We start from the raw sequence: 57,671 nt of genomic DNA on the forward strand, positions 1-57,671 counted from the left end.
CGAACCCCCGGAAGGTTTGACCCTTCGCCTGATTTCAAGTCAGGTGCATTCAACCGAGCTCTGCCACCTCTCCGCAGCAAGTGATGCGCATATTAATGACGCCCCTTATCGTTGTAAAGCAAAATATTACAAAAAACAGGGTTTAGAGTTCGAACGTATAAAAATCGGCCAAAGCATTCGTTAAACAAACAATAAACGACGTATTTCCACACAATTTACGGCTTGAAAATGAAGTGAATCATCGCCACTATGAGTGGTAATGAAAATGATTCTTGGGAACTCTATTGGTTTCTAAGTTTCTAACACCGTTAGAGATAGGTAATAAAGGAGCCTTATCAATGGCACAACAAAGCATGTACAACCCAGCGGTTGAAGCTGGTTCCATCAATAAGATGGTTCGCAACACTTACAGCCTGTTAGGGATGACCTTGCTATTCAGCACGGTAACTGCAGGCGTGTCGATGGCAATGAATCTTAGCCACATGGTGGCGCTCGTCATGATGCTAGCGGCATTTGGTTTGTTGTTTGTAGTCAACAAAAAAGCCGATACCGCCTCTGGCCTGGGTTGGATTTTTGCCTTTACAGGATTAATGGGCGCCTCGTTGGGGCCAATGCTTAACGCTTACGCTGCGCTGCCAAACGGCCCATCGTTAATCATGCAAGCATTAGGCGGCACAGCACTCATTTTCTTTGCGCTATCCGCATATGCCATGACCTCGAAGAAAGACTTCTCATTCATGGGTGGCTTCTTGATGGTTGGCTTGGTCGTCGCCATTATCGCGTCTATCGCCAATATCTTTTTGCAGATCCCAGCAATGAGCTTAGCGATTTCAGCAGGTATGGTCCTGATCATGTCAGGTCTCATTTTATTTGATACGAGCCGTATCATTAACGGTGGTGAAACCAACTACATTCGCGCAACGGTTTCTTTGTACTTAAATATATTCAACTTGTTCGTTCACTTACTGCACTTGTTAGGCGTAATGAACGACGACTAAATTTCTCCCTATCCAACGTTTAAGCCCCGCTCAGTCGGGGCTTTTTTTGTTCATCAAGAATTTCAGCGCAAGTTCAGTAAACCCTTCTATCATTCATCAAAACCTACATTAGTTTGTAGCCATTACTTAAACCCGCCACTTTCTAAAGGATCAATATGGAGAGCCTCGAGGTTCATGGCTTTTTAGCCTTTACACTTGCCATTGTGCTGCTATTTGTTGGCAAGGCCGCCACAATGCGTTACCAAGTCTTGCGCGATTACAGCATCCCTGAACCCGTGATTGGCGGCTTTCTATGTGCTGTTGCAGTCGGTCTAATCTATTACCTATTTAATATTCAAATTAACTTCACGCTCGATGTGCGAGATTGGCTGTTAATTTACTTTTTTGCCGGTATTGGATTGCGCTCCGATATTAAAACGCTGCTGACAGGCGGGCGTCCGTTGGCCCTGTTGGTGGTATTGGCCTGTGTCTATATCGTGCTGCAGAACTTAATCGGGATCGGTACAGCGGCCGGTTTTGGCATGGATCCCAAAACCGGTTTAATGGCTGGTTCGATTTCGCTCATTGGCGGCGTTGGTACAACAATCGCTTGGGCACCTACGTTCGTTGAAGACTTGGGTATTCTCAATAGCATGGAAATTGGCGTTGCCGCAAACACGGTCGGCTTAATAAGCGCCTGTTGTTTAGGTGGCCCCATTGCCAGCTATCTGATTAAACGCCATAAGCTCAAAACAGGCTCTCATGAAAATCTAGATGTTGGTGTAGCGCATGATAAAAATCACAGCAAAATTGAACACTATGCCCTGCTCTGGGCTTGGCTATGGCTCAATGTTGCGCTGATTTTAGGTCACGGTATCGATTCAATGCTGACCGACTGGGGCATACAACTACCTAAATTTGTGAGTTGCTTAATTGCGGGTATTTTCATCCGTAACGCTGTTGCGCCGCTATTTCCGAAGTTACGCTGGCCCGGCCAAGATCAAGGCTTAGCGCTTATCTCCGATATTTGTTTGGGTATGTTCTTAACCATGGCGTTGATGTCATTACAAGTTTGGGAACTGCAAGGCTCAATGATGTTCCTGATGTCGGTGATGGGATTACAAATACTACTGTCGGTGCTGTTCACTGTTTTCGTTGTGTTTAACTTAATGGGACGAGACTACGAAGCAACGGTTATTTGTTCCGGCTTTGGCGGGATAACCTTAGGCTCTACAGCAACAGCCATTGCCAATATGACCGCGGTCAGCCACCAATTTGGTGCCGCTCACCGCGCCTTCATCATTGTTCCTTTGGTGTGTGGTTTCTTCGTTGATATCGTGAACGCCATCATCATTAGCTTCTTTGTTGGTTTATAAAGCGATCTATCTAGTTGCTTGATCCTAATCATCTGGTTAGGATCTTGCTCACCACCTCTTCAATTGAATGATCAAATGGCTAGCTTTACCTTGCTAATTGATAGCCCACCTGAGCACTACAACGCTCATGTAAATGCTATTTCTTTTGCTCATGCGGCAATTCAGCAAGGGCATTCCATTGAACAAGTTTTCTTCTTTCAACAAGCCGTGACCATAGCTGACTTGCACTTGGACTGGCCTGCCGACGAGTGGCCGCCACAAGAGCGCTGGCAAGCGTTAGCAAATGAATTTGGCATACCGCTCGATATTTGTAGCGCAGCAGCGCAGCGACGAGGTTTGGGTGGTGCTGAGTCATTGGAAGAAGCCGAGCAGGTGTTACTTGCAGATGGTTTTAAAATCGGTGGTTTAGGTATGTTGGTGAAAGCCAGTATTCATAGTGACCATGTGGTTCAGTTTTAGGTACGCTCGATGATAGTGATTTGGTCTACACAGCCCGCCATTGGCAATATTACCGGCCGCGAGACATTAGACGCAGCGCTCGCCTTTGCTGCCTACGACCAACCTGTCACCCTGCTATTTTCACAGTTAGCAGTTCGTCAGCTATTGCCGTTGCCAGAAGCCAATTTAGCTGGCGCAAAAAACATCGCAAACCTGCTAAAAGCGCTGCCAATGTTTGATATTGAAGCGGTATGGGTGCACGACAAATCGTTGCAGCAATGCCAGCTTAAAACAGAGCAGTTAATCGGTGAGCCGACGTTAGTTTCAGATCAGCAAATACGCACATTGCTACAGGAGGCCAATCATGTCATTCGAATCTGAATCGAATCGTGTGGTCTATGTGGTTCGCGAGCAACAGTCCTGTGATTGGTTTGACTTAGTAACCAACGATGATGTGGTGGTATTGGTTGAAAATGCTGTTTATCGTCAATCCCACCAATTGCCGAGTTTGGGCCTTCATCTCGCCTTAGCAAGCGATTGTGCAGCTAGAGCCGTTACGCCAGCCATCGACACCATCGACTTTCCACAATGGGTTGAGCTTGTTGCTAACAGTGCTCAAACCATTCGAGTTTAACGAGAAAAAGCTTTTTATTTATGCCTGCAATCCCCACTCGCATCGAACTACCAGACGGCACATCCTTGCCATTAGATAAACACGGCTATTTAGCAAATTTTGATGATTGGTCAGAGCTGGTTGCCAACGAGTTTGCTGCATTGGAGCAAATCGAGCTAACGCCCGAACATTGGGAAGTCGTGAATTTTGTTCGCAACTTTTACAACGAGTTTGAAACCAGTCCAGCAATTCGCATGCTTATCAAAACACTCGGTAAGCAATGGCCAGAAGAAAAAGCCAATAGTCGTTACCTGTATAAATTATTCCGTAAAGGCCCAGCCAAACAAGCAACGCGTATTGCCGGACTCCCGAAACCTGCCAAGTGTATTTAGTCGTCGCAATTGCTTATTAACTAGCGTTACATCTCATTTCACTGGTTACTGGCAGCGTAGCTGATTTAGACATGTTGCTACCGGTTGGTTGGGCCATTAATGACGTATTCTTGAGTGTTAGGGTGAAATCTCCTAACCAGTTACTTTGGCCTATGTAGTTCAGCTCATAAAATCCATAAGCTTTTGGGCACTTAAAATAGTAGTGATAATACGCAGAGCCGAATGCTCCGGGATCTGAGTTACGTATGTAAATAGTTTGACTGCCTATTTCTCGCTCAAAATGAAAGTGCTTTGCACCTGGCCCAATCACCAACCAGATAACCCCAATTAGCACGAACATTAGTTGTCCCACGCCGACTAGCACGAGAGCAGCCTTTGGCAGTAACCAAGCGTAGCGAAGCAGTTTACTAACAGTATCCTTGAGTTCCGCTCGAGACAACAACATCAAGCCCTGACTCAACAGTATGCATTTTATGATGAGTAGAAATGAGCCAAGCTGACTCATCATCAATGGACTGTGCCACTGAAGTCCCCATAATGTTTCAAAACTAAGCGTCTCGGCCAATGGAATCAAAATCAGCAGTGCCGAGATAAATACTTCCGTGTTGGATTGTTTTGGAATTAGAAGTGCCAAGCTAGCCTCCGTGCTATGACTTTTTAGTTCGATTACGGCTCGTAAATCATAACTAAAAAAGGAGCCAATGGCTCCTTGTCACACATCAAAACGACACAGGTACTAAAAAGTGCACACTGCAGTCCAGTGTGAATCTGGCGCTGCTGTGCTGGCGTAACTATGGGTACAGCTTGCTGCACCGGTGCCAGCGTTGGCCGTTTTCACACTGTAAACAGCTGCTGCTCCTGAGTCAGTTGAAGTGGTGCTCGCACTCCAATTACTTAACGAGCACTGCGCCGTAACTGTAATGGCGTTGCCAGCTGCTCCACCAGAGATACTGGCTTCTGCTTTGATGTTGGGCGATGCGCGACTACAGTTACCGCCACCTGAGGTAAAGGTCACGTTACTACCTACTCCGGTCATGGTAATGGTTGTGCGCGGGACAGCTTGAAGCTCTGCTGGTGCTTCACCAATTGCGCCTTTCAGATCGATATAAGAGAAACCGACCAAGACTAATGTCAAAATGCTAATCAGCAATAACAGCTTGTTCGAACCTTCCATAAATCACCTCCATATAAGGCTATAGATGCCCGGACGCGCTGACAGAGCCAGCGTACCGAGCGGTGTTAAAGTCTATCTCCCGTTATGAGAAATGCCTGTTTGCAGCACTATCGAGCCGCATTTGCTACACCTAGATCACAAAAAGGACGCTAGATAGCGCCCTTTTATGTTTAAAACAGCTTGTTGGCTACAAGGCCAAAGTGTTAGCCGATTTGAGTTTTGCCGCCCATGTAAGACTGTAACGCTTCTGGAATATCAATTTTTCCGTCCGCGGTTTGGTAGTTTTCTAATATGGCCACCAAGGTACGGCCTACCGCTAAACCTGAGCCGTTTAAGGTATGAACCAATTCTGGTTTCTTCGCACCAGCAGGACGATAGCGTGCCTGCATACGTCGGGCTTGGAAATCACCGACATTGGAGCAAGAAGAAATCTCACGATAAGTGTTTTGCGATGGTACCCAAACTTCCAAGTCGTAAGTTTTGTAAGAGCCAAAGCTCATGTCACCAGTACAAAGCACAACCTTACGATAAGGTAAGTTAAGCAGTTGCAGTACCTTTTCAGCATGACCAGTCAATTCTTCCAACGCTTGCTCAGATTGATCGGCAGCAACGACTTGCACCAACTCGACTTTATCAAACTGATGCTGACGGATCAGGCCGCGAGTATCTCGGCCATAGGAGCCCGCTTCAGAGCGAAAGCATGGTGTATGCGCTGTCAGTTTAATGGGGAGATCTGCGGCATCAATAATGGTGTCTCGTACCGTGTTGGTTAATGGTACTTCTGCCGTTGGAATCAAGCTCATACCAACGCCTTCTTCGGTCGCTGGTTTGGTATGGAATAAGTCGTCTGCAAATTTAGGCAACTGGCCGGTGCCAAACAGGCTATCGGCATTAACTAAATAAGGCATGTAGCATTCGGTGTAACCGTGCTCTTCGGTGTGCAAATCAAGCATGAATTGCGCTAAGGCGCGATGCATTTTTGCAATTTCGCCACGCATTACAATAAAGCGAGAACCACTGATTTTTACTGCGGTTTCAAAATCTAGCCCGTCAGCGCCAACATCGACGTGGTCTTTGACTTCAAAATCAAATTCACGCGGTGTACCCCAACGGCTAACTTCTACGTTGTCATTTTCATCAGCGCCGTCAGGCGCATCTTCAGCGGGCAAGTTTGGTAAGCCAGCCATGAGATCGTTTAATTCAGTTTGCAGCGCATCGAGCTCAGCTTTTGCCGCGTCGAGCTGCTTACCCATTTCGCCTACCTCAGCAAGCAATGGCTGAATATCTTCACCTGCGGCCTTAGCTTTACCAATACTTTTGGATCGGACGTTGCGCTCGTTTTGCAGGGTTTCGGTTTTAATTTGCAGATCTTTACGGCGTGATTCGAGCCCAAGATACGCTTCGGTATCAAACTTGTACCCTTTACGGCCAAGTTGGCGAACCACATTATCCAGATCGTTCCTGAGCAACTTTGCGTCTAACATCGTGTCTTCCAAATAGTTGCTGCTAGATCAAGCGGATCAGCAGCGAGTTGAAACTAAAATGAGGGCTGATTTTACCTGCCATATGGGCCTGAGGCAAAGGTCAATTGTTCGGTTTTAAAATGGCGTTAACGCCTGTTGTTCGATCGATCATCTTGTTGGCGTAAATAAGCTATTTTTTCAGCGATTTTGCGCTCTAACCCGCGGTCACTCGGTTGGTAAAATTCATGACCAACGAGTCGTTCAGGCAAGTAAGTTTCGCCGGCCGCGTAGGCCCCAGGCTCATCGTGGGCATACCGATACCCCTGATTAAAGCCCATTTCTTTCATTAATTGGGTGGGCGCATTTCGTAAATGATTAGGAACATCAAGCGAGCCATGTTCTTTTACTGCTGCGCGGGCAGCTTTAAAGGCGGTGTAAACGGCATTAGATTTTGGCGCAACAGCCAAGTAAACAATCGCTTGTGCAATGGCTCGTTCACCTTCTGCGGGCCCCACACGGTGGTAACAATCCCACGCGGCTAGGGCAACCTGCATAGCCTTAGGATCGGCGTTACCAATATCTTCAGACGCAATCGCGAGCAAGCGACGTGCAGCAAGCACTGGATCCATGCCGCTTTCCAACATGCATGCAAACCAATACAAAGCGCCGTCAGCGGATGAACCCCGGATTGATTTATGGAAAGCCGATAGCAAGTCGTAGTAACGATCACCTTGTTTGTCGGCAGCAACTGCCTGCTCCCCCGCCGCTTCTTGGATCGCATCGAGATCAATAAGTGGGGAGCCATCGGTACCGGCTGCCGCTAAGTCACACGCAATTTCCAAGGTGTTTAACAGGCGCCTCGCATCACCAGAAGCTGCACGTAGCAGCGCTGTGGAGGCTTCGTCAGTAATACAGTTAGGCTGCAGCCCTAACCCTTCTTTCGATGTTAACGCGCGTTTCAGTAAGTGAGTCAGATCATCGCTGTCTAACGATTTGAGAAGATAAACTCGCGCCCGAGATAGTAGTGCGTTATTGAGTTCAAACGACGGGTTTTCTGTTGTAGCACCAACGAAAGTTACGGTGCCATCTTCGATGAACGGCAGTAGCGCGTCTTGTTGAGACTTATTAAAGCGATGAACCTCATCAATAAACAACAAGGTACGGGAGGATTTGCTTTTAGCAGCAGCTATGGCTGCGCGTATTTCTTTAACACCGGCGCTTACCGCTGAAATTCGCTCAACATGTGCATCAGCGTAGCGAGCGATTAATTCAGCAAGTGTGGTTTTACCTGTGCCTGGCGGCCCCCACAAGATCATCGAGTGGCATTGGCCCTGCTCTAGCGCTTTGCGTAGTGCTTTGCCTTCACCAAGAATATGCTGCTGACCTACGTAATCAACCAAGCGCTGAGGCCGCATACGGGCAGCGAGCGGTTGATGGTTTGGCGTATCAAACAAATCGTCCATTAGATAGCGTGGTTAGCCGGCAGTGCGTTGATCATCAATATCAACGCCTTCTGGGATCTTAAATTCGAATAACTCATTGCCTTGCGGGGCTTCGCCGGTGAAATCCGTCAATTGAAAACGTGTGACGGTACCTGCGCTGTCTTGCATTAATATGCTGTCGATACGCTGTTCGAGCACATTAACTTGCAGCCAAGCAACATTGGAAGCACTATTCGGAACAACGCGATAGCCGGTATCATTTTGACTAATGTGGTAATCCTGCCAAACGGCGTCTTCATCGCTAGTCAGTAACATAAACGGCGACTGGCCGATGGCGTCCTGTAAGCTATAAATGCTGACTTGCTCTAGAAAAGGGCTATACAACCAAAGCGCATCACCGTTAGCAATCAAAAGCTCTTCATCGGGTATTTCTACTTGCCAACGCAACATGCCAGGTCGTTTGGTGGCGAGGTTGCCAGACGACTGCTGGAGTACCTGTTGTTGCTCATCATAAACCGTTTGTTCAAAGTTAGCGGAAAAGCCCGCCATTGATGCCAAATAACTGCGCAGCGCTTGGCGCGCATCGGCGTTATCTGTCGCGGCAGTAGCCGTGTTTGCAGTGAGCCAACAGCAAGCAGCAAGCGCTGCCAATTTTAAAATTTTTGTCATACGTCTTTCACCGGCGGTGGCGCGAGCACATCGCGATTACCATTATGGCCAGGAGCAGAAACCACGCCATCGGCCTCCATTTGTTCAATGATTCGGGCAGCTCGGTTATAGCCAATTTTCAATTTACGCTGAACGCTGGAAATTGATCCCCGGCGGCTTTCACAAACAAAGGCGACGGCATCGTCATAGAGCGGATCGTAGTCATCTTCACTACCGGTTTTCTCGCCGGGGATCACCACGTCGTCAGCCACTTCACCGGCTAAAATCTCTGAAATGTAATTGGGTTTGCCACGCTTTTTCCAATCATCAACAACGGCATGCACCTCATGATCGTCAACAAAAGCACCATGAACGCGGGTTGGCGTTGGTGATCCCGGCGGCAAATAGAGCATGTCGCCCATACCAAGTAGTGCCTCGGCGCCCTGCTCGTCCAAAATGGTTCTAGAGTCCACGCGCGACGATACTTGGAACGCCATCCGTGTTGGAATGTTGGCTTTAATTAAACCTGTGATCACATCAACGCTGGGGCGCTGTGTGGCAAGAATAAGGTGAATACCAGCAGCCCGCGCTTTTTGAGCGATCCGAGCAATTAGCTCTTCAACTTTTTTACCAACAATCATCATCATGTCAGCAAATTCATCAACAATTACGACGATTCGCGGCAGCGGCTCAAGCTCTGGTGGTTCACTTTCAAATTGTTCGGTTTCTTTAAACAAGGGATCGAACAATGGTTGGCCGGATGCTTTTGCTTCTCTCACTTTGGCATTAAAACCATCGAGGTTTCGGACACCAACGGCGGACATCAGCTTATAGCGCCGTTCCATTTCACCCACACACCAACGCAACGCATTGGCGGCTTCTTTCATATCAGTTACGACTTCTGATAGCAGATGTGGAATACCTTCATAGACGGATAATTCCAACATCTTGGGGTCAATCATGATGAAGCGAACGTCATCAGGTGAGCTCTTATACAACAAGCTAACAATCATCACGTTGACGCCAACCGACTTACCCGAGCCGGTGGTGCCAGCTACCAGCAAATGGGGCATACGGGCTAAATCAACCACCACAGGGCTACCTGAAATGTCAGCGCCGAGCACCATGGCTAATGGCGATTTAGACTCTTCAAATTTCTGTGCCGATATAACTTCGCTTAAACGCACAACCTCGCGCTTTTTATTTGGAATTTCGATACCGACATAGGTTTTCCCGGGAATCACTTCCACCACGCGAACGCTGACCGCAGACAGACTACGCGCGAGATCTTTTGATAGGCTCGTCAATTTGGCGACTTTAATGCCTGGCGCTAAATCTAGTTCGAAGCGAGTAACAACAGGACCCGGATATACGGCCACAACCTTGGCTTCAATATTGAAATCGAGAAGTTTGAGTTCAACTAATCGAGCAACGACGTCGAGTTCTTCTTGGGTGATTGGATTCTTATTTTTGTCTGGTTTCTCGAGCAAATCTAAGGTTGGCATTGGCGCAACGGCCGGTTCATCAGCTAAGTCCGACGCCAAATATACCGTGCCATCTTCAATGATGTATTCATCACCGTCACTAGTTGTTTTTGTTGACGGCTTTTTAGCTTTTGTCGGCTTAGGTTCATCTAACTCAAAAGGCGGCTCATTGTCGTCAGACAATGAAGGCTCTTGCCGTTCAGTCGTTTCGGTGGCGCTGTCGTTATTGCCAATAAGGTCTTTCAACAACTGGCTCATTGGCGCTGGTTCGGGCTCGGCTTCTTCCGGCGGTTCAATATCGTCAACGGGTTCAGCCGAATCGCTAGCGTCTAGTTCGGCATTGGTTTGCTGACGCTGCTGCCACCATTGCGGTAGCTGCGCCACTGCATTGAATAACCAAAACATGCCAACGCCAACTTTTTCGGCTAGCCAAACCACCGAGATTCCAGAGAGTAAGTTTGCACCTAATACTATAAGCGCCATCAACAGCAGTTGACTGCCGCCTAAGCCGACAACCGGTAGCAGACCTTGTGCAATTAAATCGCCCAGCAAACCACCAGAGCTGTAGTAATAAAGATCGTCAAAGTTGATGCTCGATATACCAGTAAGGCCGAGCAACAAGCTAAGGCTACCAATTAGTTTTAAGCTAAGAGACAAGTAATCGAGTTGGCTGAGAATATAGCGGTGGTTGAATAATGCCCAACCAAACAACGCCGTTAACACGGGAGCTAAGTACCCTACCCAGCCAAAGATAAACAATAGGAAATCAGCAATCCAAGCGCCAGCGGGACCCGCGGCATTATGAATGGAGCCATGAAAACTGGTTTGCGACCAACCCGGATCGCCCGGGTGAAATGTCATCAAGGCGATCAGAATAAACAGCGCGGCCACTGAAAATAGGATCAGGCCGGCTTCAAATAAACGTTGCAACCCGGATGTTTGCGGGCGGGATACAGACTCGCTCAAAACACATTCAGTCCATGATAAAAAACTGGCTACACCATAACAAAAACCGTTGATATGACCAATGCCAGCGCTAGCTTTTGCTGACTCAATACTAATTTGCTGATTATTTAATCTGTAGGCGCGTTTTGGCCTGTACTTCTTCCATCACAACATAGGTACGGGTATCGGACACATTGGGCAATTTGAGGAGTGTTTGACTCAACATGGCGCGATAAGCTGACATGTCGGCAACACGGGTTTTGAGTAAGTAATCAAAGTTACCCGACACCAAATAGCACTCAAGAATTTCTTCCAACTGCACAACCGCCGAATTGAATCGCTCGAATACATCCGGAGCAGCCCTGTCTAACGTCACCTCAATAAAAACCAATAAGCTACTGCCAACTTTGGTTGGATCAATATTGGCCTGGTAGCCCAAGATCACGCCCTGTTGTTCGAGTCGCCGGACTCGCTCTAAGCAAGGCGTGGCCGACAAACCAACACGGCGCGCTAATTCAACATTAGAAATACGACCGTTATACTGCAGCTCTTGCACAATGCGTCGGTCGATACGATCTAGAGGTTTATTTTGCATAACAATAAATCAACAAATAAGGAATTATCCCAAAAGCGATACTAACAGAACATTATTCTAAATACGTAGCGCCTAATAGTGACAACCTCTAAAACAGAATCATTTCCTGAGCAATCTAACAACTAGCAGGTGAAATATTGTTTTTTATGCCAGCACACATAACTAATCGCTCTAACGTCATAACAAATAAAAGCGCGCCTTCGCCCTTTATTTTTAGCTTTTTATACCTACATCGTATTTACCAACAATTATTCAAACACGTACAATCGAGCACTTTCAGTTCGATGATAGATGGCTTGGGAGTCGTTTTATGAGTGAAGCCAAACACTGCAAATTATTAATTTTAGGTTCGGGCCCAGCAGGCTATACCGCTGCAGTTTATGCTGCCCGTGCAAATTTAAGCCCGGTTTTAGTGACCGGCATTCAGCAAGGTGGCCAGTTAACCACCACCACTGAAGTCGAAAACTGGCCAGGTGATCCCGAAGGGTTGACCGGCCCCGGCTTGATGGACCGTATGTTGAAACACGCCGAACGATTCGATACCGAAATCGTATTCGATCACATCCATACCGTGGATGTCAGCAAGCGTCCTTTCACCCTCACCGGTGATTCGGGTATATACACGTGTGACGCGCTGATTATTGCCACAGGCGCATCGGCACAATATTTAGGTCTTGAGTCTGAAACGGCTTTTCAAGGTAAAGGCGTTTCTGCGTGTGCCACCTGTGATGGCTTTTTCTACCGTAACCAAAAAGTAGCCGTTGTCGGTGGTGGTAACACCGCCGTTGAGGAAGCGCTTTATTTAGCGAATATTGCTTCAGAAGTTCACCTGATTCATCGCCGCGATAGCTTCCGAGCCGAGAAGATTTTAGTTAAACGACTAATGGATAAGGTCGAAGAAGGCAAAATCGTGCTGCACACCGACCGTACGTTGGATGAAGTGCTTGGCGACGACATGGGCGTAACAGGCGTGCGTATCCAAGATACTAAGAGCGAGAATAAAGAAGATCTCGACGTCGCAGGCGTATTCATTGCCATCGGCCACAAGCCAAACACGCAAATCTTTGAAGGCCAATTAGCAATGGCGAATGGCTACCTGAAAGTACAATCGGGTACCGAAGGTAACGCGACGCAAACCAGTGTTGAAGGTGTTTATGCTGCTGGTGATGTGATGGACCATATCTATCGCCAAGCAATTACGTCTGCCGGTACTGGCTGTATGGCGGCGCTTGATGCTGAGCGTTTCTTAGATGGCCTGAACAAAGATTAACCTTTAAAAGGGCTTAATGATGCTAACGCTGCTGAATGACGATCCGACTGACTTCCCGGATATAGCGTTAGCACTTGATGAGCCAAACGGCCTATTAGCGTTCGGTGGTGACTTGCACCCCGAACGCTTAATTGCTGCCTATCGACAAGGCATTTTCCCTTGGTTCAGCGACGATGATCCAATCATGTGGTGGTCGCCAGATCCACGCTGCATCATTGAGCCTCAGCATTACACTCCGAATCGTACATTAACCAAACTTTGGCGAAATCACAGCTTTACCATTCGCATCAATAGCGCGTTCGAACAAGTCATAACCGCATGTTCAGAGCCGACTCCAAATCGTCCAGACACTTGGATTAATCAAGATATGCTGGATGCTTACTGCCAATTGCATCGCCTTGGTCACGCCCACTCGGTTGAAGTCTGGCACGGCGATCAACTCGTAGGCGGATTGTATGGGTTGCAATTAAATGGCGCCTTTTGTGGTGAATCGATGTTTCATCGCGTCAGCGGTGCATCCAAAATCGCCTTTTTAGCGTTGATTGAACGCATGAAAACGGCAGGTATGACACTTCTCGATTGCCAACTCGAAAACCCACACCTGATGAATCTTGGCGCTACAGTCTGCAGCCGAAATGATTTTGCCCTGCGACTTGAACAGGCACTGCTGATAGACTGTCAACAAATCGTTAAGATCTGAGGCCAGTATGAGCTCCGAACCTTTGCAACAGGCGCGACTTGCTCTAAGCCAGCCGTCTCAATGCAGTTATCTCGAAGATCAACAAGAGCAGCTGCTATTTGTGCTCGATCAACGCGTTATGAATGAATATGGCTATGACTATTTATTGGCTCATGGATTTCGACGCAGTGGTACCGAAGTGTATCGACCACACTGCGCAAGTTGCAGTGCTTGCCAATCGTTACGCATCCCTGTTGCTGAATTTGTTGCCAGTTCAAGTCAAAAGCGGGTAGCAAAGAAGTCAAAAGCGTTTCGCTGGCAGGTTTCAGAAGATGTTAGCGACGACCATTTTGCAATGTATAGCCGCTACATAGAGCAACGCCACAGCGATGGCTCAATGTACCCACCCAATCGCCAGCAACTCACTAAATTCAGCCGCAATGAATGGCTAGCGGTGTTGCATTTAGAATGTTGGCTTGATGATCAACTCGTGGCCGTTGCCATCACCGATGAAACGCCAAATGCCCTATCTGCCTTATATACATACTTTGAGCCTGAATTCGAGCATCTGTCGTTAGGCACTGCCTGTATTTTGCAGCAAATAGAATTAGCCAAAGCGATAGGAAAAGATTATCTCTATCTTGGATATCAAATTGATAACTGTAGTGCGATGAATTACAAAACAAATTTCCGCCCAAACGAACAATTCATTGGCGGCCGTTGGCTTACGTGTAAAAAATCGGCAAGCTAACCTTTACACTAGTAGGGAATTCGTGCACAATTCCGCGCGCTAAATAGGCCCTATACAATCATGGCAGTTGAACGAGAATCCTGAATGGCTAAAGAAGACAGCATTGAAATGGAAGGCACGGTTCTGGAAACCCTGCCTAATACTATGTTCCGAGTGGAACTGGAAAACGGTCACGTGGTTATTGCCCACATTAGTGGCAAGATGCGTAAAAACTACATCCGTATTCTGACCGGCGACAAAGTAACTGTAGCATTGACACCTTACGACTTAAGCAAAGGTCGCATCGTATTCCGCGCTCGTTAATTGACGCATACAAATTTCCAACAAAAAAGCCCGCTTCTGCGGGCTTTTTTGTTGGTGGCCATTGCTCCAACCTTAGCTAGTGCAATCCGCCAATTCCTTACCGTAATCAAAGACTAGCTTGCCACGTTTCAGCGTGATGGTGACCGAGCCTCCGTTAGACAAACAACCAAAGAGTAATTCATTGGCCAGTGGTCGTTTCAGAGACTCTTGAATCACTCGAGACATAGGTCGTGCGCCCATCGCTTTATCGTAGCCTTTTTCAGCTAAGTGCTTACGGGCTTTGGCATCCACATCAAGCGACACCCCTTTCGCATCAAGCTGAGCTTGTAATTCAACAATAAATTTATCAACCACTTGTTGAATTACTTCTTCGTTCAGGTGGTTGAACCAAATAATATTGTCTAAACGATTGCGAAACTCCGGAGTAAACACTCGGTTGATTTCACTCATCGCATCAGTGCTATTGTCTTGCTCTTGGAATCCAATGGATTTTTTCACTGTTTCCTGCACGCCAGCATTAGTGGTCATCACCAAAATGACATTTCGAAAATCAGCTTTACGGCCATTGTTATCAGTCAATGTGCCATGATCCATAACTTGCAGCAGCAGGTTGTAGACGTCTGAATGAGCTTTCTCAATTTCATCCAATAACACCACACTGTGTGGATGATTCAACGCAGCATCGGTTAACAAGCCGCCTTGATCAAAGCCCACGTAGCCTGGAGGCGCACCAATTAAACGGCTCACCGCATGACGCTCCATGTACTCGGACATATCAAAGCGCGTTAACTCAACGCCCATCAGTTTGGCCAGCTGTTGTGTCACTTCCGTTTTACCAACCCCTGTAGGGCCTGCAAACAAGAAGCTGCCAACCGGTTTCTTTTCCTGCCCTAAACCAGAACGTTGCAATAAAATTGCGTCTGAAAGCACTTCAATGGCGCGATCTTGGCCGAACACAACCATTTTCAAATTGCGATCGAGATTTTTGAGAACATCTTTGTCTGTCGATGACACCGACTTAGCCGGAATTCGAGCCATTTTGGCGATGATCGACTCAATTTCATGTACGCCAACCGTTTTCTTGCGGCGACTTGGCGGAACTAAGCGGGTATGGGCGCCAGCTTCATCAATGACATCAATCGCCTTATCGGGTAAATGGCGATCGTTAATATATTTAGCGGACAATTCTGCTGCCGCGCTAATCGCTGGTTTGGTATAGCGCACACCATGATGCTGCTCGTAGCGCGCTTTCAAACCCAGCAAGATTTTGGCGGTATCCTCCACACTAGGCTCTGGCACATCAATTTTCTTAAAGCGACGCGCTAGGGCGCGATCTTTCTCAAAAATGCCGCGATATTCCTGATAGGTGGTTGCACCAATGCAGCGCAGACGGCCGCTAGTCAGCAAAGGCTTGATCAAGTTTGACGCATCCATCATGCCGCCTGATGCAGCGCCAGCGCCAATGATGGTATGAATTTCATCAATGAACATGATGGCATGGGGTTTTTCTTGCAGCTCTTTCAATAACGATTTAAAACGTTTTTCGAAATCACCGCGATATTTAGTGCCCGCAAGCAATGCCCCTAAGTCGAGCGAGTATATAACGCTATCGGCAATAATATCAGGCACATCACCTTCAACAATTCGATAAGCCAAACCTTCAGCAATGGCAGTTTTACCAACGCCAGCTTCGCCCACCAACAATGGGTTATTTTTCCGTCGGCGGCATAAAACCTGAACCGTTCGTTCTAATTCATCATCACGACCAATTAAAGGGTCAATGCCATCTTCGGCCGCGAGTACATTAAGGTTGGTCGCAAAATTAGCTAACACTGAGTCACTCGCAGGAGCGGACTCGCTTCCCTCAACATCACTATCAATTCGTTCTTGCTCAGACGGCGACGAATCGCTCCCAGAATTTTCTACTTTTCGAATGCCATGGGAAATGAAATTAACCACGTCGAGACGCGATACAGATTCGCGCTTGAGGAAATAAACGGCCTGACTTTCTTGCTCGCTAAACATCGCCACTAAGACGTTGGCACCTGTTACCTCACTTCGACCAGACGATTGGACATGAAAAACGGCGCGCTGTAAGACACGTTGAAAACCAAGCGTCGGCTGTGTTTCACGCTCTTGATCCTCTGCGGGGATCAACGGCGTGGTTTGTTCGATAAATTCGGTGAGAGAGGTTTTTAGCCGTTCGATGTCGGCCCCACAGGCTTCTAAGGCCCCTAACGCAGCAGTATTTTGAAGCAAGGCAAGTAACAAGTGCTCAACCGTCATGAACTCATGACGCTTGTTACGGGCTTCGCGGAATGCATCATTCAACGAGACTTCTAACTCTTTATTTAACATAGGCACGCCCCTTACTAATCATGTCACCCATTATCATGGTGTACTTCATGGTAATGCGGTTAGGATCAATGCAATTATTACGCCTTTTCCATTGAGCACATTAATGGGTGCTCATTTTCTCGCGAATACTGATTGACTTGAACAACTTTAGTTTCTGCAACATCTCGTGTGTAGACACCACACACGCCCCGCCCTTCGTGATGAACCTGCAACATAATTTGCGTTGCTTGCTCGTTAGTATGAGCAAAAAACCGTTGCAACACATCGATTACAAAGTCCATTGGCGTGTAATCGTCGTTGTTCAGAAAAACCTGATATAACTTCGGCTCTCGCACCGATAATTCAGGTTTGGATTCGACCACATCTTCATGGGCCAAATCGATGTTTCTTTCACTCATTTTAAATACTAGCTCAAACCGATAAACGAAAATTCGCGCAATCGCTCACATTCAACCGACCGCACAAATTACCAACTTTGCACAAACGTTTCCTTGACTCAATCAATCTTTGTACTAGAGTGGCAAAAGGTACAAATTTTGTTCAATCAGCGTCTGTCAGACTGATTTTGGCAGAACAAAGTGCAGTCGTAAATGGAAGGATGTAGAAGTATGGCTACCGGAAAAGTCAAATGGTTCAATAACGCCAAAGGATTCGGATTTATTTGTCCAGATGGCGGTGGTGAAGATGTATTCGCGCATTACTCAACGATCGAAATGGACGGATATCGCACCCTGAAAGCAGGACAGGAAGTTCAATTTGAGTTGCATGAAGGACCCAAGGGTAACCATGCACTTAAAATTTCTCAGGTAAGCGACGAGAAATAACGTACCTCCCCCTCATATTAGAAGCAGGCTTCGGCCTGCTTTTTGTATTTTTAGCGTTTCGAATACCAGCGTAGAGCCCTCCAAAGCACCAAAATTCGCCACCATGTTAGACATTGGTCAAAAGACATGGCGAAAACGCGCTTTACGCAACGATAACAAATTGTTTTAAAAGGCAATATCTCGTCACCAAAAGTAAAGACTGGTCGCTATTCTAATTGCTCACCAGCTGTTATAATGTCCGCCGTTTTTTTGATTGAGTTAACATCCTGAAATGCTTTTGCATTTTGCTGGATTTCCTACAAACTCTATCCATTCAGCTGCTGGTGACGCGCATATTTATCAAAGGGAAACTAAATGTCTGAGCCGACCTCAAAAATTATTTATACAAAAACTGATGAAGCCCCTGCCCTGGCGACATACTCGTTACTTCCTATCGTAGAAGCATTTGCTAAAGCCGCCGACGTAGGCGTTGAGACACGCGATATTTCTTTGGCAGGCCGCATCATTGCCAACTTCCCAGACAAGTTAACGGCAGAACAAAAAATTTCTGATGCCCTGGCTGAACTGGGCGAATTAGCTAAAACGCCAGAAGCCAACATCATTAAGCTGCCCAACATTAGCGCCTCAATTCCACAATTAAATGCGGCGATTAAAGAGCTGCAAGCTCACGGCTATGATGTTCCGGATTACCCAGAAGAGCCGCAAAACGACGTTGAGCAAGAGATCAAAACCCGTTACTCCAAAATATTAGGTAGTGCGGTAAACCCTGTACTTCGTGAAGGTAATTCAGACCGCCGTGTTGCTGCACCAGTAAAGCAATACGCGAAGAAAAACCCGCACTCGATGGGCGCTTGGGCTAGTGATTCTAAATCTCACGTCTCTCACATGAGCGACGGCGACTTTTACGGTAGCGAACAATCTGTCGTTGTGGCACAAGCCGACGATGTGAAAATTGAGTTTGTTGACGCTGCTGGCGAAGCCACAGTCCTAAAAGCATCAACCCCTCTCCAAGCTGGCGAAGTCATCGACTCGGCAGTCATGGACGTTGCCAAATTACGCGAATTTTTCGAAGCCGAAACTCAAGATGCACAAGCACAAGGTGTTTTGTTGTCACTGCATTTGAAAGCCACCATGATGAAGGTTTCTGATCCCATCATGTTTGGTCACGCGGTAACGGTTTACTACAAAGATGTTTTTGCCAAACACGCTCAATTGTTTGCTGAACTCGGTGTTGATCCGAGCAACGGCGTTGGCGACGTTTATGCAAAAATTGCATCTTTGCCTGATGCGCAACGTGAAGCCATTGAAGCTGATCTGCAGGCCGTTTATGACAAACGTCCAGCGATGGCGATGGTCGATTCAGATCGCGGCATTACCAACCTTCACGTGCCAAGCGACATTATTATCGATGCATCAATGCCAGCGGCGATTCGTTCGTCTGGCCAGATGTGGGGCCCAGATGGCAAATTGGCTGATACCAAATTCATCATTCCTGATCGCAACTATGCTGGCGTGTATCAAGAAACCGTTTCTTTCTGCAAAATCAATGGCGCATTTGACGTAACCACCATGGGTAACGTTGCTAACGTCGGTTTGATGGCCCAGAAAGCGGAAGAGTATGGTTCTCACGACAAAACCTTTAAAGCGCCTGGTGTTGGTTCTATTCGTGTCGTCAACCAAGCTGGCGAAACCTTGATGGAACATCAAGTGGCTGAAGGCGATATTTTCCGCATGTGTCAGACCAAAGACTTACCCATTAAAGATTGGGTAAAACTTGGCGTGAACCGCGCGAAAGCAACCGGTAACCCAGCGGTATTTTGGCTCGACGAAAACCGTGCCCATGATGCGAACCTGATCAACAAGGTCAATGCTTACTTGCCTGAGCACGACACCACAGGTTTAGAAATTAAGATTTTGGCGCCTGTAGAAGCCACTCGTTACACCTTAGAGCGAGTCAAAGCGGGCCAAGATACAATTTCGGTCACCGGTAACGTATTGCGTGATTACCTGACTGACTTGTTCCCAATTTTAGAGTTGGGTACCAGTGCCAAGATGTTGTCAATTGTACCGCTGCTCGCGGGCGGTGGTTTGTTCGAAACAGGTGCTGGCGGCTCTGCTCCTAAGCACGTTCAGCAGTTTGAAAAAGAAAACCACCTGCGCTGGGATTCACTGGGTGAATTCTTAGCACTTGCGGTTTCTCTCGAAGACTTGGCCATCAAGACTGACAACAACAAAGCCAAGGTACTTGCCGAAGCATTGAACGTGGCCAACGGCCTGTTCCTTGATAACAACAAGTCGCCATCTCGTCGTGTCAATGAGTTAGATAACCGCGGTAGTCACTTCTACTTAGCGCTTTACTGGGCACAAGCCTTGGCCGCTCAAACTGACGATGCCGAGCTGCAAGCTCAATTTGCACCATTAGCCAAAGCGCTAACAGCGCAAGAGCAAGTGATTGTTGATGAGCTCAATGCCGTACAAGGGCAAGCAATGGACATCGGTGGGTATTATCACCCAGATGACGCGAAAGGCGCCGAAGCCATGCGCCCAAGCGGTACTTTTAACGCCGCTTTAGCCGCGCTATAAGCCATCGCATATGAGTAACAAAGGCAGCTCTTCCGAGCTGCCTTTTTTGTATTGATCATCGTCCACTCAAATTGGAGCCAAGGGTGCACATTGAATTAACGACACAACCGCCTGAAGCCGAGCTAAAAATCCTTAGTAAGGGTATTCAATCGTATAACAGTGGTTATTTAACTGAGCAGGTTGCGACTGAGCCAGATACCCGCTTTGCGGTTTTTGCACGTAACAACCAAGGTATAGTGGTTGGCGGGATCCGAGCTAACGCTTATTGGAACTACTGCATTATTGAATTACTTTGGCTAGCGAGTGAAGCAAGAGGCCAACGCATTGGCAGCCAACTCATACATGCCGCCGAAGCGCACGCTAAAAGCTGTGGTTTTGAATATGTCCGAACCGAAACCTTAGATATCCAAGCAAAGCCGTTTTATCAGAAACTTGGCTATAACGTATTTGGCGAACTACCTGATTACCCCAAAGGGCACACCACTTACTGTTTAATCAAAAAACTCTAAGCCATTGTGACCGCGCCATGGTGACGCTACCATGACAACCATTGTTAACAAGCTTTAGACACGTCATGGCACCTGCCCCATCAAAATCAAGCACATCGCCAGCAAAGCGGCGAGGCAAAAACAAACATTCGTCGCATGCCAAAGGTCCAGCTGCCGGCAAAGAATTCAAGCATCGCCCGAGCAAGCGTTCTGCCAGTCGTAAGCAACCAGTTCAGCCTAAAGGCCCTGTTCAGGTGATTCTGTTTAATAAGCCCTATGACGTACTGTGCCAATTTACCGATGAGCAAGGCCGTAAAACCCTCGCAGATTACGTCGATGTGCCGGATGTTTATGCGGCTGGCCGACTCGATCGCGATAGCGAAGGTTTGCTGGTTCTCACCAATAGCGGCAAGCTCAATGCGCAATTGACCCAACCCGGAAAAAAAACACGTAAAACCTATTGGGTTCAGGTTGAAGGCGAGCCCAGTGAACTTGATTTGCAACTGTTGCGCGAAGGCGTTGAACTGAAAGATGGCATGACCTTGCCTGCCGAAGTCAAACGCATTGACGAGCCAGCGATTTGGCCGCGAAATCCCCCCATCCGTGAACGCGCTTCAATACCTGATAGTTGGCTCGAAATTGGCATTATCGAAGGCAGAAATCGACAAGTACGACGAATGACAGCCGCCATTGGCTACCCAACATTGCGCCTGATTCGCTATCGAGTCGGCAGATGGAGTCTAGACGGTATTGCAAACGGGCATTGGCAACATGCCGAAACACCGGCAAAACCATAAAACGAATGACGCCCCATCACTCAACGCACTAATAACAACGCCCAAGGAAGTTTTTATGATCGAACGCTATAAACCGAATACGACTGTTGCTTGGGTTGTCGAATCCCCGAAAGGCTTTTTGTTCGTTGAAGAAAATATCCGTGGCAATCTGCAATTTAATCAACCCGCAGGTCACATTGAAGCAGGTGAAACGCTCATTGCTGCTGCCAAGCGCGAGCTACTTGAAGAAACAAGTTTAGATCTCGATCCGCATGGCGTTGTTGGCATCTATCAATTTCCCAATCAGGATGCATCCGTTATTTATCTGCGATTTTGTTTTTACGCGACGGTTGACGAAGCGCTTCCACTCACTCCTATTGATCCGGCAATTCACGCCTGTCATTGGCTAACAAGAGCGCAACTTGATCAGCAATCACTGCGCTCGCAGTTCGTAAAAACTTGTACCGATGACTACCTCGCGGGTAAGCGTTACCCGCTTGAGTTACTTCACTGCCAAATGCCTTAACAACAACACAGAAGCTACTGCTTTGCGTTTTTACGTTTTAGAGTCCTGAATCTTGCTTACGGTGTGACCTGAAACATGTTAGAATCGCGCGCCCTAAAATAGTGTCTTGAGGTTGTTGTCTACCATGACAAGTATTTCTGCCAACAATTGCTCTGATAAGCGTGTCATCGTCGGAATGTCCGGCGGCGTCGACTCGTCTGTATCTGCCTATTTGCTATTGCAGCAAGGCTATCAGGTTGAGGGCTTGTTCATGAAAAACTGGGAAGAGGACGATACCGACGAGTATTGTTCTGCTGCAGACGATCTTGCTGACGCTCAAGCTGTTTGTGACAAATTAGGCATTGAACTGCACACCATTAACTTTGCTGCCGAATATTGGGATCGCGTCTTTGAGTACTTCCTTGAGGAATACAAAGCGGGCCGCACGCCAAACCCCGACATCATGTGCAACAAAGAAATTAAATTTAAAGCATTTTTAGAATTTGCTTGTGAGGATTTAGGTGCTGATTACATCGCCACTGGGCACTACGTGCGCCGTCGCGAAGTTGATGGTCGTTGGCAAATGCTGCGCGGTTTAGATAACAACAAAGATCAGAGCTATTTTCTTTATACCCTTGGCGAAGAACATGTCAGCCGCACCCTATTTCCCGTTGGCGAGCTCGCCAAGCCTGAGGTGCGCCGCATTGCTGAAGAACAAGACTTAGTCACCGCTAAAAAGAAAGACTCCACCGGTATTTGTTTTATCGGCGAGCGCAAATTTACTGACTTTCTCAAGCGTTATTTACCTGCCCAACCAGGCATCATTGTCAGTGTTGATGGCGAGCAAATGGGCCAACACCAAGGTTTGATGTATCACACATTAGGTCAGCGCAAAGGGCTCGGCATTGGCGGCCGCAAAGATGGCAATACTGATCCTTGGTATGTAGTCGACAAAGATTTGCAGCGCAATGAGTTGATCGTAGCGCAAGGTGCTAATCACCCACGCCTGTTTTCGAACGGTTTAATTGCCGATCAACAACATTGGGTTAGCCGTGAACCACTCACCGGCCCAACCCAATGTACGGTCAAAACCCGTTATCGCCAGCAAGATGTGCCCGCCACAGCGGTCCCCCTTGATGACAATCGTGTTGAAGTGATTTTTGATGAACCACAAACGGCTGTTACACCTGGTCAGTCGGTGGTTTTTTATCAACAAGACGTTTGCCTTGGTGGCGCTATTATTGATGAATTAATTCGTAGTCCGCAACAAGCAGGAGCCGTTGTTGAATGAGTAATTATGTAGACCGAGTAATCGCCCTTTCTGGTGTTTGCCAAAGCGCTTACCTAGTGAGCCAAATTGCGCGTAACGGATCTGCCGATGCGGACTTGATGGAAGTTGCACTGAACAGCATTTTGTTGACTGAACCAGAGCAAACCGAAGATGTTTATGGCGGCTTGGGTAATGTTAGAACCGGTGCGCGCCATTTACTGGATCATTTAGCCCCAAAAGCGCAGCCGCGCAATATGGATGTGTTTCGCTACGCCGTTGCTATGTTGGCACTAGAGCGCCGGTTGGCTAAAACCAATGGCGCTTTTGCGGCGTTGGCAGAACGTATTGAGCACAGTAAACGTCAGTTATCACATTCAGAATTACTTGATGATCAAATGGTGGCCGGTTTAGCTTCTATCTACAGCGATATCGTCAGCCCCGTTGGTCAGCGAATTCAAGTTGCCGGTGCGCCAGCAAACTTGAAACCTGAAGCCAACCAAAACAAAATTCGCGCTACGCTATTAGCGGGCGTTCGGGCCGCCGTACTATGGCGCCAACTTGGCGGAAATCGCCTACAGTTTTTGCTGGGCCGTAAGAAAATGGTTGCAGCGACCCAGTCTATTATTTCTTTTTAACCGTTAGTCGAGGCATCGGAGCATACCCATGGAATTATCCTCTCTTACCGCACTTTCTCCTGTTGATGGCCGCTATGGCAGCAAAGCTGCTGATCTGCGCCCTTACTTCAGTGAGTTTGGCCTAATTAAATACCGAGTAACGGTTGAAGTTCGTTGGTTACAAAAGCTGGCGGCAACACCTGCCATTGCTGAAGTGCCTGCGCTTTCTGATGATGCTAACGCAGTGCTTGATGCGCTCGTTGCTAACTTCTCAGAAGCAGACGCTCAACAGATCAAAGACATTGAGCGCACCACTAACCACGACGTAAAAGCAGTTGAATACTTCATTAAAGCGCAAATTGAAGGTAACGCTGAACTTAACGCGGTTAGCGAGTTTGTTCACTTTGCCTGTACGTCTGAAGACATCAACAACCTGTCTCATGGCCTGATGCTGAGTGAAGCCCGCAACGACGTATTGATCCCGTATATGACTCAATTAACTGACGCCATCAAAGCGTTGGCAATTGAGTACAAAACCATTCCGCTGATGTCTCGTACTCACGGCCAGCCAGCCTCCCCAAGCACGATGGGCAAAGAGATGGCCAACGTGTACATTCGTTTGCAACGTCAGCTAGAACAAGTTCAAGCGGTTTCAATCCTCGGTAAGATCAATGGCGCAGTTGGTAACTACAACGCTCACTTGTCGGCTTACCCTGATGTTGACTGGCACAAATTCTCAGAAGAATTCGTCACCAGCTTAGGTCTAACGTGGAATCCTTACACCACGCAGATCGAGCCACACGATTACATTGCCGAACTGTTTGACGCTTACGCTCGTTTCAACACGGTATTGCTCGATTTCGATCGCGATGTTTGGGGTTATATTGCGTTAGGCCATTTCAAGCAAAAAACCATTGCTGGCGAAATTGGTAGCTCAACAATGCCGCACAAAGTTAACCCAATCGACTTTGAAAACTCAGAAGGTAACATCGGCATCGCCAATGCGTTATTTGGCCACTTGGCCGCTAAATTGCCCGTTAGCCGTTGGCAGCGTGACCTCACCGACTCAACGGTATTGCGTAACATCGGCGTTGGCTGTGCCCATTCGTTGATCGCAATTCAAGCCACGCTAAAAGGCATCAGCAAACTTCAAGTGAATAAAGAGTCGCTGTTGGCTGAATTGGATCAAAACTGGGAAGTACTAGCTGAGCCGGTACAAACGGTTATGCGTCGCTATGCGATTGAAAAACCATATGAGAAGTTGAAAGAGCTCACTCGCGGTAAACGCGTTGATGGCCCAGGTATGGCCGCATTTATTGATACGCTTGAATTACCAGAGTCAGTTAAAGCTGAAATGAAGCAATGGACTCCAGCAAGCTACATTGGTCGCGCCATCGCTTTTGTTGACGAGTTATCATAACTCGAATCAACCGAACCTCATGACAAGGGGCCTTTTGGCCCCTTTTTTAATGCCTAGCTAAATTAGTTTCGTTATTACAGTTAGTTAATTATTGAGTACCACTTTACGTTCGTTCTTTCTAACACTCACAGTCCCATTCGGACAGTCTGCTTTACCCTTATAAAACAATTTATCCCAGCCTTTTTGTTGATTTTTTAACCAGCTGTTCTACGCTGGTTTGTTACAGTTTCACTTTTAGAACGTATGTAAGCAGCGATCACATGGCGACCAAATTCCAATTACAACAAGTCCGCTGGCAGGATGCTTGGCAAAACCTACAACAGGTTCGTTACCGCGTTTTTGTATGTGAGTTGCGGGTCGACCCTCGTAGTGAGTTTGATGGTTTAGATGAGCATTCATGGCATGTACTAGCATGCGATAAAAAGGGTCGTCCCATCGGCTCTGGCAGATTATGTCGAAATGGCAAAATCGGCCGTATTGCCGTATTAATGGAGTTTCGAAATCAAGGGCTGGGATCAGCCATCACCCGAAAACTGTTAAAAATGGCTCGTAAACAATCGCTCGACGATGTGTATATGGCGCCAGAGCTTAATGATCTACCTCGTTTTAGTGATTGTGCAGCGTGTCCGGTAGGCCCAGTGTTTATGGAAGAAGGTATTCCGCATCAGCAATTGATGTGTTCAGCGGCTCTCAAGAAGCTACCTGATTTGCCATACCTGCATTAGTTTGCTGCTTGCACGGTGCTGGAATTTGCCAGCACCTTGATTGAACAATCGTCATAAGCAGTAAGGTGACCAACCTACTTTGGCCCTTCTTGCTGTCAGCCAAATAACCATGCCACCTGCGTCGCCCACCAAACCGGTATCAGCTCAAATAAAAAGCACGACTGCCCTCAAACCGCCTTCATAGGCGTAAAACTTTAAACGCCCCGTTCTCTACATTTGAATGGCAATAAGCTCGCAATATGAATCAATTAGCTTAAGCTTGCTAAGGTATATCAAATCTTCTTCAACCAAAGGAATTGCATTATGGGATTTTTGAGTGGCTTGATGGGTAACGCATCAGAAGTCGATACCGAAAAACTTCAGGCAGAATTTGAGAGTATTCTGTTTGACGGCGAAACCATCACCCAGGCGTATCAAGTGATCAGAGATATGTTTGTGTTTACCGAATATCGCTTGATTATTGTCGATCGTCAGGGCGTAACCGGCAAGAAAGTTGAATACCACACCATCCCCTTCAAATCGATCAGTCAATTTGCAGTGGAAACGGCAGGAACGTTTGATATGGACACTGAGCTGAAAATTTGGGTCTCAAGTGCCAAAGAGCCGCTGGTCAAACAGTTTAAGAGTGGCACCAACATCGTCGCCATTCAGAAAGCCATTGCCCAAGGCATTTTTACCAAATAACCGAATTCAGTCGTGGCGGCACAACTCAACATGGTCATTAAATTGCTCTAGGAATCCTGGGTTATGCGCCACAAAGTCATGGGTGAAGTAAACCCCAAGTGGTTTATTAACAAGGGGATAGCTCTTGACCTTTTGGCCGACGCCACGACGCACTAACAATTCAGTCATGACTTTGTCATTGGCAACCACGGCATCGACTCGTTTTGCCAACAATACTTTTAGCAATTTTCCCGTGTCCGGCGGGTTTGACGCCACCATATAATTGTTTGAGCGCAACCACGTAAGCATGTTTGAACCGTCAAACCCACCCACTTTCGCTACGCGTTTAAAATCAGCCGAGTCGGGAATCAGAGGGCTATCGGCCATTAAGTACCAATCCCATCGCTGCTCAGCAATGATTGCCGACATATGAGCAAATTCATCGCGCTCCGCTTTATGCGATGCCGCAAAAAAACCATCAACCGCGTTAAACTTTGCCAACTGTTGCGCTCGTGCCCAAGGCACCACATCAAGCTTTAATTGCCAACCAATATCAGCCAGCACGCAACGCACTGTTTCAACCGCAATGCCACGAAATTGGCTCATGTCGGTTTTGTCCGCACCTGCAGAAAAACAACCATAAGGGCATAAATTGTGAGTAGCCAACACAAGTGTCCGTGGGTTGGCAGGCTCACCGTTTGCAAAGGTTTTACCCTGTACCAAACCGATCACTAGCACCAGTAATTGCAAAAGCCGAGTCGGAAGATTCAATCCATGGTCTCCAATTTGACGTTGCAGATTTAACCAAAGGCAACATGTCCGAAGCCTTGCAGGTGTTCTAACACTGCAAAGCGTAGCTTGTAAGCAACCAATTAATAGTAGTCGCGATAGCAAAATTACTCAGTGAATTAGCATGATTACGCTTGATAACAACTCGGCTCACGCGGGCACGCTGTACCTCGTGAGCAAATTAAACGGGCTTCATTGAGGATGCCGCGCTCAATCCAGTTGATGTTTAAAATGCGTGCCACACTCATCAAGTCGTCCTGAATCTTGATGGGCATCTTGGCCGAGCCGCCGCCAGCCACACAAATTCGTCGTAAATCATCAGCCAACGTCAGACTATCGCCACCTTGCGCATCAATGGCTGGGTTTAAATCAATGCCCGCGCACAGCACATGATTATTACCAGCAAGATCCTTCACTTTGACCGACTCGCAGCAATAAATACGCGGTTCATTGGCGACGTTTAAAATGGATATTTGCGCCGAGGAGCCTTTGCCACTCTGATTAATCATGCGAAACACCGACCAATGCTGACATGGATCCGCTACTGCTCGCATATTGCCCCACGGCAATGGAATGCCATTGCCGCGATAAACGGCTTTTAACTTGCCTGGCGCATAAGCATCGAAATAGTGCCAATGACTATAGGGTGACACCGCGGTCATACGGCGCATCGCGACTGATGCTGATACTTCGACCATTTTGTTGACGCCAACCTCGTAGCCGTGGCGATCGAGCAATTGCCGAAACGGCACTTTGGGGCAAAGCAACGCGCCGGCAAAAAAACTCGACTCGAAGTCGCGCCACGCATGGAGAATATCTTGTTGATCCATGGTTGAAGATTGCGATGCCGTATTACCGTGTTCATCAACCAACTCGGAATCGTGACCACCAACAGTCATAACGCTTTTTAAGCCGTCTTTGTTATGCAGCACACAGTGGCCAATATGCGCAGCTAAATCGTATTTTAATCGGGTCGGTACTTGCTTGAGAATGTCGTTCAAATGGAGCGTATTCGGTGGTTCAAAAAATGACGTAATGACCGATTTACTGCGCATCCCCAACGCTGTTTGAACATCGTTAGGGGCGCGCTGAAACCACTTAACGGTTAGCCCTAGGTGTTGAACAATTGCTAGCAATTCCTCAACACTCAACGGCATGCGCTTTTTACCCACCTCTTCAGCAGCGCGCTCTAAATCCGGAAAGTGGTTTTGATGATGCTCTTGGTGCGCACGAATGAGCAAGTGAGCGAATTGACGCCCAGTGGTGCCCGTCTGTGAGAGCATTTCGGGAATCGCAATTTGAAGAATGTCGTTCGAGAACAAAAAACTCGGCTCGAGCGCCATGCCGCTGATCCCGCCACGTGAGCCTTTGTCTGGCGCAATGGCTTCTTGCTCTGGCACGTCATCTAAAAACCAATCGGGTTGTTTCTGAAAGACCCCAGCAATGACTTCCAACATGGCCACACTGGGCACCCGCTTACCACGTTCAATCATCGACAGGTAAGACACTGAAGGCGCTGACTCGGGATCGATGCGCACACAGCGTGCTGACAAATCCTCCATGGTTAAATGGTTTCGTTTGCGAAGGTTTCTGATCTTGGTACCGAGAAAATGACTCTTTCTCATTAAGCTTTTTGTTGGCTTCATTTTGTAAAATTCACACTGTGAAATTTTTATTGTGAAATTCTAGTTACGATTTCACTAGACTACAAAATAACCGATGACGGCTAACTCATAGAAATCACATTGATGAGAGCTGGCGCACAAAGCAAACACCATCATTGCTAAATGCACCCCGTTATCGCGAAACAATCAATACAACATTCTGCAACAACGTATTGCAGCACTGGAGAGAACCCATGAAATCGGAAGATCAGGCTATGACAATGCCCGCCCAGCAAAACAGCCAGATACATCAAGGCTTTTATCGATTCATTAACGAAGAAGTATTGCCGGCAACGGAACTAAACCCTGTCACGTTCTGGCAAGGTTTTGAGCAACTCGTGGATGATCTCAGCCCAGTGAATCAGTCACTCCTTGATACCCGCGAGCGGCTGCAGCAGCAAATTGATCACTACCACAACCAACATCAAGGTGAGCGTTTTGATACTGCCCATTATCAAAAGTTCTTGCAGGACATTGGTTACCTGCGTGATCAAGGGGATGATTTCACCATCGAGACGTCCAACGTTGATGATGAAATTGCCACCATTGCCGGTCCGCAACTTGTGGTACCCATCGCCAATGAGCGCTTTGCGCTGAACGCAGCCAACGCGCGCTGGGGAAGCTTGTATGATGCGTTTTATGGCACCGACGTGATCCCTCGCGTTAATGGTCTGAAACCCGGTAAGCGCTTCAATGAAGCTCGCGGCAACGCGGTAATCAAGCAAGCAAAAGACTTTTTGGATCGGGTATTCCCGTTAGAGCAAGGCTCCCACCATAACGTCAGCGCATACGTTGTGTACTACAAACATTTATTAGCCTGCTTCCCTGACGGCAGCCAAAGCGGTTTGCATACGCCTTGTCAGTTCGCTGGCTTAACGGGCCACAAAGAAGAGCCAACGGCGATATTGCTGCAGAACAACGGCTTGCACATTGAACTGACCATCAATCGTAAAGGCGCCATTGGCCAACACGATTTAGCTGGCATCAATGATATTTTGATGGAATCTGCGGTAACCACCATTATGGATTTCGAAGACTCCGTGGCGACGGTTGATGCAGAAGATAAGATTCACGCCTACCGCAACTGGCTCGGCCTCATTCGTGGTGATCTTCATGCTTCGTTTCAAAAAGGCGGTAGCACCCAACTAAGACAAATGCACAAAGACCGATTCTACACCGGTAAAAATGGTGAAGAGATCCGTTTGCATGGCCGCTCACTGTTATTGTGCCGCAATGTCGGTTTGTTGATGACCAACGAACTCGTAGCCAACAAACATGGCCTACAGGCGCCAGAAGGGATTGTTGATGCAGTAGTGACTTGCCTCATTGCCATGCAAGACTTGCAAAAACAAGATAACGACAGTATTCGAAACTCGCGCTCGGGCAGTATCTATATTGTTAAACCTAAGATGCACGGGCCCGATGAAGTCGCATTCAGCTGCAACTTGTTTGAGCGCGTTGAGCAGTTACTAGGCTTGCCGGAAAACACCATCAAAATTGGCATCATGGACGAAGAACGTCGTACAACGGTTAATTTAAAGGCCTGTATCCGTGAAGCCAAACAACGCTTGTGCTTTATCAATACTGGGTTTCTGGATCGAACCGGCGATGAAATTCATACCAGTATGCAAGCCGGCGCATTCCTACCGAAAGGTGCAATTAAAGAGCAAGTTTGGATAAAAGCCTACGAAAATTGGAATGTCGATATTGGTCTTGCTTGTGGCTTACCTGGCAAGGCACAAATCGGTAAAGGGATGTGGGCAATGCCCGATGAAATGGCTCAGATGATGAAAACTAAAATCGATCATCCTCGCGCCGGCGCCAACACCGCATGGGTACCATCACCCACCGCAGCTACGTTACATGCCCTGCACTACCACGACGTTGACGTGTTCGACCTGCAGCAAAGCTTGCAACAACGCTCTAAGGCCAAATTAGCCGACATATTAACGATTCCACTGATGGCGGCAGACCAAACGTTAAGCCACGAAGACGTCGAGCGTGAATTGGAAAACAACATTCAAGGCATTCTTGGCTACGTGGTTCGTTGGATTGATTTAGGCATTGGCTGTTCGAAAGTCCCCGACATTAACCACGTCGGCTTAATGGAAGATAGAGCAACCCTGCGGATCTCAAGTCAACACATCGCCAACTGGCTAGAACACGGGATCTGTAATGATGCGCAAGTTCAGAAGGTTATGTTACGAATGGCCGCGATTGTCGACGAGCAAAATGCAACGACAGAAAATTATCAACCCATGGCAACAGCCCCAGACAAGAGCATTGCCTTTCAAGCTGCGCGAGCATTGATTTTTGAAGGAAAACATCAGCCTAGTGGCTACACCGAACCACTACTCCATCACTACCGCTTGTTAGTGAAGCAACAAGCACGTCAGTAACAGATTTAAGTTTAACGAGGTGACAAACAAGCCCGTTATGTCAACCCCGTTGCGTCAGGGCTCCAACGTTGTGTTGGAGCCCCTTTTTATGCGTTGTAACAAGCCAGCCCCGAATGCACAAATGCCATCGAGGTAAGACTCAGTCTAATCATTACTTGTTAAGGGCTTGCATGAATGCATCAATACCGGCTTGGCCAATTGCTGCATCTTGGTGACCTTGAACGCCACTGACACCTACAGAACCGACCAAGGTACCATCAACCACCACAGGCAGACCGCCTTGGAACGGCAGCATATCCGGCAACGTCATTAATGTTGATTCGCCACCAATAACACGGTCAGCAAATACTTTGGTATCGCGGTTATATAGTGCCGCGGTTTCAGCTTTTTTCATTGCCACATCAACACTTGAAGGGCTGGTACGATCCATCCGCTCCAAATAAGTCACACGGCCATTGGCATCGGCAACCACAATAACAACATTCCAATTTTCAGCTTTAGCTTTAGCTGCAGAGGCACTAGCGATGACCTTAGCACCTTCGAGCGTGAGTACAGGAACGTTTGAGATGAGGGAGCCTGCAGAAGCAGCGAAACTGCAGCAGGTCACGGCCACAGATAATACAGAAGCTCTGATGCTTTTGTTCATTGAATACGCCTTAAATTCCAGTTAGTTTTGAGGATTCATTGTCAGCACAGTTGGACCGCAAATTTTTAGAAAAATTTCATCTGTGCATTGATTACATTAGCAAGTGAATAAAAAATCACTTTTTATGCATTTTAATTGACATAATCAGTGGTGTTTTGGCTGGTTTTAAATAGAATAGCTGGCCTATCAAAAAGAAGTAATGATTTTTCAGGAGACAACGATGGCGTTGAAGCAAGTAGGGTTCGTTGGTTGGCGCGGCATGGTAGGCTCTGTGCTGATGCAGCGTATGCGTGAAGAGAACGATTTTGCGACCATTGATCCGGTATTTTTTACCACATCACAAGCAGGTCAGCCGGGTCCAGATGTCGGCAAACCCGTCGCCGCACTAAAAGATGCGCATGACATCGACACCTTAAAACAAATGGACGCTATTGTTACCTGTCAAGGTGGCGATTACACCAGCGCTGTTTATAGCAAGCTCAGAGATGCGGGCTGGCAAGGCTACTGGATTGACGCAGCATCGTCATTACGTATGGCAGATGACGCTATCATTGTTCTTGATCCTGTTAACCGCAAGGTGATTGATCAAGGGTTGACCGACGGCGTTAAAACGTTTGTTGGTGGCAACTGCACAGTGTCCTTGTTATTGATCGCCTTAGGTGGCTTATTTGAACAAGATTTAGTGGAGTGGATCACCCCGCACACTTATCAAGCCGCATCCGGCGCTGGCGCTCGCAACATGCGAGAGCTGATTTCACAAATGGGTACGATCCGCGATTCCGTATCAGATTTGTTGGACGATCCAGCCTCTGCAATCCTGGAAATCGATCAACAAGTTGCACAAACCATTCGTTCTGAAGAGCTACCAACAGCACAATTTGGCGCACCATTAGCCGGTAGCCTGTTGCCTTGGATTGACTCTAAGCTCGACAGTGGTCAAAGCCGCGAAGAATGGAAAGCACAAGTTGAAGCCAACAAGATTTTGGGAACCGAACAAGCGCCTACCCCAATCGACGGCTTGTGTGTTCGTGTTGGTGCCATGCGTTGCCACAGCCAAGCATTGACCATGAAACTGAAAAAAGACATTTCAGTTGAACAAATCGAATCGATTCTCGCTGGTCATAACGAATGGGTTAAAGTGATCCCGAACGACAAAGAAATCACCATGCAAGAACTAACACCAGCCAAAGTAACCGGAACGCTCAGTATTCCGGTTGGCCGTATTCGCAAGCTCACGATGGGCCCAGAATATGTTTCAGCCTTTACTGTTGGCGATCAATTGTTGTGGGGCGCAGCCGAGCCGCTACGCCGCATGCTAACAATTTTGAATGAAGGTTAATCGAACTTCATGACGATAAAAGGCGCCGATAGGCGCCTTTTTCTTTTTAACGCTTAATGCGAAGCGGCCAGTTAGTTTACCCAACTCACACCAACATCCGTCGTTGTTTTCGGCTGCAAATCTGCCAGTGACGCGGGTTCAAACTGTTCACAAATTTTAGCGAGTTGGGCCAGATCCCAGCGCGCCTCATCAAGTGTCTCTACAGTTTTCTTGCAATGGTGGTTAGCCACCAAATTAGCCATGAAGTTATGGCCTGCGGACGGATTTAAATCATTATCCAATACCACGCCTGTTACTGCTTGGTCTTCACTAAGATTACTAATAGCAACGGCGTTAGCTTGATTGCCCTGCCAATAAATCTTCGAATTACGTGTTCCTGCAATTAGCGGCGCGGATGAATCTTGCTGGATAAACTGGTTGTTAATCAGCATCACGTTCTCCGGCAATAATTTACGCTCTTTACTACCAAGCCCCGCCTCCAAGGCTACATATGCCCCAGCATTATCGACCAGCAAATTATTAGCCAATACAGCGCCGGTCACTTGTGGATACAAGGTTAATGTTTTACCCGGCTCTAGCACGGTGCCAGCGGTAAGCGAAAGCACCCCATCGGCTCGGCCAGCCAAGCTTTCAAACACATTGCCAAACACCAAATGATCGTTGCCAATCACTCTTACGCCACCCGTTCCTTTCACCTGATGGCCAATAAAGTGGTTATAACCAATACCAACCCGCATTCCCTGCCGGACCGTTAGCGTCCCAGCACTTTCCTTAAAGGTATTAAAGCGGTAAATGTTGTCTTTGGTTTTATTAGAAATGATTTCAATTTCGCCGTTACATTGTTCAAACAGGTTATGTTCAACAATGGTATTAGCGCTTAAGTGGGCGCTTTTACCGGTTCCAATACGGATCGTCTCAAAACCGTTGGCATTCCCCGCGGGGCGCTTGCCAAAATAATTGTGACTAATCGTATGGTGGCCATCACCGGCTTTTTTTAATCCAACAACGAGGGTAACGCCCGAATGACTCTGCCCTTCAAAATGATTATTAGTAATGGTGTGATGGCTGCCATACACACTGAGCCATTGATAGCGCGTGTTGATTGACTTGGGGTTGTAATTAACGATAGCGGTGTCACGCAAACTATTGTGTTGACCAGAAATTCTAATCACGTGACCTTTATTAAGACTGCCATCGTAAAAAAGCAAACCACTCACATTGATATGATGACCTTCTACATAAAGAAAGCTCTGGCCAGTTAACGCAACTTTACCGGCGGTTTCGGCACGAACAGTAATCGGTTTGTCTGCTGTTCCTGAAGCCTTCAGCCTGATCTGTTGATGTTTCCACTTACCATTTCTCAACACCAACTCATCACCCGGCGCTAATTTCTTCATCGCCTGTTTAATTTGTTTAGCCGACGACACCTCAAACACCGCGGCTTGCCCCGTAACTACCGTAAAGCTCAAGACAAAAGCCGTTAGAACGCGTTGTACATGGTTCATAAGTTACTCATTGCAGGTATTGAAATTGCTCGCTGATATTGAAAGCAGTAAGCGTCGGGAATATCGTTCATTCAAGCTATGGAACATTGCCCGTGATCGCTAGCTAAATAACCACACAGCGTTAGCTTGATCACGAACGCTTTACGTTGCTCATCGCACCATAAAAGGAGTCACCATTTTCTGCTGAGACACTGAAATTTCAGATAGTTATTGTAAAAATTGTTCATTTTTTAACTTTAGCTTTCTGCAACTGTGGATTAGGCTGGTAAGTGAAATTCACCGTCAATTGTGTCAACGACAAGGATTCAACGATGAAATCAACACTATGGATGGCGTCACTGCTGTGCAGCAGCGTAATGCTCGCCAGTTGTGGTAAACCTTCTTCAACCGCCACTACCGAACAGCAATCGGCCAGCCCTACTCCAACAGAACAAATTGCCAAAACTCCGAAAGCATATTCCGCCGCTGATTTTTTTGAGACCACCACCGTGTTTGGTTCTTCAATTAATCATGATGGCTCTGCCGTGCTGGTAACGAGCGATGAGTCCGGCGTATTTAACCTATACAAATACCCGGTTGATGGTGCCAAGCCAACGCAATTGACGCACTCCGAAGATGATGCCTTTTGGGGGGTGAGTTGGTTTCCCAATGACAACCGAGCGCTCTACACTGCCGACAAAGGCGGTGATGAACTCAGTCATTTATACGTGTTAGATGAACAAGGCAATCACCATGATTTAACGCCGGGCGAAGGTCTGAAAGCTTCATTTTATGGCTGGTCTGACGATGACAAAGGCATCTATGTCGCAACCAACGAACGCGACAATAAAGCGTTTGATTTGTATTTATATGACATCAGTAATTTCCAGCGTCTAATGGTGTTTGAAAACACTGACGCATGGCAATTGTCAGACGTGAGCAAAGATGGCCGCTGGCTGGCATTAATCCAGGTTCACACCAATGCCAACAGCGATATCTTTGTGGTCGACCTTGCCAGCAATGATAAAACACCGACCCTAATCACCGAGCACGACGGTAATATCAGCTTTAGCACATTTACCTTTACCCCTGACAGCAAGCAACTTATTTACGGCACCGATGAGCACGGCGAATATCAGCAAGCCTGGTCATTCGATTTAGCCTCGTCTGAGCATGCGTTGTTACAAAAAGCGGATTGGGACGTGGCATTCCTTTATTACTCTCGTCACGGGAAATATCAGGTTACCGGCGTTAATGCCGATGCTCAAACACAGTTACAGATCCTCGATACTGCGAGTGGAGAAGCCATTGCTTTACCAGCATTACCTGCAGGTGATCTTAGAGGCGTAGGCTTTTCTTCAGATGAAAAAAACATGGCGTTTTACATCAACTCAGATACGTCACCTTCCAATTTGTTTAGTTATCAAATTGGCGATCAAGAAGCCAAACGTTTAACCAACACTCTCAACCCAGCCATGGCCGAAGATGACTTGGTGACATCAACCGTTGAGCGCTTCAAAAGTTTTGATGAGCTAGAAGTACCAGGTTTACTCTACAAACCCCTAACGGCTAGTGCTGACAACAAAGTACCAGCGTTAATATGGATTCATGGTGGCCCAGGTGGTCAATCACGAATGGGCTACAGCGCCGCGAAACAACACCTCATCAATCATGGTTACGCGCTATTTGCTGTTAACAATCGTGGCTCATCAGGTTATGGCAAAACCTTCTATCATCTCGATGATAAGCGCCACGGTGAAGACGATTTACAAGACATTGTGTACGCCAAAAAGTACTTACAACAATTGGACTGGGTCGATACCGACAACATTGGCGTCATTGGCGGTAGCTACGGTGGTTACCTCACCATGGCTGCAATGGCCTTCACCAATGAATTCAAAGTAGGCGTCAATATCTTTGGTGTTACTAATTGGGTGCGTACCCTTGAAAGTATCCCGCCTTGGTGGGAAAGCTTCCGCCAATACCTGTATGACGAACTTGGCGATCCTGCAACAGACAAAGAACGCTTAATGCGCATTTCTCCGCTGTTCCATGCCGATAAAATTCAAAGCCCAGTGCTTGTAGTGCAAGGCGCCAACGATCCACGGGTTTTACAGGTTGAAAGTGATGAAATGGTGGCAGAGATCCGCAAGAACAATGTGCCCGTCGAATACGTATTGTTTGATGATGAAGGCCACGGCTTTGTCAAAAAACAAAACCGAATCACAGCTTCAGAAGCATATTTGAATTTCTTAAATCAATACTTAATAACCACACCCGAAAAATCCGCCGAGTAACCGTTGCGGAGGAACACAAACTGCCAGCATATGCTGGCAGTTTTTTATTGTTTTAGCGGCATGGGTGGCAAACTAATCCAGCCCTCCCATACACAAGTATTTTGTTTCCAGGTATTCATCTAAACCTTCAGAACCACCTTCTCGGCCAATCCCTGAATGCTTAACACCTCCAAATGGCGCGAGCTCTGTCGAAATAATACCTTCGTTAATTCCGACCATGCCGCATTCTAGCTGCGCAGCAACACGCCAAATCCGATTGATATCGCGGCTATAAAAATAACTCGCCAAGCCATACTCTGTGTCATTGCATTGCGCTATGACTTCCTGCTCGGAATCAAAGACACAAATAGGCGCAACCGGCCCAAATATTTCCTGTTTTAGGATTGGGTTATCAGGCGTCACATCGGTTAATACCGTGGGAAGAAAACAGTTACCGTGCGCCGGTGCTGGTTGCCCACCACAAACGAGCGTTGCGCCTGCAGCAATGGCCTTATCGACCAAATCGTTTACCTTGTTGAGCGCGCGCTCGTCAATCAAAGGACCGACTTGCACGGCCGAATCCATACCATTGCCAACAGTGAGCGCAGCAACTTTTGCAACGAATAATGAGACAAATTCATCATGGATTTCGCGCGCGATATAAAATCGATTGGCACACACACACGTTTGGCCAGCATTGCGGAATTTGCTGGCAATAGCGCCGTCAACGGCCGCATTAAGATCAGCATCTGCAAACACCACAAAAGGAGCATTGCCGCCCAACTCCAACGACAGCCGCTGCAATTGCGCGGCACTCTGTGACATCAATTGTTTACCCACCGCTGTTGAGCCCGTGAAGCTCAATTTACGAATATCTGGATGTTGCGTGAACACGCTGCCGATTAACGGCGCATCTAACGAACACACAACTGGCATTAACGCCGGCGGGATCCCGGCACGGTAGGCTAGCTGTGCCAACGCCAACGCTGACAGTGGTGTATTTGCCGCCGGTTTCACCACAAAGGCACACCCCGCCGCTAACGCTGGCGCCGCTTTACGGGTGATCATGGCAATTGGAAAGTTCCAGGGCGTAATGCCAGCCGTTACACCGACGGGTTGTTTAAGGGTAACGATGTGTCGATCGCTCGCGGGTGATGGAATATGGCGACCGTAGGCACGTTTCGCTTCTTCGCTAAACCACTCAATAAACGAAGCGCCATAGGCAACTTCGCCTGTTGATTCAAGCAATGGCTTACCTTGCTCCAGCGTCATGATGGTTGCGAGATCATCGGCTGCTGCCAGCACCAGATCGTGCCAGCGTCGTAGAATGTTTGCGCGTTGCTTTGCGCTCAATTTCGCCCAGTCAGCTTGCGCCACCTTAGCGTCAGCAATCGCATGATTAACCTGCTCAACCGTGTGATTGTCAATGGCGCACAGGGCTTGATGATTGTATGGATTGGTCACGACGATTTCGTCAGTCAGCGTACCAATAGCAAATGCCTGATTAAGTAATTCGGGATCATTTAGTTGGTTAATCCAGCGCACGATTCAATGCCTCTTGCTTAAGATGTTCCTGCCGATATCAGCCTTGCTTGGCTAGCCTAACAGATCACCACGGATGGCCCAAAAGTACAGCAAACGCGTTCCTGAAATCGATTCACTAATATAATTTATTTCAAATACCTACGGGGCATGGCATGCTGAAACGCCTTCGTCTGGTTATGGCGCAATTTTTGTTGAGAGAGTAAGTACATGAAAGTTGGTTATTTGAAAGGATTTCTTTTACTAATCGGTGCCAGTGTTTGCAGCATTGCTTCTGCCATAACACAGGTCGTGACGGCAGATCACCTAATCGATGTTCGTTCCGGTAAGGTGCTAAACAATCATTATATCGTCATTGACGGTGACCGCATTAAAGCCATTACCGCTGATAAATCGGAGTTACCGTCTGATGTTGACGTGATTGATTTAGGCGACAGTTATTTGATGCCGGGCCTGATGGATATGCACACCCATTTGGTTCGCCAGCTGGCCAAAAACTATTATGCGGGTCTGTTTCAGTCACCACACCGCGCCGTGATTGGCGGCGTGGTAAACGCCGAGAAGACACTGATGGCGGGTTTTACCGTTGTACGAGATGTTGGTGCTAGTGACTTTCAGGATGTAGCACTCCGCAACGCCATCAATGAAGGTGAAGTACCAGGCCCTCGCATGGCAGTTTCTGGCCCCGCACTTGGCATCACCGGTGGTCATTGCGACGATAACGCCCTGAACCATTCATTCAAGCAAAAATCAGATGGCGTAGCCGATGGACCTTGGGGCGTTCGCCAAATGGTTCGTCGTAACGTCAAATATGGTGTCGATCTGATTAAGTTTTGTGCCACTGGCGGCGTATTTTCTAAAGGCACCGTGGTTGGTCAGCGTCAATATACCCTTGAGGAAATGGAAGCCATTGTTGATGAAGCCCACACCCATGGTAGAACCGTAGCGGCACATGCCCACGGTAATGAAGGTATTCGTTTTGCGATTAAAGCGGGCGTTGATTCGATTGAGCATTCCAGTTATCTCGACAAAGAAACCATCAATCTGGCCAAAAAGCACGGCACCGTCTTGTCGATGGATATCTACAACACCGAATACACCTTGAGTCAGGGTGAAGCGAATGGAGTACCCGAGGAAAACCTAAATAAAGAGCGCCAAGTCGGCACCATCCAGCGCCAAAGCTTCACTCACGCAGTCAACAGCGGCGCCAAAGTCGTACTGGGTACTGATGCGGGCATCTACCCCCACGGAGATAACGCCAAGCAGTTATCACGCATGGTCAAATTTGGTATGTCACCGCTACAAGCACTGCAAGCTGCAACCATCGAGCCCGCTGCGTTACTCAAATGGCAACAAGATGTGGGTGAACTCAAGCCAGGTCTTTATGCCGATATTATTGCCGTGAAGCAAAACCCGCTAGCGGATATATCAACACTCGAGCAAGTCCACTTTGTGATGAAAGGCGGCACTATCTACAAGCAATAAAAGCCTGGTGCCTCGTTTCATTGAGCGCTCTCAACCGAGCTTAAACAAAACACTTCGGTTGATTCGCAACGAAACGAGGCGCTCAACGGCTTCGCAAACTCAGTCTGCAATGGCTAGAAGCAATGTCGGTGACCGTTTGGATCTCTGTCGATAGAAGAATCGAATCTTAACCACTACAGGTTGACGCCCTACTCATCATATTTATCAATTTCTTTGGTTAGTTGTTCGGCTTCAGCACTTAAGTTGGCGAAGCTGCGCATATCGCCTTTGCGCTGTGCAAGCATGGCACTTTTAAGTAACAGGGTACGTTGCTTACGCATCTTCTTGGCTGGATCGCGTTTAAATATGTTCAACATTGCTTGTTCTCCGAATTGACGCCGAGATGGTGATAACGCGTATGACAATCGATGTGCGACAAGTCAGTACTCAATCATCACCTCATTACGACGCCAAAATGGCAGTGTCCAAGGTGGGTTGTACCGGGCGAGTTTCGGTGCGCTTTTAGGGGTTAGGTTTCTGCTAGTCATCCAGTCCATCAACAACTGCGTTTTTTCAGCAACCTTTCGTTCGCCTGTCAATCCAGAAAATCGTAAGACAGCCATGTTCCGAGGAGGAATTTCTGCAAGCGATACAGCTTGGTTACTCGGCTCGGGCAAGGTGTCCATCGAATACGCGCTGGGCATGACAAAATGTATTTTCCACATGCCCTGCTCATTCTTCAGGCTGGCTTCTGATTGCATGGTTTGAGCTTCAGATCCCGGCGCAATAGTAACAGGCGCCGTCATACTAATTTTTTCAGATCCGCCAGATTTGGCTGTGTTGTTACCGAAGATAAAATCGGCCACGGCACGGAACCCTTGGCTGGACGCATCATCAATAGGCCCTTGGGCAACTGTTTCGGCAATGACCATCGCGCTGTAAGCACGCAATTCAAACTCATCAACTTTCTCAACCAATTGATAATTTGGCTCTTCAATTGCCATGGCGCCTCCGATATAGAACCCAAGGAGCACTGCCGTTAGTAGTGCTTTAGCTTTGTGTGACGTGATCCAAACCATGTTCAACCCTATCCGTTAATTGCTTATAGCCCTTAACGTAATAGGCTCCGGCTTGGATCGTTCTAGTTTAGTTATGTCGCTCCTGATTTCAGTTAACGAGACATCATTTCAGTTAACGCGACACAGTCACCGTTCAGCGAGCAATGTCGCCACTAGCTAACGCGTTTAATTCAAGGATGCTGCTAATTGATCTGCTCGATCGTTGGAATATCCATCCCTTGCATGGGCGCTTCATTCGGCTGCTCGATGGCATGAATTAGCGCTCGTGCTAAAAAATTGCCAGCCTTGCCGACATCTTCATTTGCTAGCAATAAGTTTTTTCGCAGCAATTTTAAAAATGGCGCTGCCTCTCGTCCGAGTACATCGATATCGCTTCCTAGCGTGCGCCCTTGCGCTTCTAAAACTGCAACAGTCACCATGGCTGCCGTTGATGAGCTTGCAATAATCGCATCGATGTCAGGCATGGTCGACAACATCGCCGTTACTTCAGCTTCAATATCGGCTGACGGAGAATCAGAATGAATTGTGGGACAAGCCACTAACGCGACGCCAGTTTGCTGCTGGCCAAGTAGCAGGCCTCGTTGCAAGTGACCGGTATAACTTAACTCGGGAGGCGGTAAAATAAGCATGATTTTCCGACGCCCTCTTAGCTTCAGTTTGTTAACCGACAAACAAGCAAAGGTTTCGTTATCGAAGTCAAAATATGGGTGGTTATCCGTTTGGCTGGTGCGGCCATGGGTGACGAATGGAAAGTTTTGTTTCTTTAAATAATCAACTCGCCGATCATCAGGCGTTGTGTAATTGAGGATCAACCCATCCGCTGCGCGCGTTTCTACAATTTGTTTGATGACGCCTAACGGATCATCCCCTTCAAACCAGTAACTGGTATTGAGGTTATAGCTAGTACCTTTTAGTACTTCAGCAACCGAAACCGTAAGTCGAGTGACCACGTTCGACATATTGGGTTCAACCGGCAATACCAAACTGATGACGTTGGTCTTGCCGGTACGAAGGCGAACCCCTGCTCTATCTGGCACATAGCCAAGTTCACGCGCCTTGGCCTGTATAACACGCCGCGTTTGCAGTTTAATCGCCGGGTCATCTTTTAACGCTCGCGACACTGTGGTGACAGCAAAATCTAGCGCATCGGCAATTGTCTTGAGGGTGATTTTTGCCATTCTTTCGCAGCTCCCAATGAAAGGCGTTTCGTTACGTCATGGCCTACGCCACTACTTGACCCTACTGATTTAGCCCCACCGACTTAACCCCACCTACTTAACCCCACCGACTTAGCTCCATCGGCTTAGCTCCATCGGCTTAGCTCCATCGGCTTAGCGCCAACAATGCACTTAAAAAAGGTCAAATAAATGTGATTTAACATGTGGATTTAAATATTTTAAATCGTTACAAAAGCAATTTGCAACGTTATAAATTCAATTATTCATAATTATAGCTTTGCTGTTTGTTCGCTTAAAAGTCAGTTGAAGAGTGCTACTAAATAACCAGCTGGTGCCACCAGTGGCGCGAACGACTAACGCTTCTTTCGGGCCTTTTTAACAAGGGTGCAGGAGTGCTTCAACGCAACACAGCAAGCAACGCAGTAACTTGGGAGTACATTAAATGCAGCATGACAAAAGCGTCGAATCGTTGGTTGACCAAATGAGTCTAGAAGAACAAGTTTCACTCCTATCCGGAGAAGACTTATGGTCACTACCGGCGATCCCTCGTCTGGGGATCAACAAACTTCGCGTGACCGATGGCCCAAACGGCGCGCGTGGCAGCGGTACGTATATTAATGCCACCACCGCAGCAGCTTTTCCCGCAGCAATTAGCTTGGGGGCAACTTGGAATACCGAGTTAGCCCAACAAGTGGGGCAAGCCATCGCCCAAGAAGTGAAGTCGAAGTGCGCTCACGTTTCATTGGCACCAACAGTCAATATTCACCGAACAGCCACCAATGGTCGTAATTTTGAATGTTTTTCAGAAGATCCGGAGCTTACCGCGGCATTAGCCACTGCATACATTAAAGGCCAGCAGAGCGAAGGTGTTGCCTCAACTATCAAGCATTTTGTTGGCAATGAAAGTGAATTCGAGCGAACCACCATCAACTCGGTCATTGATGAACGCACTTTGCGCGAGCTCTACCTTCGTCCGTTTGAAGATGCCGTTAAAAAAGCTGGTGTGTGGGCTGTTATGTCGTCATACAACAAACTCAATGGCTGCTACACGGCCGAAAACCGATGGTTACTGTCCGAGACGCTTCGCAAGGATTGGGGCTTTGACGGTGTCGTCATGTCTGATTGGTATGGTTCGCGTTCTACCGCCCCCACAATCAACGCCGGCCTTGACCTTGAAATGCCAGGGCCGACGCGTGACCGTGGCGCTAAATTGTTAGCAGCAGTAGCTGATGGAGAAGTTAGTCGTGACACGGTCCGCGCAAGCGCAATGGCTATTTTAACGCTCATGAAACGGGTCGGTTCGATTGATGACGAACAGCCCTTTGTTGAGCGAAGCGACGATTTAGAAAGCCATCGGGCGTTAATTCGAAAAGCCGGTGCAGAAGCCACTGTTTTATTAAAAAACCAAGACAACAAACTCCCGCTTGATCTCAATAATTGTGGCACAGTCGCCGTCATTGGGCCCAATGCCAAGGTTGCCCAAATCATGGGTGGCGGCTCAGCTCAGCTAACGCCTCATTATCGCATTTCGCCATGGGATGGTTTAGTTACAAAATTAGGCGAGCAACGTTTGGTCTTTGCCGAAGGCTGCAGTAATTATCGCTGGGAGCCGCTGCATCAGGGCAAAACAACGGTTGCGTTTTACGACAACAAACACTGGGCTGGCGAGCCGGTCTATCAGGAAGTGCTCGATAGTGCCATCGCATTTTGGGATATCGACTTTGCCGATAACAAGGTTTCAAAGTTCAACTTTTCCGCCCGCATTAATACCTCGTTTGACGCCCCTAACACCGGCATCTATAACCTAGGTTTTCATTGTGCTGGCTATGCCAAGGTGTACCTCGATGGCAAGCTAGTACTCGATGCCACCAGTCAATGGCTAAAGGGGCGCACTTTCTTTGAAGAAGGTTGCGATGAAATTGTTGTACAGCTAGCGCTAGAGGCAGGAAAATCATACGACATCGATATTTTATTTTGTAACCGCCAACCCGACAACATTATGGTGTCAGGATGGCGCCTAGGTATTTCTCAGCCATTAGGATCTGAGGGGATTCAACAAGCCGCAAACGCTGCCCGCAATGCCGACACCGCAATTGTATTTATCGGTCGCTCGGGCGAATGGGACACCGAAGGCAGTGATTTAGAAGACATCAGCCTACCCGGCCGCCAAAACGAATTGGTTGAAGCTGTGCTAGAGGCCAACCCTAATACCATCGTGGTGTTGCAAACAGGTGGGCCGGTGGAGTTACCTTGGCTTGAATCGGTACCGGCCGTTCTACAAGCTTGGTACCCCGGACAAGAATGCGGCAACGCAATTGCCGATGTTCTTTTTGGCGATCAGGAGCCCACTGGTCGTTTACCGCAAACCTTCCCACGGTGTTGGTCTGACAACCCAACCCACACCAATTCGCCGCTGAATTACCCTGGAATTGATGGTCAGGTGGAATATGGTGAAGGCTTAGATATTGGTTATCGCCACTATGATAAACACCAAATTAAGCCACTGTTTCCATTTGGCTATGGCTTGAGTTACACCCGCTTCCAACTCTCTGACTTGGTCGTTAACGTCAGCGATCAAAACCGTGTTGATGTGGCTGTGACTATTGAAAACACCGGTCAACGCGAAGGCGCTACCGTTGTTCAGCTGTACACTTCAGAGCTAGCACCAGCACTCGACCGCCCAAGCAAAGAGCTCAAAACATTTGCTAAACCCATCATTGCATCAGGTGAGCGCACAACCCTGAACTTCACGTTGGGATTGAGGGACTTTGCTTATTGCGATGTTGAGCAGGGTGGCTGGCGGATAGATGCTGGTAAATTTATGGTGTCGGTTGGATTCAATGCCGAACAAATAAGTGCTAGCGCAATCATCAACCTAAAGGACGATTTCCAAGGCTACTAGCAGCAAACCTGAACAAAGGTTAATTCGAATGGTTAATGCCGAAAGATAAACAGCATGTGGTTACCGAGTATTGGAACCACATGCGTCACCAAGCACATTCGTCATTGTTGTATCGCACTTATCGCGCCCACTAAGTGCCTCGCCCCGGAAAATGGCATGGCCGTTCCCCACGGCCTCGTTCAATTAAAGGCGCTAACTCGTCCTAATCGGCGGTCGTTTGTTCCCAGCTTTGCTTTTTTCGGTAAATCGTCGATGGGCTCACTTCTAACAATTCAGCCGCTTTAGGAATATTGCCATCGCAATGTTCAATGGCATGTTCAATGGCTTGCTTTTCGGTCAGCCAAAGCGCTTGCAACGGCGATGATAACAACGCTTCGTTAACGTCTGAGGGATCTAAAAGCTCGCTCGGATCGACCAATTCAAATTCAAGGTCACTGTCGTTGCGGGTTTCGCGTTCCGGTAGCAATTCATCTAACTGGTTAATTAGGTTTTGCGGCAAATGATCTACCGCGACCTGCTCAGCATCATTGAGAACACAAATATTGCGGATCACATTTTGCAATTCGCGAACATTGCCAGGCCATCGATAGCGCGTCAGCACCAGCTTGACGTCGGGCGAAAATCGGCGAAATTTTTTCCCTTCATCTTTGGCGTATTGATTAAGCAAAACTTGGGCAACGGCCAGCACATCTTGGCCGCGGTCGCGTAACGGCGGTAAATGAATGGGCACCACATAAAGTCGGTAGTACAAGTCTTCCCGAAATCGCCCTGCTTGCACTTCCTGCCAAGGATCACGGTTGGTCGCACATAAGAAACGAACATCCACGGCTTCTTCGGCACTGCCGCCAACACGTTGAAATCGACCGGTTTGAACGAATCGGAGTAATTTGGTCTGCAGATCCATGTCCATTTCACCGATTTCATCCAAAAACAGCGTGCCGCCATCGGCGAGTGACGCAGCACCTCTTCGTTCACGTTGGGCGCCAGTGAAAGCGCCTTTTACGTGGCCAAAAATTTCACTTTCCATCAGCTCTTTTGGAATGGCTCCGCAATTCAGTGCAACAAATGGTTTATTGGCTCTGGGGCCTTGTTGATGAATTGCTTCAGCGCAGACTTCTTTACCTGTGCCACTTTCACCTGTGATAAACACGGTGGCTTTGCTTGGCGCCACGGCTTCGATCATTTTATATACTTGCTGCATCGGCAAGCTACCGCCAATGAACCCTTGAAAGCTCGAGCGCGACGAGGCTGCTTCATAGCCTTCGACTAAGTTTTGCAAGCGACTGAGCTTCATCGCGTTGCGCACAGTCACTTGTAGCCGAGCACCATCAAATGGCTTTTCTAAAAAATCGATGGCTCCTAAACGCATCGCATCTACGGCAACGTCGATAGAGCCATGCGCTGTGATCATGATAACAACGGGGTCAAAACGTTGGCCGTTTAACCACTGCAGCACATCCAAGCCACTCATGTCGGGCAATTTTAGATCGAGCAATAGAACGCTCGGCGGGTTTTCATTCATCGCCCGAATTGCCGCTTCGCCACTGGCAACACGCGTCAACGTGGCTGATTCTTCGGCCAAATATGCCTGATAAACCGCAGCCAGCGAGTCACTGTCTTCAACCAACAAAATGGAATCATGTTTGCCCATTTGCCCTACTCCTGATTGGTATCGCTATCGCGCGCTAATTTGGCCTGTAATGCCTGCATGGTGTTGTCGAGCATCAACTGTAAACGCGGCTCTAATATGGTGATCTGTTCCTGATCTTGTTGCTTGGCGGCACTTTCAATATCTTTTGCAAGCTGTTGAATCCGAGTTGCACCGAATGTTCCCATGCTGCTCTTCACCGTATGGGCTTCAATTTCTACTTGTTGCCATTGCTCCTTGGCTGCCAAAACTTTTATGGCAAACACCCGTGCTTGCGCTTCTTCTTTCAACGTCACCAGTATGTTGTTAACGGTTGCCAAACTTGTTTCCCGTATCAGGGTGTCCAGCACAGCTTCATCCAACAGCGCAATGGTTTCATAATGAAAGCCTTCGCTGTTATCCAACGCTATGACGGCCGTATCATCTGATCCGAGCTGGACGGGTTGCGGTTCGGGCTTTTGCCACCGCTCTGATCGTTGCGCCGACCAAAGCGCAACTTTGGCCCTCATCGCGGCAATATCAATGGGCTTACTTAGAAAGTCGTCCATCCCTGCTTCTAGGCATGCTTGTTTATCTTCTTTAAATGCATTTGCCGTCATCGCCACAATTGGCGTATCCCTGTTTAAACCTTCTTGCTCACGTAACATTTCGGTTGCCCGCAACCCATTTAATTCAGGCATGGCAACGTCCATCAAGATCAAATCAAAGCGTTGTGTGGCCGCCATTTCTAACGCGACTTTGCCATTTTCAGCTTCCACCACAGTGCTTGCTAGATTAGACAGAATTTGATGGGCAACAGCACGATTTGAAGCACTGTCTTCAACCAATAAAATGCTGATACTCCGAGCAGCGGTGTCGCGCTTTGGCGCTTGCTGTTTGGCCGCTTCGTTAGTTTTTGCTGCCCGCGACTCCAACGGCAACCAGATACTAAATGTGCTGCCAGTACCGGGTTTGCTTTCGAGTTCAATGGTGCCTTGCATCATGTCGACAAGCTGTTTGGTGATGGCAAGACCAAGGCCGGTGCCTGAGCGATCCATGCTGTTGATGTCTTTCAACTGGTAGAACTCATCAAATAGAAACGGCTGCTTAGCCGATTCAATGCCAGGTCCAGTATCAACGACGCTAATACTCATGCCCGAATCATCAAGACTGAGCAAAACGCTTACTTCACCGCGCTGAGTAAATTTAACGGCATTACCAATGAGGTTGAGTAAGATTTGTCGGTAACGAAGCGCATCGCCGTATACTTCCTTGGGCGTGTTCAACGTGCTTTCTAGCGTTAAATCAATTCGTTTCTGCGCGGCACTTGCTTGAAACAAGTCAACCAAGGATTGGGTCACATGGCTTGGGTTGAACCAATCTGGATTCAACGCAAACTGCCCAGCTTCTATGCGAGAAAAATCCAACACGTTGTTGACGATTGCCAGCAGAACATTGCCGGCATCATCGGCTGCGTTAACCAAGTGATGTTGCTGCTGTGTCAGTGACGTTTCTAACAGCAGCCGATTCATATTGACGATGGCATTTAACGGCGTGCGTATTTCGTGGCTCATGGTGGCAAGAAAGCGGCTTTTAGCTTGGCTGGCTAACTCAGCTTCGGTTCTCGCTTGACGCAGCGATTGCTCCACCGCTTTTTGCTCCCGCAAATCGGCAAAATGGGCAACGTAGTGACTGATACTGCCATCTTCTTGCGTCACCGATGAGATGCTGAGTAATTCTGGTAGCAATTCGCCATCTTTGCGGCGATTCATAATTTCGCCCGACCACTTACCGTTTTTAGTCAAGTCCTGCCACATCTGCTGATAGAAGGCGCCATCGTGCTCATGGGACGATAAGATTGGCGGATTTTTGCCAATCACCTCTTGTTCTTCATAACCGGTGATGCGGGTAAATGCCTGATTAACACGCAGGATATTGGCCGAAGCGTCGGTAATAAAAATGGCCTCATTGGCATCAAACGCATGGCCCGCCAAGCGTAGCTCCCGCTCTAACGAGTTCCATTCGCTAATATCCCGCATAAATGCAGTAAAGTGGGTTTCGTTACCAACTTTGACACCATGGATCGCCAACTCACAGGGGAATTCATGACCATCTCGATGCAGAGCCACCAATTCAATGCGCTGCCCTAACACCTTGGCTTCACCGGAATCGCGAAAGCGTTTCATACCTGCGCGGTGCGCATTGCGAAATTTGTCTGGAATAATGTACTCGGCAAGTTCGTGACCAAGCATCTCGTCGCGGCTATAACCAAACATCTGCTCAGCACTTTTATTGAACTCAACCACAAGGCCATTGTGATCAATCACAATCACAGCATCGAGCGCAGAGGAAATCGTCGCCTTCAAAATGCCGCGATGGGTGTCGAGCAATTCAGATAGCTTTTTTTGTACTTCCAACGATGCGTGAAGTTCTTTTTGGGTGGTTTCTAATGACAACGACATTTGATTAAATGCCGCCGCAAAACGTCCTACTTCATCATCTTCGGGAATATCAACTTGTACCCCCGGTCCCTTGTTTTCGATAAGTTGGGCGGTTTTAGTGAGGCGAATTAATTGGTGAGCGAAGCGAGTCGTTAACAGGTTTACCATGAACGCCGTGCAACCAATTCCAGCAATCACCAGAAGTACCAGAACAACCATCAGTTGGTGTGTTTGTTCTGCGGTTACGGGCTGATGATTCAGGTCAGAAAACCAATGGAAACCAAACCCAACCACGGCAGAAAAAAGCAGCGCTTCAACCGCTGTAATGGCGCCAATGATTTTCCAACGAATGCCTAGCTTCATGTAGTATTCCAGCCCGCTAAAAACTTAGTGTCGCAATGAAAGTAGTTGAGAATCCGTGACTTTTGTTGCAAGCCACGTGGTTAGTTTGGGCCAATACTTCGACAATTTTTGCAAATTGCGAATCAACTCAAGCTTTAGCGGCGGATTAAACCGGTCATTAATCACCACACCCAGGATGTTGACCCCATCTTGGCTTAGCTGCTGACAACAGGTTTTTAATTGGCAACTTGCCGTCACCCCCGCCATATAACACAGCACCACACCATCAGCGGCGGCCATCACCCGTGCCGGCGGCAAATTTGATTGATTGTTCAACTGTTGCGCTGCGCAATCAAACAACACTAGATCGTATTGTTCGGCCCATTCTTTTACTAACGCCTCCAATTGACCCGGCTCCTTTAAATTGAGGCGTGTTGCCGCATCAATTGGCGCAGGTAAGCAATGCACAGCATCATGGGTACCGATGCGAGATTCAGGTGGCTGGCCATGTCGCCACTGCCAATTGTCAGCACCGATGCGCGGATGAAATAGATTAAAATCGACAATCAGCACCCGCTTACCAACACTCGCCGCTCGTTTTGCTAGCGCATCGACCATCAGACTAACCCCCTCCCCCGGCTGCGCCGAAGACACTGCCAAGCACCGAACGCCATTGAGCAATAAGCGTTGATAAACACGCTCAACTTCTTGATAGGTAATCGGTAACGCCATTAGATGAACCCCAACAAGGCACTGATACTCACCACCCTAAAAATGTCTTCCAAGCCCTGACGCGCTTTAAACCAGTCACTGTCTTTTTCCGATGGCACATAAACGGTATCGCCTGCGCGCAATACCGGTAGCATGGCGAAATTGCCGGTTTGGCTAAATGCCAGCAAATCGAAAGAACGCGCTTGGTCGCGACAGCAAGATAGATTTACTACGGTGATTTTTTCTGGGTAGCTGTTGTCATTAATACCGCCCGCTTCAGCAAGTAGATCAAGCAACGTCATATCATCGTTAAAGCGGTAACGCCCTGGCTTCCCCACAGCACCTAATACGCGAACGGTTGATTCTTTCGACTCAGCCAGCCAAGGGCGATCTTTTTCTGGAATATAAATCGAGTCCCCTGGGATCACATTTGGCAACAGGTTCTCGTCACCTGTCTCAAAGTACAGCCCTAAATCTAACTTGCTAATCTTTGCCCTTTTGCCATTTCGATGGCTGATCCGCACATTGCTAATATCGGCATTACCATTAGGACCATCTGCTGCCGCTAAAATATCGAGAAAATGCATCTCCGGATCGAAACGATAACGACCCGGTGCGCCAACTTGGCCAAAGACATAAATGGAATCATCCGACGCCTGACGCACCCACTGCGATTTGTTGTCCGACGGATCATCGGGTAACTCAGGCACCATCACCAAACTACCAGCGGCGATAGCTGGCAATTGTTCCCGAACCATTTTGCCTGACAAAAAGTGGTTCAAATTGAATCGGACGGTGTCGGTTTTACCGTCTTCTAAAGCGATCACAATTTGGATGTTGGCAGTGTCAGCATTGCGTTTGGGGCCACCGGCATGGGCAAGTAAATCCATCAGCGACATTTCATCTGACCATTCAAAACGCCCGGGGCGGTTAACTTCGCCCATCACTTGTACCGCGCGATTTGGCGCTACCTTGGTCCACGATTTTTCGTTTAAATCGGTCTTTTCGGGTACGAAGATCGCATCACCGGCAGCGATTTGAGGTAGGTTTGCATTGATCCCCTCGGTATAGGCCAACAAATCAAATGCTTCGATATCGCCGCCCTGTCGGATCACTCGAATCTGTCTGGTTTCTGCAAAACGGGTTGGCCCCCCCGCATTGGCCAATACATCAAGAAATCCAGCGTCATTGTGGCCCTCATAAGCGCCAGGCTTAAACACTTCACCCATCACATAGACGGTGTTGGCGCCGGCTTTAATTTCTTCTTGTTGCTTGGGCACGAATATTGTTGTTCCAGGCTGTAGCTGCGGCATCAGCGCCTCGTTACCGGTATCTAAGTATTGCGTCAGGTTAAACAGCATCGGTTGGCCATCAATAATGACGCGAACCTGCTCCACACTGGCGTAACGTGTGACACCGCCAGCGCGCATCAACATGTCGACGAGCGAGGCGTTCTGCCGAAACGAAAAGCTGCCCGGCTTAAACACCTCGCCGAACACTTTGATTGCTGTTCGCGTTTCAGCAGCATCGCCTTTGTCGTTGAGGGCAACAGGATCGAACACAGTTGCCACATTGCCAATTTTGCTAGACGCCGGCACAAAGATGGTGTCTAACGATTTCAGCTTAGGCAGCGCATTGAGATCGCCACTATCGAGGTATTGTTTGTAATCAAAAACCTGTTGCTCACCAGCGCGGCGCAATTGCATCCGATCCAACTGCGCGCCCGGACGCAAACCGCCCGCTTGCTGTAATGCGATTTGTACGCCGGCGTCCACTTCCATGGTGATCTCTCCGGGCGTTTGTACATAACCCATCACCTGAATGCGGATCCGTTCTGCTGCCACATAGACTTTTAATCCTGATAAATCTCGATACGCCAAACTCAGGGCTTGGGTTACCGCTTGCGCCATTTGTACTTCATCGAGCTCGGCAACAGGCACGGCACCAACTTCGGGGAGCTGTAAGCGGCCAGCCCGATCAACTTCAAAGGGTTGGGTAAAACTAGGTTCACCTGGCATCACAATTTGAATTTGATACCCACTTTGGATGAGCTCGCTGCCAGCCAACACGATCCCTGATGGAAGCATTAGGCACAGCATCAGCCATAAACATTTAGCGTTGTTATTCATGGGTTTCTCCTAACGCATATTGCTCAATTAAATTAATGGTGACTCGTCGGCTTGAATGAAAATCGTCGACTGAGTTGCCCTTGGTGTAAGGCCGAGTTGATGATGCGCCTTGAACTCGAATGCGTTGTTTATCAATACCGTGATCGGTCAGAAATTCTGCCACGGCGCTGGCTCTGGCCAATGACAGCGTTTGGTTGTGACTCGCATTGCCCACCGGATCGGTATGACCGGTAACGAGCATGTCGAGCGGGACTTGTTTCACCATGGGCAACGCGCGTTGCAGTTGATCTTGATAAGCTGGCGTGAGGTTTGACGAATCCGTTTCAAATTGATTGTTGGAATTAAGCAAGGGCAACAGACTTTGCTGCAACTGCGATAATGACAATTGGCCGGCAAAGTTCACCTGACACGCGCCATTAGAGGTGACGGCATCGAGCCGATTCTCAAGCTCAGCCAAAAAATACTGTTGCACTTCTAAGCCGTTGGCAGCATCTTGTTCAAGCCCGCCTTTAAGCTCGCGCATGATTCGCTGCTCGCGCAGTCTTGCCTGTTCAACCGATGCTGGAAAACACAACTCAGCACCTTCGAGCACCAATAAATCGAGCTGGTGTTTACTGATGATTAGTTCAAATCGAAGCCCATGTTCTGGCCCCATGGCTTCTTGTTGGCTTAAATCGAGCAAGCTCAGCAGCAAGCTGTTGTGCTCGGCAAAGCCGCCTGTTCCTTGCTCAGGCCAAGCCGCGCAGCCTTGCGTTAATAAAGCGAAGATGATGAATACAATGCGCATCGTTACAACTCCCTAGCAGCCAACATTAAGCGGCAATTGGCATTGGATCAGAACCGGCTTGAGCAGGCTGATCGGTGACGTATTCAGGGATAACCAGATGGACGCGTAGCAAGTGCACCATACGATGACACTCCCCCGCTAAGCCGTGGGTGAACAATCGACTGCCATTTGCTCGCAACCGTTTTGCCAGTAACAACATTAATGACAACTGCGGTACAGACAGCGTTGATAGATCCGCCATGTGCAAAACGACGCAGCTGTCGCGCTCAAAGGTGGTAATGGAATCAAGCAAACGATCAAGTTGACGCTCGATAGCAACATTGTCATTAACGAGGGAGACATGCAGCTCAGGGTGTGATTGGTAGTGGGTTAGCACGGTAGCCATAATGTTCTACTCCGATATATTACCGATGCAGAACTATTGCGAGGGACGTGCCAATAGGTATTAAAGACTAATTTTCAATTAGTTAGGTCACCAAATCCTGCTATTCAAGAGTTGAATTTGCGGCTTTTTGCAAAATGCGAAACAGGCTAATGGCGTTCAAGCGCGACCCAAGCGGCGCATCACCGATTGCTGTACGTAGCTGATACAGCCGAGCAAACAATTCCAGTGACCTTCGATCAAATAATTCAGGGCTTTTAGAAGTGAAGGCCAGGCGTAAGAAGGATTCAAACGCGGCAACAATGCCAGTGCGATCCCCAAAACTTGTAGCGCCAACAACCCAGCAAACCAAATAGAATTACTTGCCAATAGCGCAGCGCCTACCATACTGGCGAGCACTAAGAATGGGCACAATACCCGCAACGCTTTACCACTAACAAAGGTAAACGCCACGCCCTTGAAGCGAGGTAACAGTAACTGACGGAGGCGAATAAGTTGCTGCAAATTACCCGCGCCAATACGGCGGCGGCGTTTACGATCTAACGCATCACTCGCGTGCTCAAGCTCCAGAGCACAAATGGTTGGCTCGTAAACACCTCGATAGCCCTGCGCAACGATATTCATCGGCAACATAAAATCATCGTTGATGGTGTCGCTTTTCAGGGTACAAAAGGCTTCACGCCGGATCAGGTAGAAGGCGCCATGGGCACCTTGCAGAGCGCCTAAATTGGCCTCGTTTTGGCGTACTTTGCGCTGATACTGCCAATATTTAGCTTCACCATCGGAGCCTGGGTTTAGCAATTGATAACTGCCGCAAACCACGCCGACATCAGTCAGTTGAAAATGACGCGCGGCCATCTTCATGGCATCAACGGAAATAATCGCCGACACATCAGATAACGCCACAATATCTGCAGTGGATGCGGCGATCGCCTCATTAAGTAGCGCGACTTTGCCGCGGTTATTGGCATATTCCGCGACTTCAATAGAAAATTCGCAGAACGGCAGTTGGGTTAATGTCTGGCGTGCAACAGAGACGGTGTCATCGGTGCAGCCATCACATAGCAAACGAATCGACAAGCGCTCCGCCGGATAATCTAAAAAGGCCAACATCCACAGTTTATCGGCCACATAATCTTGTTCGTTATAAGCGGGGATCAACAACTCGATGCGTGGCCACTGCGCAGGTTCGTTTGGTAGTTTCTGAGCTGACGATTCGCTTGCCGATCGTCCTTGACGATCGCCTAACCAAGCTAATAACAGCGGGTATATCACATGGTGATAAGCCACTAAAAACAACGACATTAACGTTATAAATTCAATCATCCTCATCGCCTCAGTTACGCTGCATAGACCCAAGAATTACGTAAACCTGCGTACCGCTTCGCCATTGTTTTGCCGTCTCCTTCGGCGGTCACAAACAATCGCGGATTAACCGCGGAAGGCTTTGCTAACGCTTGTTGTAAACACGCCGCCATTTGTTTCGGCGCGCCGGGCTCAATCAAATGGCCAGACCCTGGGCACAAAGCTTCATGACTGGCGCCGACATTGGTGACAACCGCGGGGATGCCACAGGCTTGGGCTTCGAGCAAAACCAACGACAATCCCTCGTTAAAGGACGGTAAGCAAAACAGATCTAAGGCTTGGTAAAACTGAGGCATTTGTTCAACATTGCCAAGAAAATGAACTCGGTCGTTGATACCCAGTTGTTCGCTCAGCACTTGTAATTCAGTCTTTAGCGAGCCATCGCCGGCAATGGCTAGATGAACGTCAGGGGTTAACTCAGCTACAGCTTGCAGCAATACCGAGTGGCCTTTTTCTGGCTCTAATCTGCCAGCGGCACCTACTAAGGCACAAGTCTGGGGGAGTTGAAGCGCAGCTCTGGCTATCGCTTTGGAGCCCAAACAAAATCGCTCGGTATTAATACCATTTTGAATGACTTGCACATCACCGGTTGATACTCGCAAGTGACGGCTCATATCCTTAGCAACAAGCCTAGCGTCAGCAACTAACTGTGGCCTCACCACGCTCAGCATCAATCGTTGCAAACGGCAACGCTTTTTGTCCTGTAAGTGCCAAGCATCATGTTCGGTGTGAATCAAGCTGCTGATACCACTCAAACGCGCCGCGATTCCGGCATATACCAAGGGTCCGATATGATGTGTATGCACGCTGGCGACGTCAAAAAATCGCATCAAATCCATTAAGCGCTTGATGAGTGATGGCTGCCAACCCGGCTGTTTATCGAGAAACAACAAGTGATCCGCAAACGGCCTTAGTTTGGGCCAATCTAGCAACGCCTGTTTTTTGGTGCCCTCCAACGACACCACATAAGCCACTTCCCCCCGCTCGCGCATGCGGCACAAATCCAACGCCATGGTTTCAATACCACCGGGCTTTAAGTGTTGAACAACTTGAATAAATACACTCATGTTAATGCTCCGTCAGAGGGGGAATTCGGGTAATAACCGCAATGCCCGTTAAGGCTTCAATATCGTTAATGGTGCGGAGTGTTGGATCGCTAAGTTCAAACAGCAGCACCAAGCCGGCGCCGAGCCCTAACCCACCCATCAATCCTGCAATCACAAATAACCACAGCGGTAAGTTCGTTGGTTGGCCGGGCGTAAACGGCCGATCAATAATTTTTATCCGTTCGGATTGCTCAAATTTGCCGAGCGCGCCGGTCACTTTGGCCATTTCGTAACGCTGCAACAGATCTTCATAGAGGCCCCGCTTTACGCGTAAATCGCGCTGTAGCGACAGAAGCTGACGTTCTTGATCGCCAACGGAACCCACCTGCTCTTGCAGCGCGGTGGCTAAATTTTGTAGCTGTTTAACTTCTTCTCTCAGGCCGTTAACGCGTTGCTGCGCATTTTGCAGCGCTTCAAGCTGTACCATCATCAATCCGTCTTGACTGTCTTGTAGCGACAACGCCAACTGCAGCCCTGCTTGCGCCGATGTTGGCTGTTGATCTGCCTCCTTCATGTCATTGCGTTGGCTTAGCGCATTACTTCGCTCCAGTTGTAATTGGCGAATGGTTCGCTGTAGTGCCTGAATTTTTGAATGGTCATCGGTATAGCGCGCTCGGAATGAGACCAACTCGGCCTTGCGACTGATGATTTGCTCTTCAAGTCTCGCCAACACCGGATCCGTGCGGGACAGTTGCTGATCTAATGAACCGAGGCTTTGCTCTGCCCCCGACAATTCGGCTTGCCGTTCAAGTAACTTCTGACGCAAGCGCGACAACCGTTCTGTATTCGCCGAATGCAACTCAGGCAAGCCGTTGGCGTTGTCAGAGCGAAATTGCGCTAATGCCATTTCAGCAAGCTCTAACTGGTCGCGGCTTAACGCCAAATGAGTCGCTAAAAATCGTTCCGATTCGCGTATCGATGAGCGTTCCGGTGCCAATAGGTTTTCAACAAAACGTTGAGTGACTTGTTGTAAGACAGGCTCAATGGACGTGGCATTTTCAGCGCGATACTCAATGCGGATCACATCAGGGCCAATCTGCGTCACGGTTAGCGCATCAGACAGTTGTTGGATCACCCAATCGCGTTCGCCAGCTGTGCTGTTTTGGTCAATCAAATTTTGTGCGATGGCAACTTCCGTCAACATGTGTCGGCTATGCAGCAAGGTCGTTAGCGCATTCATACGCATATCGAGGTTGGCCGACACCGCTAAATCTTCAAGAAATGGATTAAGCTTGGCGGTCTC

General features: G+C 48.1%; 52 protein-coding genes (1 of these 52 running past the window's edge). 26 read left to right on the forward strand and 26 right to left on the reverse strand.

What is annotated here, in order from left to right:
- The 7 genes from K0504_RS15445 to K0504_RS15475 form a co-directional block, all read left to right on the forward strand.
- Positions 1-184, forward strand: a 184-nt coding sequence (locus K0504_RS15445; RefSeq protein WP_220105057.1) for a hypothetical protein, incomplete at its 5' end; no start/stop codon positions are given.
- Between the two features lie 154 nt (positions 185-338).
- Complete coding sequence (locus tag K0504_RS15450; protein ID WP_220105058.1) at positions 339-998, forward strand: Bax inhibitor-1/YccA family protein; 660 nt, start codon at positions 339-341, stop codon at positions 996-998.
- Positions 999-1,153: 155 nt separating this feature from the next.
- On the forward strand, positions 1,154-2,353 hold the full coding sequence (gene gltS, locus K0504_RS15455) for a sodium/glutamate symporter (protein ID WP_220105059.1): 1,200 nt from the start codon (positions 1,154-1,156) through the stop codon (positions 2,351-2,353).
- Between the two features lie 75 nt (positions 2,354-2,428).
- Complete coding sequence (tusD, locus tag K0504_RS15460; RefSeq protein ID WP_220105060.1) at positions 2,429-2,812, forward strand: sulfurtransferase complex subunit TusD; 384 nt, start codon at positions 2,429-2,431, stop codon at positions 2,810-2,812.
- 9 nt (positions 2,813-2,821) lie between these two features.
- Positions 2,822-3,172, forward strand: coding sequence for a DsrE family protein (locus K0504_RS15465; protein WP_220105061.1), 351 nt, complete (start codon positions 2,822-2,824; stop codon positions 3,170-3,172).
- Positions 3,156-3,425 (forward strand): DsrH/TusB family sulfur relay protein, encoded by a 270-nt coding sequence (locus tag K0504_RS15470; protein ID WP_220105062.1) that lies wholly within the window; start codon positions 3,156-3,158, stop codon positions 3,423-3,425. The genes K0504_RS15465 and K0504_RS15470 overlap by 17 nt, the downstream gene beginning before the upstream one ends.
- 20 nt (positions 3,426-3,445) lie before the next feature.
- Entirely contained in the window at positions 3,446-3,796 is a 351-nt protein-coding gene (locus K0504_RS15475) for a TusE/DsrC/DsvC family sulfur relay protein (protein WP_220105063.1), read from the forward strand.
- A gap of 16 nt (positions 3,797-3,812) precedes the next feature.
- Here K0504_RS15475 and K0504_RS15480 read toward each other — a convergent pair whose 3' ends face one another.
- From K0504_RS15480 to lrp, 7 genes are all read right to left on the reverse strand, one after another.
- On the reverse strand, positions 3,813-4,430 hold the full coding sequence (locus tag K0504_RS15480; RefSeq protein WP_220105064.1) for a hypothetical protein: 618 nt from the start codon (positions 4,428-4,430) through the stop codon (positions 3,813-3,815).
- 102 nt (positions 4,431-4,532) lie between these two features.
- Positions 4,533-4,970, reverse strand: coding sequence for a hypothetical protein (locus K0504_RS15485; RefSeq protein ID WP_220105065.1), 438 nt, complete (start codon positions 4,968-4,970; stop codon positions 4,533-4,535).
- 203 nt (positions 4,971-5,173) lie between these two features.
- On the reverse strand, positions 5,174-6,454 hold the full coding sequence (gene serS / locus K0504_RS15490; RefSeq protein WP_220105066.1) for a serine--tRNA ligase: 1,281 nt from the start codon (positions 6,452-6,454) through the stop codon (positions 5,174-5,176).
- A 125-nt stretch (positions 6,455-6,579) separates the two neighbouring features.
- On the reverse strand, positions 6,580-7,896 hold the full coding sequence (locus K0504_RS15495; protein WP_220105067.1) for a replication-associated recombination protein A: 1,317 nt from the start codon (positions 7,894-7,896) through the stop codon (positions 6,580-6,582).
- Between the two features lie 12 nt (positions 7,897-7,908).
- Positions 7,909-8,544: an outer membrane lipoprotein chaperone LolA gene (gene lolA / locus K0504_RS15500; RefSeq protein ID WP_220105068.1), complete on the reverse strand. Its 636-nt coding sequence runs from the start codon at positions 8,542-8,544 to the stop codon at positions 7,909-7,911.
- Positions 8,541-10,973 (reverse strand): DNA translocase FtsK, encoded by a 2,433-nt coding sequence (locus tag K0504_RS15505; RefSeq protein ID WP_225918185.1) that lies wholly within the window; start codon positions 10,971-10,973, stop codon positions 8,541-8,543. The genes lolA and K0504_RS15505 overlap by 4 nt, the downstream gene beginning before the upstream one ends.
- Before the next feature lie 103 nt (positions 10,974-11,076).
- Positions 11,077-11,547 carry a leucine-responsive transcriptional regulator Lrp gene (gene lrp, locus K0504_RS15510; protein ID WP_220105069.1) on the reverse strand — a complete coding sequence of 157 codons (471 nt, stop codon included), beginning with the start codon at positions 11,545-11,547 and terminating at the stop codon, positions 11,077-11,079.
- A gap of 310 nt (positions 11,548-11,857) precedes the next feature.
- On the opposite strand from lrp, the gene trxB reads away from it, so the two are divergent.
- From trxB to infA, 4 genes are all read left to right on the forward strand, one after another.
- The gene (gene trxB, locus K0504_RS15515) at positions 11,858-12,817 is read left to right on the forward strand and encodes a thioredoxin-disulfide reductase (RefSeq protein WP_220105070.1); all 960 of its coding nucleotides are present in this window, start codon (positions 11,858-11,860) and stop codon (positions 12,815-12,817) included.
- A 16-nt stretch (positions 12,818-12,833) separates the two neighbouring features.
- The gene (gene aat / locus K0504_RS15520; protein WP_220105071.1) at positions 12,834-13,517 is read left to right on the forward strand and encodes a leucyl/phenylalanyl-tRNA--protein transferase; all 684 of its coding nucleotides are present in this window, start codon (positions 12,834-12,836) and stop codon (positions 13,515-13,517) included.
- A 7-nt stretch (positions 13,518-13,524) separates the two neighbouring features.
- Positions 13,525-14,247, forward strand: a complete 723-nt coding sequence (locus K0504_RS15525) for an arginyltransferase (protein ID WP_220105072.1) — start codon at positions 13,525-13,527, stop codon at positions 14,245-14,247.
- A gap of 84 nt (positions 14,248-14,331) precedes the next feature.
- Positions 14,332-14,550, forward strand: a complete 219-nt coding sequence (gene infA, locus K0504_RS15530) for a translation initiation factor IF-1 (protein ID WP_087506518.1) — start codon at positions 14,332-14,334, stop codon at positions 14,548-14,550.
- 72 nt (positions 14,551-14,622) lie between these two features.
- On the opposite strand, the gene clpA is transcribed toward infA, so the two are convergent.
- The gene (gene clpA / locus K0504_RS15535) at positions 14,623-16,908 is read right to left on the reverse strand and encodes an ATP-dependent Clp protease ATP-binding subunit ClpA (RefSeq protein ID WP_220105073.1); all 2,286 of its coding nucleotides are present in this window, start codon (positions 16,906-16,908) and stop codon (positions 14,623-14,625) included.
- 77 nt (positions 16,909-16,985) lie between these two features.
- Positions 16,986-17,306 (reverse strand): ATP-dependent Clp protease adapter ClpS, encoded by a 321-nt coding sequence (gene clpS, locus K0504_RS15540; RefSeq protein WP_220105074.1) that lies wholly within the window; start codon positions 17,304-17,306, stop codon positions 16,986-16,988.
- A 210-nt stretch (positions 17,307-17,516) separates the two neighbouring features.
- On the opposite strand from clpS, the gene cspD reads away from it, so the two are divergent.
- The 10 genes from cspD to K0504_RS15590 all read left to right on the forward strand — a co-directional run bounded on the left by cspD (position 17,517) and on the right by K0504_RS15590 (position 26,797).
- Positions 17,517-17,732 (forward strand): cold shock domain-containing protein CspD, encoded by a 216-nt coding sequence (cspD, locus tag K0504_RS15545; RefSeq protein ID WP_087506580.1) that lies wholly within the window; start codon positions 17,517-17,519, stop codon positions 17,730-17,732.
- A gap of 354 nt (positions 17,733-18,086) precedes the next feature.
- Entirely contained in the window at positions 18,087-20,315 is a 2,229-nt protein-coding gene (locus tag K0504_RS15550) for an NADP-dependent isocitrate dehydrogenase (protein WP_220105075.1), read from the forward strand.
- Between the two features lie 83 nt (positions 20,316-20,398).
- A complete protein-coding gene (locus K0504_RS15555; protein ID WP_220105076.1) occupies positions 20,399-20,824 on the forward strand; it encodes a GNAT family N-acetyltransferase in 426 nt (141 codons plus the stop codon).
- A gap of 65 nt (positions 20,825-20,889) precedes the next feature.
- A complete protein-coding gene (locus K0504_RS15560) occupies positions 20,890-21,600 on the forward strand; it encodes a pseudouridine synthase (RefSeq protein WP_220105077.1) in 711 nt (236 codons plus the stop codon).
- A gap of 55 nt (positions 21,601-21,655) precedes the next feature.
- Entirely contained in the window at positions 21,656-22,105 is a 450-nt protein-coding gene (locus K0504_RS15565) for an NUDIX hydrolase (protein WP_220105078.1), read from the forward strand.
- A gap of 124 nt (positions 22,106-22,229) precedes the next feature.
- A complete protein-coding gene (mnmA, locus tag K0504_RS15570; protein ID WP_220105079.1) occupies positions 22,230-23,375 on the forward strand; it encodes a tRNA 2-thiouridine(34) synthase MnmA in 1,146 nt (381 codons plus the stop codon).
- Positions 23,372-23,989: a high frequency lysogenization protein HflD gene (gene hflD / locus K0504_RS15575; RefSeq protein ID WP_220105080.1), complete on the forward strand. Its 618-nt coding sequence runs from the start codon at positions 23,372-23,374 to the stop codon at positions 23,987-23,989. Before mnmA ends, hflD begins: the two co-directional genes overlap by 4 nt.
- 28 nt (positions 23,990-24,017) lie before the next feature.
- The gene (gene purB, locus K0504_RS15580) at positions 24,018-25,388 is read left to right on the forward strand and encodes an adenylosuccinate lyase (protein WP_220105081.1); all 1,371 of its coding nucleotides are present in this window, start codon (positions 24,018-24,020) and stop codon (positions 25,386-25,388) included.
- A 260-nt stretch (positions 25,389-25,648) separates the two neighbouring features.
- Complete coding sequence (locus K0504_RS15585; protein ID WP_220105082.1) at positions 25,649-26,113, forward strand: GNAT family N-acetyltransferase; 465 nt, start codon at positions 25,649-25,651, stop codon at positions 26,111-26,113.
- Positions 26,114-26,416: 303 nt separating this feature from the next.
- Entirely contained in the window at positions 26,417-26,797 is a 381-nt protein-coding gene (locus tag K0504_RS15590; protein WP_220105083.1) for a PH domain-containing protein, read from the forward strand.
- A gap of 6 nt (positions 26,798-26,803) precedes the next feature.
- Here K0504_RS15590 and K0504_RS15595 read toward each other — a convergent pair whose 3' ends face one another.
- Together K0504_RS15595 and K0504_RS15600 are read right to left on the reverse strand one after the other, a co-directional pair.
- A complete protein-coding gene (locus K0504_RS15595) occupies positions 26,804-27,547 on the reverse strand; it encodes a substrate-binding periplasmic protein (protein ID WP_220105084.1) in 744 nt (247 codons plus the stop codon).
- A gap of 146 nt (positions 27,548-27,693) precedes the next feature.
- Complete coding sequence (locus K0504_RS15600) at positions 27,694-29,211, reverse strand: DUF3612 domain-containing protein (protein WP_220105085.1); 1,518 nt, start codon at positions 29,209-29,211, stop codon at positions 27,694-27,696.
- A gap of 233 nt (positions 29,212-29,444) precedes the next feature.
- Here K0504_RS15600 and K0504_RS15605 point away from each other — a divergent pair, with 233 nt between their 5' ends.
- Positions 29,445-31,628 (forward strand): malate synthase G, encoded by a 2,184-nt coding sequence (locus K0504_RS15605; protein WP_220105125.1) that lies wholly within the window; start codon positions 29,445-29,447, stop codon positions 31,626-31,628.
- A gap of 151 nt (positions 31,629-31,779) precedes the next feature.
- On the opposite strand, the gene K0504_RS15610 is transcribed toward K0504_RS15605, so the two are convergent.
- Positions 31,780-32,274: a GlcG/HbpS family heme-binding protein gene (locus tag K0504_RS15610; protein ID WP_220105086.1), complete on the reverse strand. Its 495-nt coding sequence runs from the start codon at positions 32,272-32,274 to the stop codon at positions 31,780-31,782.
- Between the two features lie 220 nt (positions 32,275-32,494).
- Here K0504_RS15610 and asd point away from each other — a divergent pair, with 220 nt between their 5' ends.
- The gene (gene asd / locus K0504_RS15615) at positions 32,495-33,613 is read left to right on the forward strand and encodes an aspartate-semialdehyde dehydrogenase (protein WP_220105087.1); all 1,119 of its coding nucleotides are present in this window, start codon (positions 32,495-32,497) and stop codon (positions 33,611-33,613) included.
- 71 nt (positions 33,614-33,684) lie between these two features.
- On the opposite strand, the gene K0504_RS15620 is transcribed toward asd, so the two are convergent.
- On the reverse strand, positions 33,685-35,118 hold the full coding sequence (locus K0504_RS15620) for a polysaccharide lyase 6 family protein (protein ID WP_220105088.1): 1,434 nt from the start codon (positions 35,116-35,118) through the stop codon (positions 33,685-33,687).
- Between the two features lie 311 nt (positions 35,119-35,429).
- Here K0504_RS15620 and K0504_RS15625 point away from each other — a divergent pair, with 311 nt between their 5' ends.
- Entirely contained in the window at positions 35,430-37,394 is a 1,965-nt protein-coding gene (locus K0504_RS15625; protein ID WP_220105089.1) for a S9 family peptidase, read from the forward strand.
- Positions 37,395-37,466: 72 nt separating this feature from the next.
- On the opposite strand, the gene K0504_RS15630 is transcribed toward K0504_RS15625, so the two are convergent.
- The gene (locus K0504_RS15630; RefSeq protein ID WP_404823020.1) at positions 37,467-38,909 is read right to left on the reverse strand and encodes an NAD-dependent succinate-semialdehyde dehydrogenase; all 1,443 of its coding nucleotides are present in this window, start codon (positions 38,907-38,909) and stop codon (positions 37,467-37,469) included.
- Between the two features lie 216 nt (positions 38,910-39,125).
- Between K0504_RS15630 and K0504_RS15635 the strand changes: the two genes are divergently transcribed.
- Positions 39,126-40,400: a Xaa-Pro dipeptidase gene (locus K0504_RS15635; RefSeq protein WP_220105091.1), complete on the forward strand. Its 1,275-nt coding sequence runs from the start codon at positions 39,126-39,128 to the stop codon at positions 40,398-40,400.
- A 188-nt stretch (positions 40,401-40,588) separates the two neighbouring features.
- On the opposite strand, the gene K0504_RS15640 is transcribed toward K0504_RS15635, so the two are convergent.
- The 3 genes from K0504_RS15640 to K0504_RS15650 all read right to left on the reverse strand — a co-directional run bounded on the left by K0504_RS15640 (position 40,589) and on the right by K0504_RS15650 (position 42,636).
- A complete protein-coding gene (locus K0504_RS15640; RefSeq protein WP_220105092.1) occupies positions 40,589-40,756 on the reverse strand; it encodes a DUF6435 family protein in 168 nt (55 codons plus the stop codon).
- A gap of 63 nt (positions 40,757-40,819) precedes the next feature.
- Positions 40,820-41,458 (reverse strand): SOUL family heme-binding protein, encoded by a 639-nt coding sequence (locus tag K0504_RS15645; RefSeq protein ID WP_220105093.1) that lies wholly within the window; start codon positions 41,456-41,458, stop codon positions 40,820-40,822.
- Between the two features lie 182 nt (positions 41,459-41,640).
- A complete protein-coding gene (locus K0504_RS15650; protein ID WP_220105094.1) occupies positions 41,641-42,636 on the reverse strand; it encodes a LacI family DNA-binding transcriptional regulator in 996 nt (331 codons plus the stop codon).
- Between the two features lie 442 nt (positions 42,637-43,078).
- Here K0504_RS15650 and K0504_RS15655 point away from each other — a divergent pair, with 442 nt between their 5' ends.
- Positions 43,079-45,538 (forward strand): beta-glucosidase, encoded by a 2,460-nt coding sequence (locus tag K0504_RS15655; protein ID WP_220105095.1) that lies wholly within the window; start codon positions 43,079-43,081, stop codon positions 45,536-45,538.
- 202 nt (positions 45,539-45,740) lie between these two features.
- Here K0504_RS15655 and K0504_RS15660 read toward each other — a convergent pair whose 3' ends face one another.
- From K0504_RS15660 to K0504_RS15700, 9 genes are all read right to left on the reverse strand, one after another.
- On the reverse strand, positions 45,741-47,189 hold the full coding sequence (locus tag K0504_RS15660) for a sigma-54-dependent transcriptional regulator (RefSeq protein ID WP_220105096.1): 1,449 nt from the start codon (positions 47,187-47,189) through the stop codon (positions 45,741-45,743).
- A 5-nt stretch (positions 47,190-47,194) separates the two neighbouring features.
- A complete protein-coding gene (locus K0504_RS15665; protein ID WP_220105097.1) occupies positions 47,195-49,969 on the reverse strand; it encodes a PAS domain S-box protein in 2,775 nt (924 codons plus the stop codon).
- Between the two features lie 24 nt (positions 49,970-49,993).
- Positions 49,994-50,680 carry a P-loop NTPase family protein gene (locus K0504_RS15670; protein WP_220105098.1) on the reverse strand — a complete coding sequence of 229 codons (687 nt, stop codon included), beginning with the start codon at positions 50,678-50,680 and terminating at the stop codon, positions 49,994-49,996.
- Positions 50,680-52,788 carry an SLBB domain-containing protein gene (locus K0504_RS15675; RefSeq protein ID WP_220105099.1) on the reverse strand — a complete coding sequence of 703 codons (2,109 nt, stop codon included), beginning with the start codon at positions 52,786-52,788 and terminating at the stop codon, positions 50,680-50,682. The genes K0504_RS15670 and K0504_RS15675 overlap by 1 nt, the downstream gene beginning before the upstream one ends.
- The gene (locus tag K0504_RS15680) at positions 52,781-53,575 is read right to left on the reverse strand and encodes an OmpA family protein (RefSeq protein WP_220105100.1); all 795 of its coding nucleotides are present in this window, start codon (positions 53,573-53,575) and stop codon (positions 52,781-52,783) included. Before K0504_RS15680 ends, K0504_RS15675 begins: the two co-directional genes overlap by 8 nt.
- A 25-nt stretch (positions 53,576-53,600) precedes the next feature.
- Positions 53,601-53,960: a hypothetical protein gene (locus tag K0504_RS15685; RefSeq protein ID WP_220105101.1), complete on the reverse strand. Its 360-nt coding sequence runs from the start codon at positions 53,958-53,960 to the stop codon at positions 53,601-53,603.
- A 156-nt stretch (positions 53,961-54,116) separates the two neighbouring features.
- Entirely contained in the window at positions 54,117-55,283 is a 1,167-nt protein-coding gene (locus K0504_RS15690) for a glycosyltransferase family 2 protein (RefSeq protein WP_220105102.1), read from the reverse strand.
- 14 nt (positions 55,284-55,297) lie between these two features.
- A complete protein-coding gene (locus K0504_RS15695) occupies positions 55,298-56,389 on the reverse strand; it encodes a glycosyltransferase (RefSeq protein ID WP_220105103.1) in 1,092 nt (363 codons plus the stop codon).
- A 1-nt stretch (position 56,390) separates the two neighbouring features.
- Positions 56,391-57,671, reverse strand: partial view of a GNVR domain-containing protein gene (locus tag K0504_RS15700; RefSeq protein WP_220105104.1) — the 3' portion only. Its footprint extends 159 nt past the window's final position; 1,281 of the gene's 1,440 nt are visible here — the last part of the coding sequence; its start codon lies beyond the right edge, outside the window; its stop codon occupies positions 56,391-56,393.

Origin of the sequence: Neiella holothuriorum (genome assembly GCF_019457915.1) — a bacterium.
GTDB classification, from domain to species: Bacteria; Pseudomonadota; Gammaproteobacteria; order Enterobacterales; family Neiellaceae; genus Neiella; species Neiella holothuriorum.

What these genes read in the sequence shown, in the direction of transcription:
- infA (WP_087506518.1), top strand. Translation starts at nt 14,332, where the DNA reads ATGGCTAAAGAAGACAGCATTGAAATGGAAGGCACGGTTCTGGAAACC.
- K0504_RS15650 (WP_220105094.1), bottom strand. Translation starts at nt 42,636, where the DNA reads ATGGCAAAAATCACCCTCAAGACAATTGCCGATGCGCTAGATTTTGCT.
- hflD (WP_220105080.1), top strand. Translation starts at nt 23,372, where the DNA reads ATGAGTAATTATGTAGACCGAGTAATCGCCCTTTCTGGTGTTTGCCAA.
- K0504_RS15560 (WP_220105077.1), top strand. Translation starts at nt 20,890, where the DNA reads ATGGCACCTGCCCCATCAAAATCAAGCACATCGCCAGCAAAGCGGCGA.
- K0504_RS15550 (WP_220105075.1), top strand. Translation starts at nt 18,087, where the DNA reads ATGTCTGAGCCGACCTCAAAAATTATTTATACAAAAACTGATGAAGCC.
- serS (WP_220105066.1), bottom strand. Translation starts at nt 6,454, where the DNA reads ATGTTAGACGCAAAGTTGCTCAGGAACGATCTGGATAATGTGGTTCGC.
- K0504_RS15640 (WP_220105092.1), bottom strand. Translation starts at nt 40,756, where the DNA reads ATGTTGAACATATTTAAACGCGATCCAGCCAAGAAGATGCGTAAGCAA.
- K0504_RS15605 (WP_220105125.1), top strand. Translation starts at nt 29,445, where the DNA reads ATGACAATGCCCGCCCAGCAAAACAGCCAGATACATCAAGGCTTTTAT.
- cspD (WP_087506580.1), top strand. Translation starts at nt 17,517, where the DNA reads ATGGCTACCGGAAAAGTCAAATGGTTCAATAACGCCAAAGGATTCGGA.
- K0504_RS15690 (WP_220105102.1), bottom strand. Translation starts at nt 55,283, where the DNA reads ATGATTGAATTTATAACGTTAATGTCGTTGTTTTTAGTGGCTTATCAC.
- lrp (WP_220105069.1), bottom strand. Translation starts at nt 11,547, where the DNA reads ATGCAAAATAAACCTCTAGATCGTATCGACCGACGCATTGTGCAAGAG.
- K0504_RS15590 (WP_220105083.1), top strand. Translation starts at nt 26,417, where the DNA reads ATGGGATTTTTGAGTGGCTTGATGGGTAACGCATCAGAAGTCGATACC.
- K0504_RS15620 (WP_220105088.1), bottom strand. Translation starts at nt 35,118, where the DNA reads ATGAACCATGTACAACGCGTTCTAACGGCTTTTGTCTTGAGCTTTACG.
- K0504_RS15670 (WP_220105098.1), bottom strand. Translation starts at nt 50,680, where the DNA reads ATGGCGTTACCGATTACCTATCAAGAAGTTGAGCGTGTTTATCAACGC.
- K0504_RS15675 (WP_220105099.1), bottom strand. Translation starts at nt 52,788, where the DNA reads ATGAATAACAACGCTAAATGTTTATGGCTGATGCTGTGCCTAATGCTT.
- K0504_RS15680 (WP_220105100.1), bottom strand. Translation starts at nt 53,575, where the DNA reads ATGCGCATTGTATTCATCATCTTCGCTTTATTAACGCAAGGCTGCGCG.
- K0504_RS15495 (WP_220105067.1), bottom strand. Translation starts at nt 7,896, where the DNA reads ATGGACGATTTGTTTGATACGCCAAACCATCAACCGCTCGCTGCCCGT.
- K0504_RS15485 (WP_220105065.1), bottom strand. Translation starts at nt 4,970, where the DNA reads ATGGAAGGTTCGAACAAGCTGTTATTGCTGATTAGCATTTTGACATTA.
- K0504_RS15470 (WP_220105062.1), top strand. Translation starts at nt 3,156, where the DNA reads ATGTCATTCGAATCTGAATCGAATCGTGTGGTCTATGTGGTTCGCGAG.
- K0504_RS15645 (WP_220105093.1), bottom strand. Translation starts at nt 41,458, where the DNA reads ATGGTTTGGATCACGTCACACAAAGCTAAAGCACTACTAACGGCAGTG.
- clpS (WP_220105074.1), bottom strand. Translation starts at nt 17,306, where the DNA reads ATGAGTGAAAGAAACATCGATTTGGCCCATGAAGATGTGGTCGAATCC.
- purB (WP_220105081.1), top strand. Translation starts at nt 24,018, where the DNA reads ATGGAATTATCCTCTCTTACCGCACTTTCTCCTGTTGATGGCCGCTAT.
- gltS (WP_220105059.1), top strand. Translation starts at nt 1,154, where the DNA reads ATGGAGAGCCTCGAGGTTCATGGCTTTTTAGCCTTTACACTTGCCATT.
- asd (WP_220105087.1), top strand. Translation starts at nt 32,495, where the DNA reads ATGGCGTTGAAGCAAGTAGGGTTCGTTGGTTGGCGCGGCATGGTAGGC.
- K0504_RS15655 (WP_220105095.1), top strand. Translation starts at nt 43,079, where the DNA reads ATGCAGCATGACAAAAGCGTCGAATCGTTGGTTGACCAAATGAGTCTA.
- K0504_RS15565 (WP_220105078.1), top strand. Translation starts at nt 21,656, where the DNA reads ATGATCGAACGCTATAAACCGAATACGACTGTTGCTTGGGTTGTCGAA.
- K0504_RS15660 (WP_220105096.1), bottom strand. Translation starts at nt 47,189, where the DNA reads ATGGGCAAACATGATTCCATTTTGTTGGTTGAAGACAGTGACTCGCTG.
- clpA (WP_220105073.1), bottom strand. Translation starts at nt 16,908, where the DNA reads ATGTTAAATAAAGAGTTAGAAGTCTCGTTGAATGATGCATTCCGCGAA.
- tusD (WP_220105060.1), top strand. Translation starts at nt 2,429, where the DNA reads ATGGCTAGCTTTACCTTGCTAATTGATAGCCCACCTGAGCACTACAAC.
- trxB (WP_220105070.1), top strand. Translation starts at nt 11,858, where the DNA reads ATGAGTGAAGCCAAACACTGCAAATTATTAATTTTAGGTTCGGGCCCA.
- K0504_RS15525 (WP_220105072.1), top strand. Translation starts at nt 13,525, where the DNA reads ATGAGCTCCGAACCTTTGCAACAGGCGCGACTTGCTCTAAGCCAGCCG.
- K0504_RS15625 (WP_220105089.1), top strand. Translation starts at nt 35,430, where the DNA reads ATGAAATCAACACTATGGATGGCGTCACTGCTGTGCAGCAGCGTAATG.
- K0504_RS15635 (WP_220105091.1), top strand. Translation starts at nt 39,126, where the DNA reads ATGAAAGTTGGTTATTTGAAAGGATTTCTTTTACTAATCGGTGCCAGT.
- K0504_RS15600 (WP_220105085.1), bottom strand. Translation starts at nt 29,211, where the DNA reads ATGAAGCCAACAAAAAGCTTAATGAGAAAGAGTCATTTTCTCGGTACC.
- aat (WP_220105071.1), top strand. Translation starts at nt 12,834, where the DNA reads ATGATGCTAACGCTGCTGAATGACGATCCGACTGACTTCCCGGATATA.
- K0504_RS15610 (WP_220105086.1), bottom strand. Translation starts at nt 32,274, where the DNA reads ATGAACAAAAGCATCAGAGCTTCTGTATTATCTGTGGCCGTGACCTGC.
- K0504_RS15695 (WP_220105103.1), bottom strand. Translation starts at nt 56,389, where the DNA reads ATGAGTGTATTTATTCAAGTTGTTCAACACTTAAAGCCCGGTGGTATT.
- K0504_RS15450 (WP_220105058.1), top strand. Translation starts at nt 339, where the DNA reads ATGGCACAACAAAGCATGTACAACCCAGCGGTTGAAGCTGGTTCCATC.
- K0504_RS15685 (WP_220105101.1), bottom strand. Translation starts at nt 53,960, where the DNA reads ATGGCTACCGTGCTAACCCACTACCAATCACACCCTGAGCTGCATGTC.
- K0504_RS15585 (WP_220105082.1), top strand. Translation starts at nt 25,649, where the DNA reads ATGGCGACCAAATTCCAATTACAACAAGTCCGCTGGCAGGATGCTTGG.
- K0504_RS15665 (WP_220105097.1), bottom strand. Translation starts at nt 49,969, where the DNA reads ATGAAGCTAGGCATTCGTTGGAAAATCATTGGCGCCATTACAGCGGTT.
- lolA (WP_220105068.1), bottom strand. Translation starts at nt 8,544, where the DNA reads ATGACAAAAATTTTAAAATTGGCAGCGCTTGCTGCTTGCTGTTGGCTC.
- K0504_RS15465 (WP_220105061.1), top strand. Translation starts at nt 2,822, where the DNA reads ATGATAGTGATTTGGTCTACACAGCCCGCCATTGGCAATATTACCGGC.
- mnmA (WP_220105079.1), top strand. Translation starts at nt 22,230, where the DNA reads ATGACAAGTATTTCTGCCAACAATTGCTCTGATAAGCGTGTCATCGTC.
- K0504_RS15475 (WP_220105063.1), top strand. Translation starts at nt 3,446, where the DNA reads ATGCCTGCAATCCCCACTCGCATCGAACTACCAGACGGCACATCCTTG.